The sequence below is a fragment of the Pseudomonas onubensis genome (assembly GCF_965653655.1).
Lineage (GTDB): Bacteria > Pseudomonadota > Gammaproteobacteria > Pseudomonadales > Pseudomonadaceae > Aquipseudomonas.
This window is the reverse complement of the sequence record NZ_CBFHAZ010000011.1, coordinates 55,325-96,633: the sequence shown is the minus strand read 5'-3', so window position 1 is coordinate 96,633 and position 41,309 is coordinate 55,325. Positions and strand designations below refer to the sequence as shown.

Genomic DNA, 41,309 nt, shown 5'->3' with positions numbered 1-41,309 from the left:
GACCATAGAGCATTGGAACCACCTGATCCCATCCCGAACTCAGTAGTGAAACGATGCATCGCCGATGGTAGTGTGGGGTTTCCCCATGTGAGAGTAGGTCATCGTCAAGATTAAATTCCGAAACCCCATTTGCGAAAGCAGATGGGGTTTTGTTTTGGGCGGTCGTCCAGCCGTAAATCTCGCTCACGAGTGGCGTTAATCACAGCGCGTCCAGGTTGAGAAGCCACGTAGGCCTGCTTTGCAGCTGTCTCCAGTGCTATATCCTGTCCTTTCTATGCAATGACCTTGCGCATGGCTATCATGCGTGCCTCATTGTGAGGCGATGCTTGCATGCTGACGTTGTTAACACTTCTGAAAGATGGTCGATTCCACTCCGGAGAGGCGCTGGGCGCTGCCCTGGGTGTCAGCCGCAGTGCTGTCTGGAAGCAGCTCCAGCATCTGGAGTCTGAATTGAACCTGCCCATTCATAAAGTTCGCGGCAGGGGCTACCAGCTAGCATCTCCATTGGTGTTCTTGAATGCTGAAGAAATTCAAGAGCATGCTCCTGCTTTGGCGTGGCCTGTTTACATCTCTGACTCCATAGACTCCACGAATGCCGAGGCTTTGCGCCTCGTCGACGCTGGTCGCGCGGCTCCATTTCTGGTGCTTGCGGAGCAGCAAACGGCGGGAAGGGGCAGGCGAGGTCGTAAGTGGGTCAGTCCGTTCGCTCAGAACCTGTATTACAGCCTCGTATTGCGCATTGACGGCGGGTTAAGGCAGTTGGAGGGGCTTAGTCTTGTCGTCGGATTGGCGGTCATGCAGGCTCTGCGTGAGCTGGGTGTCCAGGGTGCCGCATTGAAGTGGCCGAACGACGTCCTGGTCGGGCAGAAAAAAATTGCCGGTATCTTGTTGGAGTTGGTCGGAGATCCCGCCGATGTTTGCCACGTTGTCCTCGGTGTAGGGATCAACGTAAATATGCAGAAGGCTGCAGAGGTCGATCAGCAGTGGACGTCGGCGCAGTTGGAGACGGGTTCTCCTGTCGACCGTAATCACTTGGTAGCACGGCTTGGGCTGCAACTGCAAAGTCACCTGGAGCGACATAAGACTTCCGGTTTTGCAGCGCTTCAGGAAGAGTGGGAGCGAAATCATTTGTGGCAGGGTAAGGCCGTATCTCTTATCGCAGGTGTTAACCAGATTGATGGTGTAGTGCTGGGTGTTGATCACCAGGGCGCGTTGCGGCTAAGTGTCGCGGGTGTCGAAAAAACATACAGCGGTGGTGAGCTAAGCCTGAGGTTGCGTGATGATTCTTGAGCTCGACTGTGGGAATAGTTTTATCAAGTGGCGTGTGCTCGATTCGCCTGCGGCCAAGGCGTACGCTGAGGGCGTCGTCGGCTCGGACCTTGAGTTGATTGAGGGGTTGATGGCGATTCCGGGACTCTCATTGACGCGCTGTCGCCTGGTAAGTGTTCGGGCCTCCGAGGAGACCGGGCAGTTGGTTGAGGCATTGCAGGGGGCATTTGGGGTTGTTGTGTCTTGTGCTGCCTCAGCGAGAGAGGCGGCGGGTGTACGTAACGGCTACGAAGAGTTTGAGCGCCTTGGGCTGGATCGTTGGTTGGCAATGCTGGGCGGTTTCAAGTTGGCATCAGGTGCGTGCCTGGTGCTCGATTTCGGTACCGCAGCCACTGCGGACTTTATTGCTGCTGATGGTGAACATCTTGGCGGATTCATTTGCCCAGGGATGCCGCTCATGCGCAGCCAGTTGCGAACGCACACGCGCAAGATCCGCTATGACGATATTGCGGCAGAGCAGGCCTTGGCGCGCCTCTCGCCAGGGCGCACAACCGTTGAGGCCGTTGAGCGAGGTTGCACGCTGATGCTCAGGGGGTTCGTCTTGACCCAGCTCGAATTGGCTCGAAGCTATTGGGGGGATAATTTCACCGTCTTCCTGACTGGTGGAGATGCGGACCTCGTCTCTGATGCTGTGCCCCAGGCTCGTTTCGTTCCTGATCTGGTGTTTGTTGGCCTGGCGATGGCGTGCCCTTTGTCCTGAGGTATTTATGCGTTGGCTGTTTCTGCTTTTGCTCGTTCTCAATGCCTTCTATTACATCTGGCATCAACAGGAAGCCCCTTTGCGTGCTAAAGATGTAACGCCTCTGAGCCTTTACAAGGGCTCTCAACAGGATATTCGCTTATTGAGTGAGTCCTCTGGCCCCATGGCCCGGCGTGACCGGGCAAAGGCGCCTGACGTACAAAATACCTGTTTATACATCGGTGGCTTTGCTGATCAGCGCCAGGCGCTGTCGGTCGAGCAGCGCCTCATAAGCCTGGATATAAAGGCCAAAGTGCAGCTGCTCAATACGCCTGATGCCTCCGGCTATTGGCTTCGTGTCGCCCCTGAAAGCAGGAGGCTGGCCGACGATCTGCCGTTTGAAAACCTTGCTAAGGAATTCAATGAGTTAAAACATAAAATAATGTTGTGCGAAGGCGTTGCAACTGTCGAATAGTTTGCATAGAATGGCGCCCGCTTCGCAGTGAAGACCTTTACGGTCTACAAGGTGAAGCGAAGGTCAACGCAGCTAACCTCATATTTTTAATGAGAAAATGCTTGACAGAAGGCCGGCGTGATGTAGAATGCCGGCTCGCTTAGGAGGGGTTCCCGAGCGGCCAAAGGGATCAGACTGTAAATCTGACGTCTACGACTTCGAAGGTTCGAATCCTTCCCCCTCCACCATTTTTAGCGTGAGCTGCAAGCTCCGCGGGTATAGTTTAGTGGTAGAACCTCAGCCTTCCAAGCTGATGATGCGGGTTCGATTCCCGCTACCCGCTCCAAGTTTGCAGGTTGTGCAATGTGTTTTGCTCTTGTAGCTCAGTTGGTAGAGCACACCCTTGGTAAGGGTGAGGTCAGCGGTTCAAATCCGCTCAAGAGCTCCATATAACAAGGCAGATATGAAAATATCTGCCTTTGTTTTAACAGCTGCCTCGGCTTGTTGGTGTCGCATTTGGCCTTGTTGCCAAGTGATTTCAGGTCTAGTGGGGTTGGTTGTTGTAAAGTCTTTTTCAGGCCTGCATAATGGTCGGCCTGATTTTGTTTTAGGTCAGTAGCTCAATTGGCAGAGCGACGGTCTCCAAAACCGTAGGTTGGGGGTTCGATTCCCTCCTGACCTGCCAGATTCACGTGGTGTGTCTGGCTTTCTTTTCACAGGATCTTCATAGATGACTCCTAAGGCTGAAGCTCAAAGCTCTCGTTTCGATCTCGTCAAGTGGCTCGCCGTAGTCGCATTGGTGGTCGTAGGCGTTGTTGGCAATCAGTACTACTCTGCTTCGCCGATCCTGTACCGTGTACTCGCTTTGCTCGCCCTTGCTGCTGTAGCTGCCTTTGTAGGCCTGCGGACTGCCAAAGGCAAGTCTTTCGCGGTCCTGGTAAAGGAAGCTCGCACTGAAATTCGTAAAGTCGTTTGGCCGACTCGCCAAGAAACCACGCAGACCACGTTGATTGTTGTGGCTGTTGTTCTGGTTATGGCGTTGCTGTTGTGGGGGCTAGATTCCCTGCTCGGCTGGCTTGTTTCCTTGATTGTTGGCTAAGGGTGTCCCGTGGCTAAGCGTTGGTACGTTGTGCATGCTTACTCGGGTTACGAGAAGCATGTTATGCGCTCTTTGCTAGAGCGCGTAAAGCTCGCAGGCATGGAAGATGGCTTCGGCGAAATTCTGGTTCCCACTGAAGAAGTGGTTGAAATGCGGAATGGCCAGAAGCGCAAAAGCGAACGCAAGTTCTTCCCTGGCTACGTGCTGGTTCAGATGGACATGAATGAAGGTACTTGGCACTTGGTCAAGGACACTCCTCGTGTCATGGGTTTCATCGGCGGTACTGCTGATAAGCCTGCTCCGATCACCGACAAAGAGGCGGAAGCAATTCTGCGTCGCGTTGCTGACGGTAGCGACAAGCCTAAGCCGAAGACGTTGTTCGAGCCAGGTGAGGTTGTTCGTGTCACAGATGGTCCGTTTGCTGATTTTAACGGCACTGTCGAAGAAGTTAACTACGAAAAGAGCCGGATCCAAGTGGCAGTGCTCATTTTCGGTCGCTCTACTCCGGTAGAGTTGGAGTTCAGCCAGGTCGAGAAGGTCTAGCTGAGCAAGCATCCCAACCCCGCAGCCTTAGGCTGTGGGGTTTTGTCGTCACTGGGATAAACGCGCAAGTAACCGGGGAGCCTTTCGAGGCGTTTGAACCCGTAATTGGAGTGCCTCATGGCCAAGAAGATTACCGCTTACATCAAGCTGCAAGTGAAGGCCGCTCAGGCCAACCCAAGTCCACCTGTCGGCCCGGCTCTGGGTCAGCACGGCGTGAACATCATGGAATTCTGCAAGGCCTTCAACGCCCGTACTCAGGGTCTTGAGCCAGGTCTGCCGACTCCAGTGATCATCACTGTATACAGCGACCGTAGCTTCACTTTCGAAACCAAGTCGACCCCGGCTTCGGTTTTGCTGAAGAAAGCTGCTGGTCTGACTAGCGGTTCCGCTCGTCCTAACACCGTTAAGGTTGGCACCGTAACTCGTGCTCAGCTGGAAGAAATCGCGAAAACCAAAAACGCGGATCTGACTGCAGCTGATATGGATGCAGCCGTGCGTACCATCGCCGGTTCTGCTCGTAGCATGGGCCTTAACGTGGAGGGTGTGTAATGGCTAAGCTGACCAAGCGCCAAAAGGCAATCGCCGGCAAAATCGAAGCAGGCAAGGCCTACAACTTTGTAGACGCCGCTGCCCTGCTGACCGAGCTGTCGACTGTCAAGTTCAGCGAGTCCGTTGACGTTGCTGTAAACCTGGGTGTTGACCCACGTAAATCCGACCAGGTCGTTCGTAGCGCTACTGTGCTGCCACACGGTACTGGCAAGACTGTACGTGTTGCTGTCTTCACCCAAGGCCCGGCAGCTGAAGCTGCTCTGGCCGCCGGCGCTGATCGCGTTGGCATGGACGACCTGGCTGCCGAAATGAAAGGCGGCGACCTGAACTACGACGTAGTTATTGCTTCCCCGGATGCAATGCGCGTTGTAGGTCAGTTGGGTCAGATCCTCGGTCCACGTGGTCTGATGCCTAACCCTAAAGTCGGCACCGTAACGCCAGACGTAGCTACCGCGGTTAAAAACGCCAAGGCTGGTCAGGTTCGTTATCGCACCGACAAAAACGGCATCATCCACACCTCCGTTGGCAAAGTCGGCTTTGATGCCGTCAAGCTGAAGGAAAACGTTGAAGCCCTGATCGCTGATCTGAAGCGTATCAAGCCAGCTTCCTCGAAAGGTATCTACGTCAAGCGCGTTACCCTGAGCACCACTATGGGCCCAGGTCTGGTCATCGACCAAGGCTCGCTGGACGTATAAGAAACACGTTGGTGCGAGAGATCGCGCCAATTGAAAAAATTGGGGTCCCTGCCTGGCGGGGGCTATCCAAGACCGTAGGCGGCGCAAGCCTTAAACCTCAAGCCTACGCAGATGGTGCTCCCGGTTCCTTACCGAATCAGACACCAAAACGACATCCGGCTTCGGCCAGATGAAACGGTAACAAGCAGGAGTTAAACCCGTGGCAATTAATCTCGAAGACAAGAAGGCCATCGTCGCTGAAGTCAACGAGGCTGCCAAAGCTGCTCTGTCCGCTGTCGTGGCTGATGCCCGTGGTGTGACAGTAAGCGCTATGACCGGACTCCGTAAAGAGGCTCGTGAAGCTGGCGTATACGTACGTGTTGTACGTAACACCCTGCTCAAGCGCGCTGTTGCTGACACTGAATACAGTGTTCTCAACGACGTGTTCACCGGCCCGACCCTGATTGCGTTCTCCAAAGATCACCCGGGTGCTGCTGCCCGTTTGTTCAAGGAATTCGCCAAGGGTCAGGATAAGTTCGAGATCAAGGCAGCTGCGTTCGAGGGCAAGTTCCTCGCAGCTAACCAAATCGACGTACTGGCAACACTGCCGACCCGTAACGAAGCTATTTCTCAGCTGATGAGCGTGATTCAAGGCGCTACCAGCAAGTTGGCTCGTACTCTGGCCGCAGTTCGCGAGCAAAAAGAAGCTGCCGCAGCCTAAGGCTGATCGACTTCTCTCGCGTTTTTTTGTTTATTTCGATGGCCGCGTAGGCCGTCCCCCAATTCAGGAAATACAGCAATGTCTATCTCCCAAGACGATATCCTCAACGCCGTAGCTGAAATGTCGGTTCTGCAGGTTGTTGAGCTGATCAAAGCTTTCGAAGAAAAATTCGGCGTTTCCGCTGCCGCTGCTTCCGCTGGCCCAGCTGCTGCTGCAGTTGTTGCTGAAGAGCAAACCGAATTCAACGTCATGCTGCTGGAAGCTGGCGAGAAGAAAGTAAACGTGATCAAGGCAGTTCGTGAACTGACCGGTCTGGGCCTGAAAGAAGCCAAGGCTGTAGTTGACGGCGCTCCTGCCCAGGTTCTGGAAGCAGTGTCGAAAGACGCAGCTGACAAAGCCAAGGCAGTGCTGGAAGAAGCAGGCGCTAAAGTCGAGCTGAAGTAAGCATCGACCTTGCGTCTCCAGCCCAAGCGTTAAGCTGAAGGCTGATGGCTGGTGGCTCTTGCCACCGGCCTTTTTCCGTTCTTGGCTGTCGACTCGGTCGCCGCCAATGACGCGCTGTAGCCACCCGATGCGGTGGTGCAAACCATGGGGTTTGCAAGATTTTCTGGCTGCTCCCGTCGGAGGGGCCAAACAAGCAGGTGACCAAGCTGGGGAACGCTGATGGCTTACTCATATACTGAGAAAAAACGTATCCGCAAGGACTTTAGCAAGTTGCCGGACGTCATGGATGTCCCGTACCTTCTGGCTATCCAGCTGGATTCGTATCGTGAATTCTTGCAGGCGGGAGCGACCAAAGATCAGTTCCGCGACGTGGGCCTGCATGCGGCCTTCAAATCCGTTTTCCCGATCATCAGCTACTCCGGCAATGCTGCGCTGGAGTACGTGGGTTATCGCCTGGGCGAACCGGCATTTGATGTCAAAGAATGCGTGTTGCGCGGTGTTACGTACGCCGTACCTTTGCGGGTAAAAGTCCGCCTGATCATTTTCGACAAAGAATCGTCGAACAAAGCGATCAAGGACATCAAAGAGCAAGAAGTCTACATGGGCGAAATCCCACTGATGACTGAAAACGGTACCTTCGTAATCAACGGTACCGAGCGTGTTATTGTTTCCCAGCTGCACCGTTCCCCGGGCGTGTTCTTCGACCACGACCGCGGCAAGACGCACAGCTCCGGTAAACTCCTGTACTCCGCGCGGATCATTCCGTACCGCGGTTCGTGGTTGGACTTCGAGTTCGACCCGAAAGACTGCGTGTTCGTGCGTATCGACCGTCGTCGCAAGCTGCCGGCCTCGGTACTGCTGCGTGCGCTCGGTTACACCACTGAGCAGGTGCTGGACGCTTTCTACACCACCAACGTATTCAGCCTGAAGGATGAAACCCTCAGCCTGGAGCTGATTGCTTCGCGTCTGCGTGGTGAAATTGCCGTTCTGGATATTCAGGACGAAAACGGCAAAGTGATCGTTGAAGCGGGTCGTCGTATTACTGCGCGCCACATCAACCAGATCGAAAAAGCCGGCATCAAGTCGCTGGAAGTGCCTCTGGACTACGTCCTGGGTCGCACCACCGCCAAGGTTATCGTTCACCCGGCTACAGGCGAAATCCTGGCTGAGTGCAACACCGAGCTGAACACCGAAATCCTGGCAAAAATCGCCAAGGCCCAGGTTGTTCGCATCGAGACCCTGTACACCAACGACATCGACTGCGGTCCGTTCATCTCCGACACACTGAAGATCGACTCCACCAGCAACCAATTGGAAGCGCTGGTCGAGATCTATCGCATGATGCGTCCTGGTGAGCCGCCAACCAAAGACGCTGCCGAGACCCTGTTCAACAACCTGTTCTTCAGCCCTGAGCGTTATGACCTGTCTGCGGTCGGCCGGATGAAGTTCAACCGTCGTATCGGTCGTACCGAGATCGAAGGTTCGGGCGTGCTGTGCAAGGAAGACATCGTCGCGGTACTGAAGACTCTGGTCGACATCCGTAACGGTAAAGGCATCGTCGATGACATCGACCACCTGGGTAACCGTCGTGTTCGCTGCGTAGGCGAAATGGCCGAGAACCAGTTCCGCGTTGGCCTGGTACGTGTTGAGCGTGCGGTCAAAGAGCGTCTGTCGATGGCTGAAAGCGAAGGCCTGATGCCGCAAGACCTGATCAACGCCAAGCCAGTGGCTGCGGCGGTGAAAGAGTTCTTCGGTTCCAGCCAGCTTTCCCAGTTCATGGACCAGAACAACCCGCTCTCCGAGATCACCCACAAGCGCCGTGTTTCCGCACTGGGCCCGGGCGGTCTGACCCGTGAGCGTGCAGGCTTCGAAGTTCGTGACGTACACCCGACGCACTACGGTCGTGTTTGCCCGATCGAAACGCCGGAAGGTCCGAACATCGGTCTGATCAACTCCCTGGCCGCTTATGCGCGCACCAACCAGTACGGCTTCCTCGAAAGCCCGTACCGCGTGGTGAAAGACGCTCTGGTCACCGACGAGATCGTGTTCCTGTCTGCCATCGAAGAAGCTGATCACGTGATCGCTCAGGCTTCGGCCACGATGAACGACAAGAAAGTCCTGATCGACGAGCTGGTAGCTGTTCGTCACTTGAACGAGTTCACCGTCAAGGCGCCGGAAGACGTCACCTTGATGGACGTTTCGCCGAAGCAGGTAGTTTCGGTTGCGGCGTCGCTGATCCCGTTCCTGGAGCACGATGACGCCAACCGTGCGTTGATGGGTTCCAACATGCAGCGTCAAGCTGTACCAACCCTGCGCGCCGACAAGCCGCTGGTAGGTACCGGCATGGAGCGTAACGTAGCCCGTGACTCCGGCGTTTGCGTCGTGGCTCGTCGTGGCGGCGTGATCGACTCCGTTGATGCCAGCCGTATCGTGGTTCGTGTTGCCGATGATGAAGTTGAAACTGGCGAAGCCGGTGTCGACATCTACAACCTGACCAAATACACCCGCTCGAACCAGAACACCTGCATCAACCAGCGTCCGCTGGTGAGCAAGGGTGATCGCGTTCAGCGTAGCGACATCATGGCCGACGGCCCGTCCACCGACATGGGTGAACTGGCGCTGGGTCAGAACATGCGCATCGCGTTCATGGCATGGAACGGCTTCAACTTCGAAGACTCCATCTGCCTGTCCGAGCGTGTGGTTCAAGAAGACCGCTTCACCACGATCCACATTCAGGAACTGACCTGTGTGGCACGTGACACCAAGCTTGGGCCAGAGGAAATCACTGCAGACATCCCGAACGTGGGTGAAGCTGCACTGAACAAGCTGGACGAAGCCGGTATCGTTTACGTAGGTGCTGAAGTTGGCGCAGGCGACATTCTGGTCGGTAAGGTCACTCCGAAAGGCGAGACCCAACTGACTCCGGAAGAGAAACTGTTGCGTGCCATCTTCGGTGAAAAAGCCAGCGACGTTAAAGACACCTCCCTGCGTGTACCTACCGGTACCAAAGGTACTGTCATCGACGTACAGGTCTTCACCCGTGACGGCGTTGAGCGTGATGCTCGTGCACTGTCCATCGAGAAGACCCAACTCGACGAGATCCGCAAGGACCTGAACGAAGAGTTCCGTATCGTTGAAGGCGCAACTTTCGAACGTCTGCGCTCCGCTCTGGTAGGCCACAAGGCTGAAGGCGGCGCAGGTCTGAAGAAAGGTCAGGACATCACCGACGAAGTACTCGACGGTCTTGAGCACGGCCAGTGGTTCAAACTGCGCATGGCTGAAGATGCTCTGAACGAGCAGCTCGAGAAGGCCCAGGCCTACATCGTTGATCGCCGCCGTCTGCTGGACGACAAGTTCGAAGACAAGAAGCGCAAACTGCAGCAGGGCGATGACCTGGCTCCAGGCGTGCTGAAAATCGTCAAGGTTTACCTGGCAATCCGTCGCCGCATCCAGCCGGGCGACAAGATGGCCGGTCGTCACGGTAACAAAGGTGTGGTCTCCGTGATCATGCCGGTTGAAGACATGCCGCACGATGCCAATGGCACCCCGGTCGACGTCGTCCTCAACCCGTTGGGCGTACCTTCGCGTATGAACGTTGGTCAGATCCTCGAAACCCACCTGGGCCTCGCGGCCAAAGGTCTGGGCGAGAAGATCAACCGTATGATCGAAGAGCAGCGCAAGGTTGCTGACCTGCGTAAGTTCCTGCACGAGATCTACAACGAGATCGGCGGTCGCAACGAAGAGCTGGACACCTTCTCCGACCAGGAAATCCTGGATCTGGCGAAGAACCTGCGCGGCGGCGTTCCAATGGCTACCCCGGTGTTCGACGGTGCCAAGGAAAGCGAAATCAAGGCCATGCTGAAACTGGCAGACCTGCCAGAAAGCGGCCAGATGCAGCTGTTCGACGGCCGTACCGGCAACAAGTTTGAGCGCCCGGTTACTGTTGGCTACATGTACATGCTGAAGCTGAACCACTTGGTAGACGATAAGATGCACGCTCGTTCTACCGGTTCGTACAGCCTGGTTACCCAGCAGCCGCTGGGTGGTAAGGCTCAGTTCGGTGGTCAGCGTTTCGGGGAGATGGAGGTCTGGGCACTGGAAGCATACGGTGCTGCTTACACTCTGCAAGAAATGCTCACAGTGAAGTCGGACGATGTGAACGGTCGGACCAAGATGTACAAAAACATCGTGGACGGCGATCACCGTATGGAGCCGGGCATGCCCGAGTCCTTCAACGTGTTGATCAAAGAAATTCGTTCCCTCGGCATCGATATCGATCTGGAAACCGAATAACACGTGACGCGAATCGAGAGCGGGGCTGTTTAGCCCGCTCTCTGCTCCGCCAGGAGGAAAGGCCTTGAAAGACCTACTGAATTTGCTGAAAAACCAGGGTCAAGTCGAAGAGTTCGACGCCATCCGTATTGGGTTGGCATCGCCTGAGATGATCCGTTCGTGGTCGTTCGGTGAAGTTAAAAAGCCGGAAACCATTAACTATCGTACGTTCAAACCAGAACGTGACGGCCTGTTCTGCGCCAAGATCTTTGGCCCGGTAAAGGATTACGAGTGCCTGTGCGGTAAGTACAAGCGCTTGAAGCACCGTGGTGTGATCTGCGAGAAGTGCGGCGTTGAAGTTGCACTGGCCAAGGTTCGTCGTGAGCGCATGGCGCACATCGAACTGGCTTCGCCGGTTGCCCACATTTGGTTCCTGAAATCGCTGCCGTCCCGTATCGGCTTGCTGATGGACATGACCCTGCGTGATATCGAACGCGTTCTCTATTTCGAGAGCTATGTCGTTATCGATCCAGGCATGACCACCCTTGAAAAAGGTCAGCTGCTGAACGACGAGCAGTACTTCGAAGCGCTGGAAGAATTCGGTGACGATTTCGATGCCCGCATGGGTGCCGAAGCTGTCCGCGAACTGCTGCACGCTATCGACCTGGAGCACGAGATTGGCCGTCTGCGCGAAGAAATTCCGCAAACCAACTCCGAAACCAAGATCAAGAAGCTGTCCAAGCGTCTGAAGTTGATGGAAGCCTTCCAGGGTTCCGGCAACTTGCCAGAGTGGATGGTGCTGACCGTTCTGCCGGTTCTGCCGCCAGACCTGCGTCCGCTGGTACCGTTGGACGGTGGTCGTTTCGCGACGTCCGACCTCAACGACCTGTACCGCCGCGTGATCAACCGTAACAACCGCTTGAAGCGCCTGCTAGATCTGTCCGCTCCGGACATCATCGTGCGCAACGAAAAGCGTATGTTGCAAGAAGCTGTCGATGCCTTGCTCGACAACGGTCGTCGTGGCCGCGCTATCACCGGCTCGAACAAGCGTCCTCTGAAATCCTTGGCTGACATGATCAAGGGTAAGCAAGGTCGTTTCCGTCAGAACTTGCTCGGTAAGCGTGTTGACTACTCCGGTCGTTCGGTAATTACCGTAGGCCCGACCCTGCGTCTGCACCAGTGCGGTCTGCCCAAGAAGATGGCGCTTGAGCTGTTCAAGCCATTCATCTTCGGCAAACTGGAAATGCGCGGTCTCGCGACCACCATCAAAGCGGCCAAGAAAATGGTCGAGCGCGAACTGCCAGAGGTTTGGGACGTTCTCGCTGAAGTGATTCGCGAACACCCGGTTCTCCTCAACCGTGCACCGACCCTTCACCGTCTGGGTATCCAGGCGTTTGAACCGGTACTGATCGAAGGTAAGGCTATCCAGCTGCACCCGTTGGTCTGTGCTGCGTACAACGCCGACTTCGACGGCGACCAAATGGCCGTGCACGTACCGCTGACACTGGAAGCCCAGTTGGAAGCGCGTGCGTTGATGATGTCGACCAACAACATTCTGTCGCCAGCCAACGGTGAGCCAATCATCGTTCCGTCGCAGGACGTTGTATTGGGTCTGTACTACATGACCCGTGAAGCGATCAACGCCAAAGGCGAAGGTCGTGTGTTCGCTGACCTGCAAGAAGTTGACCGTGTGTTCCGTGCCGGCGAAGCCGCACTGCACGCCAAGGTCAAAGTGCGGATCAACGAAACAGTCAACGACCGTGATGGCGGCAGCGTGAGCGGCACTCGTATTGTCGACACTACCGTCGGCCGTGCGCTGCTGTATCAAGTTGTGCCAAAAGGTCTGTCGTACGACGTCGTCAACTTGCCAATGAAGAAAAAGGCGATCTCCAAGCTGATCAACCAGTGCTACCGCGTGGTTGGTTTGAAAGAGACGGTGATCTTCGCTGACCAGTTGATGTACACCGGCTTTGCTTATTCGACCATTTCCGGCGTTTCCATCGGTGTTAACGACTTCGTTATCCCGGATGAAAAAGCCCAGATCATCAATGCTGCAACTGATGAAGTGAAAGAAATCGAAAGCCAGTACGCCTCCGGCCTGGTAACCCAGGGCGAGAAGTACAACAAAGTGATCGACCTTTGGTCCAAGGCCAACGACGAAGTGTCGAAGGCGATGATGGCTAACCTCTCGAAAGAGAAAGTTATCGACCGTCATGGCGTAGAAGTCGATCAAGAGTCGTTCAACTCGATGTACATGATGGCCGACTCGGGCGCACGGGGTTCTGCTGCGCAGATCCGTCAGCTCGCCGGTATGCGTGGCCTGATGGCCAAGCCGGACGGCTCCATCATCGAAACGCCGATTACTGCGAACTTCCGTGAAGGTTTGAGCGTACTTCAGTACTTCATCTCCACTCACGGTGCTCGTAAGGGTCTTGCGGATACCGCGTTGAAAACAGCTAACTCCGGTTACCTGACTCGTCGTCTGGTAGACGTTGCGCAAGACTTGGTTGTGACTGAAGTTGACTGCGGCACCGAACACGGTCTGCTGATGACTCCGCACATCGAAGGCGGCGACGTTGTAGAGCCATTGGGTGAGCGCGTACTGGGTCGAGTTATCGCCCGTGACGTATTCAAGCCAGGTACCGAGGAAATTATCGTTCCTGCCGGCACCCTGGTAGATGAGAAGTGGGTCGAGTTCATCGAACTCAACAGCATCGACGAAGTGATTGTTCGCTCGCCGATCAGCTGCGAAACCCGCTATGGCATTTGCGCCAAGTGCTACGGCCGTGACTTGGCTCGTGGTCACCAGGTGAACATCGGTGAAGCGGTTGGCGTAATTGCTGCCCAGTCCATCGGTGAGCCGGGTACCCAGCTGACCATGCGTACGTTCCACATCGGTGGTGCGGCAAGCCGGACCTCCGCAGCTGACAGCGTTCAGGTGAAGAATGGCGGTACTGTCCGTCTGCACAACCTGAAGCACGTTGAACGAGTGGATGGTTGCCTGGTTGCTGTGTCCCGTTCCGGTGAGCTGGCAATCGCTGATGACTACGGTCGTGAGCGTGAGCGTTACAAGCTGCCGTACGGTGCTGTGATTTCGGTTAAAGAAGGTGACAAGGTCGACGCTGGCGCAATCGTGGCCAAGTGGGATCCGCACACTCACCCAATCGTTACCGAAATGAAAGGTACCGTGACCTACGTGGGCATGGAAGAAGGCATCACGATCAAGCGTCAGACTGACGAATTGACCGGTATGACCAACATTGAAGTACTCGACGCGAAAGATCGTCCAGCTGCCGGTAAAGACATCCGTCCTGCCGTGAAGATGGTCGACGACAACGGCAAGGACTTGTTGCTGCCAGGCACTGACGTAATCGCTCAGTACTTCCTGCCAGCCAACGCCCTGGTCGGTGTAGCGGATGGTGCGAAGATCGCGATCGGTGATGTTATCGCGCGTATCCCGCAAGAAACTTCGAAAACCCGCGACATCACCGGTGGTCTGCCGCGTGTTGCCGACTTGTTCGAAGCTCGTCGTCCGAAAGAAGCGTCGATTCTGGCTGAAGTCAGCGGCACCATCGCGTTCGGTAAAGAGACCAAAGGCAAGCGCCGTCTGGTCATTACCCCGAACGATGGTACTGATCCGTACGAAGAGCTGATTCCAAAGTGGCGTCACCTGAACGTCTTCGAAGGCGAGCAGGTAAACCGCGGCGAAGTTATCTCCGACGGCCCAAGCGATCCACACGACATCCTGCGTCTGCTGGGTGTGAGTGCGCTGGCCAAGTACATCGTTAACGAGATCCAGGACGTTTACCGTCTGCAAGGCGTGAAGATCAACGATAAGCACATCGAGACCATCCTGCGTCAGATGTTGCGTAAAGTTGAAATCGCTGAATCCGGCGATTCCAGTTTCATCAAGGGCGACCAGATGGAACTGACTCACGTACTGGTAGAAAACGAACGTCTGGGCGCGGAAGACAAATTTGTCTCCAAGTTCACTCGTGTGTTGCTGGGTATCACCAAGGCGTCGTTGTCCACTGAGTCGTTCATCTCGGCGGCCTCCTTCCAGGAGACCACTCGCGTACTGACCGAAGCAGCGGTAACCGGCAAGCGCGATTACCTGCGCGGCCTGAAAGAAAACGTAGTCGTGGGTCGTCTGATCCCGGCTGGTACCGGTTTGGCTTACCACAGCGAGCGCAAGCGCCGCCGTGATGCTGACAAGCCGCTGCGCGTAAGCGCCAGTGAAGTGGAAGCTGCACTGACCGAAGCGCTGAACTCAAGCGGTAACTGAGTTCTGCGATAAATAAGTCTGGGCCCTGGCAGCCCCCATTCGTCGGATCGAGGCATTTTTGTCCCGGTTCGATGAGAGGGGAGGTCGGGGCCTTGCCTTGACTGGGGGCAAGATCCTCTTTAGACTCTTGTACCCCTAAATTTGGCGGGAATTCGTTCCTGCCATTTTGCTTTTCTTGCAAGACAATAGCGTCGCAAGACAACAGTGGAGCTAGTAGATGGCAACTATCAACCAGCTGGTACGTCAGCCGCGTAAGCGTATCGTCGAGAAATCCGACGTACCTGCGCTGCAGAACTGCCCGCAACGTCGTGGCGTATGCACTCGTGTGTATACCACCACGCCGAAAAAACCTAACTCGGCACTGCGTAAAGTATGCCGTGTGCGTCTGACCAACGGTTTCGAGGTTTCCTCGTACATCGGCGGTGAAGGCCACAACCTGCAAGAGCACAGCGTGGTACTGATTCGCGGCGGTCGTGTAAAAGACTTGCCAGGTGTTCGTTACCACACCGTACGCGGCTCCTTGGATACTTCCGGCGTTAAAGGTCGTAACCAGGGTCGTTCGAAGTACGGTACCAAGAAGCCTAAGTAGTAGCGGCTTTTTGTAAAACTGAATCATCTTATTTTCTGAGTCGATAAGAGTAAGGTCGGAGGCGTCCCGAAAGGGCACCGATTCCGAACGAACCTGAAGACCGTTTGAGGGCTTATCCATGCCAAGAAGACGCGTAGCAGCCAAGCGCGAAGTGCTTGACGATCCAAAATACGGAAGCCAAATTCTGGCCAAGTTCATGAACCACGTGATGGAAAGCGGCAAGAAAGCCGTTGCCGAGCGTATCGTTTATGGCGCGCTGGAAAAGGTTAAAGAACGCAAGAACAGCGACCCCCTGGAAATCTTCGAGAAAGCTCTCGACGCCATCGCTCCGCTGGTCGAAGTGAAGTCGCGCCGTGTAGGCGGTGCTACTTACCAGGTTCCGGTCGAAGTTCGTCCGTCCCGTCGTAACGCTCTGGCAATGCGCTGGTTGGTAGACTTCGCCCGTAAGCGCGGCGAGAAGTCTATGGCCCTGCGTTTGGCCGGCGAGCTGTTGGACGCTGCTGAAGGTAAAGGTGCTGCTGTTAAGAAGCGTGAAGACGTGCACCGTATGGCTGAAGCTAACAAAGCTTTCTCGCACTACCGCTTCTAATCTTAGCTTCACTAATTTTGCGAGGGCTTTATGGCTCGTACTACTCCGATTAGCCGCTACCGTAACATCGGTATCGTTGCTCACGTGGATGCTGGTAAAACCACAACCACCGAGCGCGTACTGTTTTACACCGGCAAAAGTCACAAGATGGGCGAGGTGCATGACGGCGCCGCGACCACAGACTGGATGGTTCAGGAGCAGGAGCGTGGTATTACCATTACTTCTGCTGCTATTACCGCCTTCTGGAAAGGTTCCGAGAAGCAGTACAAGGATGAGCACCGCTTCAACGTAATCGATACCCCGGGCCACGTAGACTTCACCATTGAAGTTGAACGTTCCCTGCGTGTACTCGACGGCGCTGTCGTTGTGTTCTGCGGTACCTCGGGTGTTGAGCCTCAGTCGGAAACCGTATGGCGTCAAGCCAACAAATACGGCGTTCCACGTCTTGTTTACGTAAACAAGATGGACCGTGCTGGTGCCAACTTCCTGCGCGTGATCGGTCAGATCAAGCAGCGCCTGGGTCACACCCCGGTGCCAATCCAGTTGGCTATCGGTTCCGAAGATAATTTCCAGGGCCAGATCGATCTGCTGACCATGGAAGCTGTTTACTGGAACGATGCTGACAAAGGTATGGTTCCTGTTCGCAAGCCTATCCCTGCTGAACTGCAGGAACTGGCTGACGAATGGCGCAACAACATGGTTGAAGCTGCGGCCGAAGCCAACGAAGAGCTGATGAACAAGTACCTCGAAGGTGAAGAACTCACCAACGTGGAAATCAAGGCTGCTCTGCGTCAGCGTACTATCGCTGGTGAGATCGTCTTGGCTGTTTGCGGTTCCTCGTTCAAGAACAAGGGTGTTCCCCTGGTTCTCGATGCTGTGATCGACTACCTGCCGGCACCAGTGGATATTCCTGCCATCAAGGGTACTGACCCGGATGACGAGACTATCGAGCTGGAGCGTCATGCAGACGACGCAGAACCGTTCTCCGCTCTGGCATTCAAAATTGCCACTGACCCATTCGTGGGTACCTTGACCTTCGTCCGCGTTTACTCGGGCGTGTTGAACTCCGGTGACGGCGTGATCAACTCGGTTAAAGGCAAGAAAGAGCGCGTCGGTCGTATGGTGCAAATGCACGCAAACGCCCGCGAAGAGATCAAGGAAGTACGCGCTGGTGACATCGCGGCCTTGATCGGCATGAAGGACGTCACCACTGGTGAAACCTTGTGCAACGCTGACAAGCCAATCATCCTGGTTCGTATGGACTTCCCGGAGCCGGTTATTTCGGTTGCCGTAGAGCCTAAGACCAAGGATGACCAGGAAAAAATGGGTATCGCTCTGGGCAAACTTGCTCAGGAAGATCCATCTTTCCGCGTCAAGACTGATGAAGAGACTGGTCAAACGATCATCTCCGGCATGGGCGAGCTGCACCTGGACATCCTGGTTGACCGGATGCGCCGTGAGTTCAACGTCGAAGCCAACATCGGTAAGCCTCAGGTTTCCTATCGTGAGCGCATCACGAAGAACTGTGAAATCGAAGGCAAGTTCGTTCGTCAGTCCGGCGGTCGTGGTCAGTTCGGTCACTGCTGGATCCGTTTTGCTCCTGCTGACGAAGGTCAGGAAGGTCTGCAATTCGTGAACGAAGTAGTCGGTGGTGTTGTTCCTAAGGAATACATCCCTGCTATCCAGAAGGGCATCGAAGAGCAGATGAAGAACGGTGTTGTTGCCGGCTATCCGCTGATCGGCCTGAAAGCAACCGTTTTTGACGGTTCTTACCACGACGTCGACTCCAACGAGATGGCGTTTAAGGTGGCTGCTTCCATGGCAACCAAGCAACTGGCCCAGAAGGGCGGTGGTGAGTTGCTTGAGCCAATCATGGCGGTAGAAGTTGTTACACCTGAAGACTATATGGGTGATGTCATGGGCGACCTTAACCGTCGTCGCGGCATGATCTTGGGTATGGAGGACACGGTTTCCGGCAAAGTGATTCGCGCCGAGGTTCCGTTGGGTGAGATGTTCGGTTATGCGACCGACGTTCGCTCCATGTCCCAGGGTCGCGCAAGCTACTCTATGGAATTCAAAAAATACAACACAGCTCCGGCGCACATCGCTGAAACTGTATCCAAAAAACAAGGCTGATTCAGTCCTTTAGGCAAGGAGTTAATTGTCGTGGCTAAAGAAAAATTTGATCGTTCCCTACCGCACGTCAACGTTGGCACCATCGGTCACGTTGACCACGGTAAAACCACTCTGACTGCTGCTCTGACTCGCGTTTGCTCCGAAGTATTCGGTTCCGCAATCGTTGATTTCGATAAAATCGACAGCGCGCCAGAAGAAAAAGCTCGTGGTATCACCATCAACACCGCGCACGTTGAATACAACTCGCTGATCCGTCACTACGCTCACGTTGACTGCCCAGGTCACGCTGACTATGTGAAGAACATGATCACCGGTGCTGCCCAGATGGACGGCGCGATCCTGGTTTGCTCGGCCGCTGATGGTCCGATGCCACAAACCCGTGAGCACATCCTGCTGTCCCGCCAGGTTGGCGTTCCGTACATCGTGGTTTACCTGAACAAGGCTGACCTGGTAGACGACGCTGAGCTGCTGGAACTGGTTGAGATGGAAGTGCGCGATCTGCTGAGCACTTACGACTTCCCAGGCGACGACACTCCGATCATCATCGGTTCTGCTCGTATGGCTCTGGAAGGCAAAGATGACAACGAAATGGGCACCACGTCCGTTCGTAAACTGGTTGAGACTCTGGACAGCTACATCCCAGATCCAGTTCGTGTTATCGACAAGCCGTTCCTGATGCCAATCGAAGACGTATTCTCGATCTCCGGTCGCGGTACTGTTGTTACTGGTCGTATCGAGCGCGGTATCGTCAAGGTTCAAGATCCACTGGAAATCGTTGGTCTGCGTGACACTACCGTCACCACCTGCACCGGTGTTGAAATGTTCCGTAAACTGCTCGACGAAGGTCGTGCAGGCGAGAACTGCGGCGTTCTGCTGCGTGGTACCAAGCGTGACGACGTTGAGCGTGGCCAGGTTCTGGTTAAGCCAGGTTCGGTTAAGCCGCACACCAAGTTCGAAGCTGAAGTGTACGTGCTGAGCAAAGAAGAAGGCGGTCGTCACACTCCGTTCTTCAAAGGCTACCGTCCACAGTTCTACTTCCGTACTACCGACGTAACCGGTAACTGCGAACTGCCGGAAGGCGTAGAAATGGTAATGCCAGGCGACAACATCAAAATGGTTGTCACCCTGATCAAAACCATCGCTATGGAAGACGGTCTGCGTTTCGCAATCCGTGAAGGCGGCCGTACCGTTGGTGCTGGCGTTGTAGCTAAAATCATCGAGTAATTATCTCTTCTGAGATAGCTCTGATGTTTTGAAAAGGCCCCCGCTCAGCGGGGGCCTTTTTTATTGGGTTGACACCTATCAGGGCCGTCTATAGAATTGCGCCTCCTTTTAACGGGCGTATTGCGCTCGCTGGGAATAGCAGCCGGAGTCTGAAATCCAATGCAAAATCAGCAAATCCGTATCAGGTTGAAGGCTTTTGACCATCGCCTGATCGACCAATCCACCCAGGAAATCGTGGAAACCGCGAAACGTACTGGTGCTCAAGTGCGTGGTCCAATTCCACTGCCTACCCGTAAAGAGCGGTTCACCGTTCTGGTCTCCCCGCACGTCAACAAAGACGCGCGTGACCAGTACGAGATCCGTACTCATAAGCGCGTACTGGACATCGTCCAGCCAACGGATAAAACCGTTGATGCACTTATGAAGCTTGATCTGGCGGCCGGTGTGGAAGTACAGATCAGCCTCGGCTAAGACTTGGGTCTTAGTCGTGTAACGCTCTGAAATGGGCGGCCATAGCGGGTGAAAGCCCCGTACACTCATGAGGTTTACAACATGACTATTGGTGTAGTCGGTCGTAAATGCGGTATGACCCGTATTTTCACCGAAGAAGGTGTCTCCATTCCGGTCACGGTCATTGAGATCGAACCGAATCGCGTCACCCAGTTCAAAACTGAAGAGACCGATGGCTATCGTGCAGTGCAAGTCACTGTCGGCGAGCGTCGTGCTTCGCGCGTGACTGCTGCTCAAGCAGGTCACTTCGCTAAAGCAAACGTTGCAGCTGGTCGCACTGTTATGGAGTTCCGTCTTGAAGACGGCGACTACCAGGCTGGCGATCTGATCAACGCTGAAATCTTCGCCGCCGGTCAACTGGTTGATGTAACCGGTCAGTCCAAGGGTAAAGGCTTCCAGGGTACGATCAAGCGTTGGAATTTCCGTGGCCAAGACAACACTCACGGTAACTCCGTTTCCCACCGCGTCCCGGGCTCTATTGGCCAGTGCCAGACTCCTGGTCGTGTATTCAAGGGCAAAAAAATGTCCGGTCATATGGGCGCTGAGCGCGTGACCGTGCAGTCCCTCGAAGTAGTGCGCGTCGACGCTGAACGCAATCTGTTGTTGGTCAAGGGTGCTGTTCCTGGCGCTACTGGCGGCAACCTGGTTGTACGTCCAGCGGCCAAGGCTCGCGGTTAAGGGGAAGCTGACATGCAATTAAATGTAAATGACGCTCAAGCGATCGAAGTTTCCGAACTGACGTTTGGCGGCGAGTTCAACGAGACGCTGGTTCACCAAGCAGTCGTGGCCTACATGGCCGGCGGCCGTCAAGGTAGCAAGCAGCAAAAGACCCGTTCCGACGTTCGTGGTGGCGGTAAGCGCCCTTGGCGTCAGAAAGGTACTGGCCGTGCTCGTGCCGGTACTATCCGTAGCCCAATCTGGCGTGGCGGCGGTACCACTTTCGCAGCTCGTCCACAGGATCACACTCAGAAGCTCAACAAGAAGATGTATCGCGCAGCACTGCGCTCCATCCTTGCTGAACTCGTGCGTACTGATCGTCTGGTCGTGGTTCAAGACTTCGCTGTTGAAAGTCCAAAAACCAAAGATCTGCTGGGCAAACTGAACAACATGAGCCTGACCGACGTTTTGATCGTGTCGGAAGCTGTTGATCAGAACCTGTACCTGGCTGCTCGCAACCTGCCACACGTTGATGTACGTGACGTGCAAGGTTCCGATCCAGTTAGTCTGATCGCATACGACAAGGTGTTGATCACCGTGTCGGCCGTGAAGAAATTCGAGGAGCTGCTGGGATGAACCAGGAACGCGTATTTAAAGTTCTGCTTGGCCCGCACGTTTCCGAAAAGGCTACGGTTCTGGCTGACAAGAAAGGCCAGTTCGTTTTCAAGGTTGCAACTGACGCAACCAAGCTGGAAATCAAGAAGGCCGTCGAAAGCCTGTTCAGCGTGAAAGTAGAGCGTGTTACTACCCTGAATGTTCTGGGTAAGAGCAAGCGCACTGCTCGCGGTCTGGGCAAGCGTAATGACTGGAAGAAGGCAGTTATCTCCCTTCAGCCAGGCCAAGATCTCGATTTCAGCAGCAGTGCTGAGTAAGGAAGGGGTGCATCATGGCAATCGTTAAATGCAAACCGACTTCCCCTGGCCGCCGTTTTGTGGTCAAGGTGGTCAACCAGGAGCTGCATAAAGGCGCTCCTCACGCACCGCTGCTCGAGAAAAAATCGAAGACTGGTGGTCGTAACAACAATGGTCGTATTACCACTCGTCACATCGGTGGTGGCCATAAGCAGCATTATCGTCTGGTCGATTTCCGTCGCAACGACAAAGATGGCATCTCTGCCACTGTCGAACGTATCGAATACGATCCAAACCGTACTGCTCACATCGCTCTGCTGCTGTACGCAGATGGCGAGCGTCGCTACATCATCGCCCCTAAAGGCGTGAGTGCTGGTGACCAGCTGATCGCAGGTGCTTTGGCGCCGATCAAGCCGGGCAACGCTCTGCAACTGCGTAACATTCCAGTTGGTAGCACCGTACACGGCATCGAATTGAAGCCAGGTAAAGGCGCGCAAATCGCTCGTTCCGCTGGTGCTTCGGCTCAGCTGATCGCTCGTGAAGGTGTCTACGTGACCCTGCGTCTGCGTTCTGGTGAGATGCGTAAAGTGCTGGCTGAATGCCGCGCGACCCTGGGTGAAGTCTCGAACTCCGAGCACAGCCTGCGTTCGCTGGGTAAAGCTGGTGCCAAACGCTGGCGTGGCGTTCGCCCAACCGTTCGTGGTGTTGCCATGAACCCGGTTGACCACCCACACGGTGGTGGTGAAGGTCGTACCTCTGGTGGTCGTCATCCGGTATCGCCATGGGGCTTCCCGACTAAGGGCGCGAAGACTCGTGGTAATAAGCGTACCGACAAAATGATCGTCCGTCGTCGCAAGTAAATAGAGGGATACGACAGTGCCACGTTCTCTGAAAAAAGGTCCTTTTATTGATCTTCACCTACTGAAGAAGATCGAAGTGGCGGCGGAAAAGAACGATCGCAAACCAGTTAAAACCTGGTCGCGTCGTTCGATGATCCTGCCACAAATGGTCGGTCTGACCATCGCAGTACACAACGGTCGTCAACACGTCCCAGTTCTCGTTAACGAAGACATGGTCGGCCACAAACTGGGCGAGTTTGCCGGTACCCGCACTTATCGTGGGCACGTGGCAGACAAGAAAGCCAAGCGTTAAGGGGTTAGGAAATGGAAGTAGCCGCTAAGTTGTCGGGCGCTCGAATCTCCGCCCAGAAAGCCCGCTTGGTCGCCGACCAGATCCGCGGGAAGAAGGTGGGCGAAGCGCTCAACCTGTTGGCTTTCAGCAGTAAGAAAGCCGCCGAGATCATGAAGAAAGTGCTGGAGTCGGCCGTAGCCAACGCCGAGCATAACGAAGGCGCAGACGTTGATGACCTGAAGGTCAGCACCGTTTTCGTCAACGAAGGGCGTTCGCTGAAGCGCATCATGCCACGTGCCAAAGGCCGTGCTGATCGCATCGTCAAGCGGTCTTGCCATATCACTGTCAAGGTTGCTGACAAGTAACGGAGTCGAAGAGATGGGTCAGAAAGTACATCCCATTGGCATTCGCCTGGGAATCGTCAAGGAGCACACCTCCGTCTGGTACGCAGACGGTCGGACTTATGCGGACTATTTGTTCGCTGATCTGAAGGTGCGTGAGTATCTCCAAGACAAACTAAAAAGCGCGTCCGTAAGCCGTATCGATATCCATCGTCCGGCACAAACTGCACGTATCACCATCCACACCGCTCGTCCAGGTATTGTTATCGGGAAGAAAGGTGAAGATGTTGAGAAACTGCGTCAGGACCTGACCAAGCAAATGGGTGTGCCTGTGCACATCAATATCGAAGAGATCCGCAAGCCGGAGCTCGACGGTATGCTGGTTGCGCAGAGCGTAGCTCAGCAGCTGGAGCGTCGTGTAATGTTCCGTCGCGCTATGAAGCGCGCTGTACAGAACGCCATGCGCATTGGTGCCAAAGGCATCAAAATCCAAGTGAGCGGTCGTCTCGGCGGTGCTGAAATCGCACGTACTGAATGGTATCGCGAAGGTCGTGTGCCACTGCACACCCTGCGTGCCGACATCGACTATGCCAACTACGAAGCTCACACCACTTACGGTGTGATCGGTGTAAAGGTTTGGATTTTCAAAGGCGAAGTAATTGGTGGTCGCCAAGAAGAACTGAAACCACAAGCACCAGCGCCTCGTAAAAAAGCTGCTAAGTAAGGGGTACGCCAAATGTTGCAACCTAAGCGTACGAAGTTCCGCAAGCAGATGACAGGCCACAACCGTGGTCTGGCTCAGCGCGGTAGCAAAGTCAGCTTCGGCGAGTTCGCGCTGAAGTCTGTAGCTCGTGGTCGTCTCACCGCTCGTCAGATCGAGTCAGCGCGTCGTGCACTGACCCGTCACGTTAAACGTGGCGGCAAGATCTGGATCCGTGTATTCCCGGACAAGCCGATCTCCAAAAAACCTCTCGAGGTTCGGATGGGTAAAGGTAAGGGTAACGTGGAATACTGGGTAGCCCAGATTCAGCCAGGCAAAGTCCTGTATGAAATCGAGGGTGTAACTGAAGAGCTGGCGCGTGAGGCTTTTGCCCTGGCTGCTGCAAAGCTGCCGCTCGCCACCGCCTTTGTTAAACGGACGGTGATGTGATGAAAGCGAATGAACTTCGTGAAAAATCCGCACAGCAGCTGAACGAGCAACTGCTCGGCCTGCTGCGCGACCAGTTCAATCTGCGTATGCAGAAAGCAACTGGCCAGTTGGGGCAGTCTCATCTGCTCTCGCAAGTTAAGCGTGACATCGCTCGCGTGAAGACTGTGCTCAACCAGCAGGCAGGTAAGTGATCATGGCTGAAGCCGAAAAGACTGTCCGTACGCTGACTGGCCGTGTTGTCAGCGACAAGATGGACAAAACCATCACCGTACTGATCGAGCGTCGCGTTAAGCACCCGATCTACGGTAAATATGTTAAGCGTTCGACTAAGCTGCACGCGCACGACGAAACCAACCAGTGCCACATCGGCGACAAAGTCACTATTCGTGAAACTCGTCCGCTGGCCAAGACCAAGTCTTGGGCGCTGGTTGATGTTCTCGAACGCGCTGTGGAAGTCTAAGGACTAGGGGTCGGAGAAATTATATGATTCAGACTCAATCCATGCTCGATGTGGCCGATAACAGCGGCGCTCGCCGTGTTATGTGCATCAAGGTGCTGGGTGGCTCCCATCGTCGTTACGCTGGTATCGGTGACATCATCAAAGTTACCGTGAAGGAGGCAATTCCTCGCGGTAAAGTGAAAAAAGGCCAAGTGATGACTGCTGTTGTAGTCCGCACTCGTCACGGCGTACGTCGTGCTGATGGCTCCATTATCCGCTTTGATGGCAACGCTGCTGTTCTTCTGAACAACAAGCAAGAGCCGATCGGCACCCGTATCTTTGGGCCAGTGACCCGTGAACTTCGTACTGAGAAGTTTATGAAGATCGTCTCGCTCGCCCCAGAAGTGCTGTAAGGAGATCCGACATGCAAAAGATTCGTCGTGACGACGAGATCATCGTGATCGCCGGCAAAGACAAAGGTAAGCGCGGTAAGGTGCTTAAGGTTCTCGCTAATAACCGTCTGGTTATCGGCGGTCTGAACCTGGTTAAGCGTCATACCAAGCCTAACCCGATGTCGGGCGTACAAGGCGGTATCGTCGAAAAAGAAGCTCCACTGGACGCTTCTAACGTCGCCATTTTCAACGGCGAAACCAACAAGGCTGACCGCGTTGGTTTCAAAGTAGAAGACGGCAAGAAAATTCGTGTCTTCAAGTCGACCCAAAAAGCGGTTGATGCTTGAACACTGCTAGGTAGAAGACCATGGCACGACTAAAAGAGATTTACTGGAAAGAAATCGCACCGAAGCTTAAGGAAGAACTTAAGCTTTCGAACGTGATGGAAGTTCCACGCGTTACCAAAATCACCCTGAACATGGGTCTGGGCGAAGCGGTCGGTGACAAAAAAGTCATCGAGCACGCTGTTGCTGACCTTGAAAAGATCACCGGTCAAAAAGTCGTTGTGACTTACGCTCGGAAATCCATCGCTGGCTTTAAAGTCCGTGAAGGTTGGCCGATCGGCGTCAAAGTGACTCTGCGCCGTGAGCGTATGTATGAATTCCTGGATCGTCTGCTGTCGATCTCCCTGCCTCGGGTTCGCGACTTCCGCGGCCTGAATGCCAAGTCCTTCGATGGTCGTGGTAACTACAGCATGGGCGTGAAAGAGCAGATCATCTTCCCGGAAATCGACTACGACAAGATCGATGCTCTCCGCGGTCTGGACATCACCCTGACCACCACTGCCAAGAACGATGATGAAGGTCGCGCCCTGTTGCGTGCTTTCAAATTCCCGTTCCGCAACTGATTGGAGTAGGACCATGGCCAAGATGAGCATGAAAAACCGCGAGCTGAAGCGTCAGCTCACGGTTGCCAAGTACGCCAAGAAGCGTGCAGCACTGAAAGCAATCATCGTTGATCTGAACGCAAGTCCAGAAGCACGTTGGGAAGCGACAGTTGCTCTGCAGAAGCAGCCACGTGACGCAAGCGCTTCGCGCATGCGTAACCGCTGCCGCCTGACCGGTCGTCCACACGGCGTTTACCGCAAGTTCGGCCTCGGCCGTAACAAACTGCGTGAAGCGGCAATGCGTGGTGACGTACCAGGTCTGGTTAAAGCCAGCTGGTAAGTACTTTCAACGTCCAGGCGGGCAGAATCGCAAGATACTGACCGCCGGTGACCTTGAATCTGGATCAGGCCCCTTTTGGGGCTTGTTTCATTTCTGGAGTATGTCTAAAATACGCGGCTCGCCTGAGCCCGTGTTTTTTATGCCCGGAGATTCTCGGCGACATATGTAGCCGCAAGGCTAATTTTTTTGTATTAGGAGCGTCTAGCCCATGAGTATGCAGGACCCGTTAGCGGACATGCTAACTCGTATCCGTAATGCCCAGATGGCTGAAAAGTCCGTCGTAAGCATGCCATCTTCCAAGTTGAAGGTAGCTGTTGCCAAAGTCCTGAAAGACGAAGGCTACATTGCGGGTTATCAGATCAGCAGCGAAACCAAGCCACTGCTGTCCATCGAGCTGAAGTACTTCGAAGGCCGTTCGGTCATTGAAGAAGTGAAGCGCGTTAGCCGTCCAGGCCTGCGTCAGTACAAGTCCGCTGAAGATCTGCCGAAAGTTCGTGGCGGTCTGGGCGTGTCTATCGTCTCCACCAACAAAGGTGTGATGACGGATCGTGCTGCGCGCGCTGCCGGTGTCGGCGGCGAAGTTCTTTGCACTGTGTTCTAAGGGGGGATAAGCATGTCTCGCGTCGCTAAGAACCCCGTTAAGCTGCCAGCCGGTGTCGAAGTAAAATTCGCAGGCCAACAGCTTTCGGTGAAGGGTGCCAAGGGCACTCTTGAACTGAACATCCATTCGTCCGTTGAGATCGTTGAAGAAGCTGGTGAGCTGCGTTTTGCTGCTCGCAATGGCGATCAACAAACTCGCGCAATGGCCGGTACCACGCGTGCGTTGGTAAACAACATGGTCCAAGGCGTAAGCCAAGGCTTCGAGCGTAAGCTCCAGCTGGTCGGTGTTGGTTACAAAGCGCAAGCAAAAGGCACGGTTTTGAACCTGGCCCTTGGCTTCTCGCACCCAGTGGATTACGAACTGCCGGAAGGCATCACCGCTGAGACCCCTAGCCAAACCGATATCCTGATCAAGGGTATTGATAAGCAGCTGGTAGGTCAGGTGGCCGCTGAGATCCGCGACTTCCGTCCACCAGAGCCGTACAAAGGCAAAGGTGTGCGCTACGCGGACGAAGTCGTCCGTCGTAAAGAAGCCAAGAAGAAGTAGGGCATAGCAAATGACCGACAAAAAAGTTACTCGACTGCGTCGCGCTCGCAAAGCACGCCTGAAAATGCACGAACTCGAAGTCGTGCGTCTCTGCGTGTACCGCTCGTCGCAGCACATCTACGCCCAGGTCATCTCGGCCGACGGCAACAAAGTCCTGGCAAGCGCCTCGACTTTGGATAAAGAACTGCGTGATGGTGCCACCGGCAACATCGACGCGGCCACAAAGGTTGGCCAGCTGGTCGCTACACGTGCTAAGGCCGTGGGCGTCTCGCAAGTGGCTTTCGACCGCTCTGGCTTCAAGTACCACGGTCGCGTGAAAGCGCTGGCTGATGCTGCTCGTGAAGCTGGGCTGGAGTTCTAAGTTATGTCAAATAACGACCAAAAGCGCGACGAAGGCTACATTGAGAAGCTGGTTCAAGTTAACCGCGTAGCCAAAACCGTTAAAGGCGGCCGTATCTTCACTTTCACCGCGTTGACCGTGGTTGGTGATGGTAAAGGGCGCGTTGGCTTCGGCCGTGGCAAGTCACGTGAAGTGCCTGCTGCGATCCAGAAGGCAATGGAAGCTGCTCGTCGCAACATGATCCAAGTTGATCTGAACGGCACCACGCTGCAGTACGCAATGAAGTCCGCTCACGGTGCTTCGAAGGTGTACATGCAGCCGGCTTCTGAAGGTACCGGTATCATCGCTGGCGGCGCTATGCGTGCTGTCCTCGAAGTTGCTGGCGTTCAGAACGTTCTGGCCAAGTGCTACGGCTCGACTAACCCGGTAAACGTGGTTCACGCCACTTTCAAGGGTTTGAAAGCTATGCAATCTCCTGAGTCCATTGCTGCCAAGCGCGGCTTGACTGTCAAGGAGATCTTCTGATCATGGCTACCGTTAAAGTAACGCTGATCAAAAGCATGACCGGCCGCATTCCTAACCACAAACTGTGTGTTAAAGGTTTGGGTCTGCGTCGCATCGGTCACACTGTAGAAGTCCAGGATACTCCCGAGAATCGCGGGATGATCAACAAGGCTTACTACATGCTGCGTGTAGAGGGTTAATCGATGAAACTCAATGATCTGAGTCCAGCGCCGGGTTCCCGTCGCGAAAAGCATCGTCCGGGCCGTGGTATCGGTAGCGGTTTGGGTAAGACTGGTGGCCGTGGCCACAAAGGTCAAACCTCCCGCTCCGGTGGCACCATTGCTCCAGGCTTTGAAGGCGGTCAACAGCCGCTGCATCGTCGCCTGCCTAAGTTCGGTTTCGTATCCCTGAAAGCCATGGACCGCGCAGAAGTGCGTCTGTCCGAGCTGGCTAAAGTGGAAGGCGACATCGTTACTGTGCAGACCCTGAAAGATGCCAACGTGATTAACGTCAACGTACAACGTGTGAAAATCATGTTGTCCGGTGAAGTGACTCGCGCTGTCACTATCGGCAAGGGAATCGGCGCCACCAAAGGTGCGCGTTCGGCTATCGAAGCAGCTGGCGGCAAGTTCGAGGAATAAATGGCTAAGCAAGGTGCTCTCTCAGCGCTCGGCAAAGGCGGTATGTCTGAACTTTGGGCTCGTCTGCGTTTTCTGTTCCTGGCGATTATCGTCTACCGAATAGGCGCACACATCCCGGTTCCAGGTATCAACCCGGACCGACTCGCAGACCTGTTTCGACAGAATGAGGGGACCATTCTTAGCTTGTTCAACATGTTTTCCGGCGGCGCGCTGGAACGGATGAGCATCTTTGCACTGGGGATCATGCCGTACATTTCGGCATCGATCATCATGCAGTTGATGACCGCCGTGAGCCCGCAGCTGGAGCAGTTGAAGAAGGAAGGTGAAGCTGGCCGTCGCAAGATTAGCCAGTACACCCGCTACGGCACTGTCGTTCTCGCCCTGGTTCAAGCTATCGGCATGTCCGTTGGCCTGGCGGGGCAGGGCGTTGCGTTCACTGGTGACTTTGGCTTCTATTTCGTCGCGGTATCCACGTTTGTGGCTGGTGCGATGTTCATGATGTGGCTGGGTGAGCAGATTACTGAGCGTGGTGTTGGTAACGGTATCTCGATGTTGATTTTCGCAGGTATCGTCGCCGGTCTTCCGAGAGCAATTGGGCAGTCTTTCGAGTCTGCACGTCAGGGTGATATCAATATCTTCGCCTTGGTTGCCATCGGTTTGCTGGCAGTAGCGATTATCGGTTTTGTGGTGTTCATTGAGCGTGGTCAGCGTCGTATTGCTGTTCACTACGCCAAGCGTCAGCAGGGCCGCAAGGTCTTCGCTGCGCAGACCAGCCACTTGCCGCTGAAAGTGAATATGGCCGGTGTTATTCCGGCAATCTTCGCGAGCAGCATTTTGCTGTTTCCGGCTTCGTTGGGTACCTGGTTTGGTCAGTCTGAAAATATGGGCTGGCTGCAGGACCTCTCTCAGTCGATCGCTCCTGGTCAGCCGTTGAATATTCTGCTGTTTAGTGCAGGGATTATTTTCTTCTGCTTCTTCTATACGGCGTTGATGTTCAATCCGAAAGACGTAGCGGAAAACCTGAAGAAGTCCGGTGCCTTTATTCCGGGTATCCGTCCAGGTGAGCAGTCGGCACGCTACATTGATGGCGTTCTGACTCGTTTGACCCTGTTCGGTGCTCTATATATGACGGCCGTGTGCTTGCTTCCCCAGTTCCTGGTGGTTGCAGCAAACGTTCCGTTCTACCTTGGCGGGACCTCGTTGCTGATCGTGGTCGTGGTTGTGATGGACTTCATGTCCCAAGTACAATCGCACCTCGTTTCGCACCAGTACGAATCCCTGATGAAGAAAGCCAACCTGAAGGGCTACGGCAGCGGCATGTTGCGCTGAGTACCCCATAAGGTTCGAGGAGTTGGTGATGAAAGTTCGTGCATCGGTGAAAAAGCTGTGCCGTAACTGCAAGATTATTCGCCGCGAAGGTGTTGTTCGAGTAATTTGCAGCGCGGAACCGCGTCACAAACAGCGCCAAGGCTGAGTGTGATCCGCTTGAAGCCCGGCAGCTAGTGCGCTGCCGGGTTGATTATTTGTTATTACAGCGATATTATCTCGCGCCCTATTTCTTGGCTTCCGGGGCGTAGGTAGCTGTCAATTGGAGTCCCACTGAATGGCCCGTATTGCAGGCGTTAACATTCCAGATAACAAGCACACTGTTATCTCGCTGACCTACATCTATGGTGTTGGTCGCACTACTGCGCAGAAAATTTGCGCAGACACTGGGGTAAACCCAGCCGCAAAGATCAAAGATCTGAGCGACGAGCAGATTGAGCTGTTGCGTGGCGAAGTGGCGAAGTTCACCACTGAAGGTGACCTGCGTCGCGAAATCAACATGAAAATCAAGCGTTTGATGGACCTCGGTTGCTACCGTGGTCTGCGTCATCGTCGTGGTCTTCCAGTACGCGGTCAGCGTACCAAGACTAACGCGCGTACCCGTAAAGGTCCGCGTAAGCCGATCCGCAAGTAATCGCCCACGCGAATCGACAGGAAAATTATCATGGCAAAACCTGCTGCTCGTCCTCGTAAAAAAGTTAAAAAGACAGTGGTTGATGGCATCGCCCACATCCATGCATCTTTTAACAACACCATCGTGACCATCACCGACCGTCAAGGTAACGCGCTGTCTTGGGCTACCTCTGGTGGTTCGGGTTTCCGCGGTTCCCGCAAGTCCACCCCGTTTGCTGCTCAAGTAGCTGCTGAACGTGCTGGTCAAGCTGCGCTGGAATACGGCCTGAAAAACCTCGACGTTAACGTCAAAGGTCCAGGTCCAGGTCGTGAGTCTGCTGTCCGTGCTTTGAACGGCTGTGGCTATAAGATCGCCAGCATCACCGACGTGACGCCAATCCCGCACAACGGGTGCCGTCCGCCGAAGAAGCGCCGCGTGTAATCCAGGAGATTGTAAAGAATGGCTCGTTACATTGGTCCAAAATGCAAACTCGCTCGTCGCGAAGGCACCGATCTCTTCTTGAAGAGCGGCGTGCGCGCGATCGAATCGAAGTGCAACATTGAAGCAGCACCTGGTATCCACGGCCAACGCCGCGGTCGCCAGTCCGATTACGGCACCCAACTGCGTGAAAAGCAGAAGGTCCGTCGTATCTACGGCGTTCTCGAGCGTCAGTTCAGCGGCTACTACAAAGAAGCTGCTGGCAAGAAAGGTGCAACCGGTGAAAACCTGCTGCAACTGCTCGAATGCCGTCTGGACAACGTTGTATACCGTATGGGCTTTGGTTCGACTCGTGCCGAATCCCGTCAGCTGGTATCGCACAAATCCGTCAGCGTAAACGGCCAAACCGTTAACGTTCCGTCTTACCAGGTTCGTGCTGGTGACGTGGTTGCGATTCGCGAGAAAGCAAAAAACCAACTTCGCATTGTCCAAGCTCTCGATCTGTGTGCCCAACGTGGCCGCGTAGAATGGGTAGAAGTAGACACTGAGAAGAAGTCGGGCGTTTTCAAGAACGTTCCTGCTCGCAGTGATCTGTCCGCCGACATCAACGAAAGCCTGATTGTCGAGCTCTACTCCAAGTAAGGGCTAGAAAATAGGTGCATCCATGCAGATTTCGGTAAATGAGTTCCTGACACCCCGCCACATTGATGTGCAGGTTGTCAGTCCAACCCGCGCCAAGATCACTCTCGAGCCTCTCGAGCGTGGTTTTGGCCACACCCTGGGCAACGCGCTGCGCCGCATCCTGTTGTCCTCAATGCCCGGCTGTGCAGTAGTCGAGGCCGAGATTGACGGTGTGCTCCACGAGTACAGCGCCATCGAAGGTGTACAGGAAGACGTAATTGAAATCCTGTTGAACCTTAAAGGTCTGGCTATCAAGCTGCACGGCCGTGACGAAGTTACGCTGACCTTGTCGAAGAAGGGTTCGGGGGTGGTTACCGCTGCCGATATTCAGCTGGATCATGATGTCGAGATCGTTAATCCCGATCACGTAATCGCTAACCTGGCGTCTAACGGCGCCCTGAACATGAAGCTCACTGTAGCTCGTGGTCGTGGTTATGAACCGGCCGACTCGCGTCAGAGCGATGAAGACGAAAGCCGCAGCATTGGTCGCTTGCAGCTTGACTCTTCGTTCAGCCCGGTTCGCCGTATCGCATACGTGGTGGAAAACGCCCGTGTCGAGCAGCGTACTAACCTGGACAAGCTGGTTATTGATCTGGAAACCAACGGTACTCTGGATCCTGAAGAGGCTATCCGCCGCGCTGCAACCATCCTGCAACAGCAGTTGGCTGCGTTCGTCGACCTCAAAGGTGACAGCGAACCAGTGGTAATCGAGCAGGAAGACGAGATCGATCCGATCCTGCTTCGCCCGGTTGACGATCTGGAACTGACTGTACGTTCGGCTAACTGCCTTAAGGCGGAAAACATTTACTACATCGGCGACCTGATTCAGCGTACCGAAGTAGAACTGTTGAAGACTCCGAACCTGGGCAAGAAATCCTTGACTGAAATCAAGGACGTTCTGGCCTCCCGCGGTCTGTCCCTCGGCATGCGCCTCGACAACTGGCCGCCTGCAAGTCTTAAGAAGGACGACAAGGCGACTGCCTGATCGTCGTAATCACCGAACGTGAGTTTGGTAAGGAATGAACCATGCGTCATCGTAAAAGTGGTCGTCACCTGAGCCGTACCAGCTCGCACCGCAAGGCCATGTTTCAAAACATGGCGGTGTCGCTGTTCGAGCACGAGCTGATCAAAACTACACTGCCGAAAGCTAAAGAACTGCGTCGCGTTGCTGAGCCGCTGATCACTTTGGCCAAGACAGACAGCCTGGCTAACCGCCGTTTGGTTTTCGACCGTACTCGTTCGAAAGCTATCGTTGGTAAGCTCTTCAACGACCTGGGCAAGCGTTACGCTACCCGTGAGGGTGGCTACCTGCGCATCCTCAAGTGCGGCTTCCGCACTGGCGACAACGCGCCTATGGCGTATGTCGAGTTGGTTGATCGTGCTACTGCCGGCGAAGCTGTAAGCGCCGAGTAAGACGACACGCTGCAACGAAGAACCGGGCCTAGTGCCCGGTTTTTTGTGGGCGATAGAAAAGCCGTCTATATTTCTCAGGTCGCTGCCGGTTCTCTTATTAATCCAAACTCTATTCGCCCTGACGGGTTGTTAGTTATTTTCTATCAAAGTCCATGATTTAATGCATTTGATGGTGTCATCTTGATGGTCAATACTCCCTCCAAGCCGATTAGCCGGCAGTTCTAAGCCTGACCTGAGGAAGATTGAGCATGAGTACAATTCTGACTACCGCCAGCGGCGCTCCCGTCGCTGATAACCAGAACTCCCGCACAGCCGGCCCGCGTGGCCCGTTGCTGCTCGATGACTTTCACCTCATCGAGAAGCTTGCGCACTTCAACCGTGAGAACATTCCTGAGCGTCGTGTGCACGCTAAAGGCTCAGGTGCGCACGGTACGTTTACCGTCACTCGGGACATCACCCAATACACCCGTGCCAAACTTTTTGAGTCTGTAGGCAAGCAGACCCCGACGTTTTTGCGTTTCTCTACGGTAGGTGGCGAGCGCGGCTCGGCAGATACTGCGCGTGACCCGCGCGGCTTCGCCTTGAAGTTTTACACCGAGGAAGGTAACTGGGACATCGTTGGCAACAACACCCCGGTGTTCTTCATTCGCGACCCGCTCAAGTTTCCGGATTTTATCCACACCCAGAAACGCTTGCCGCAAACCAACCTCAAAAGTGCCCAAATGGTCTGGGACTTCTGGTCATTGTCCCCAGAGGCGCTGCACCAGATCACAATTCTGTTCTCGGATCGTGGTACTCCAGACGGCTATCGTCACATGCACGGCTTTGGGAGTCATACCTACAGCCTTATCAACGCCAAAGGCGAGCGCCATTGGGTCAAGTGGCACTATAAAACCAAGCAAGGGATCAAGAACCTGACACCCGAGGAGGCGACACGTATCGCCGGTACCGATCCTGATTACGCGCAGCGTGACCTGTTTGCTGCAATTGAGCGCGGTGACTTTCCAAAGTGGAGCGTCAACATCCAGATCATGACTGAGGCTCAGGCCGCTGCTCACTACGAGAACCCGTTCGATGTGACCAAAACCTGGTCGCAGCAGGAGTTTCCGTTGATAGAGGTGGGTGAACTGGAGCTGAACCGTAATCCAGTGAACTACTTTGCTGAAGTCGAGCAGGCATGCTTCGGTCCAAGCAACATGGTTCCAGGTGTTGGTCTGTCGCCAGACCGTATGCTTCAAGGTCGTGTCTTCGCTTATGCGGACGCCCACCGCTATCGCGTTGGCACCAACCATCAGCAGTTGCCGATCAACTCCCCATTGAATCCGGTCAATAACAACCAGCGCGACGGTTCCATGTCCTTTGGTTACGGTGGTGCGACTCCTAACTATGAGCCTAACAGCTTTGCGGATACACCCAAGCAGGCGCCACAGTACGCTGAGCCGCCTCTGGCGCTGAGCGGTGCCGCTGACCGTTATGATCAACGTGAAGACACGGACTACTACAGCCATGCCGGTGCGTTGTTCCGCCTGCAGGACGATGCTCAGAAAACGCTGCTGATTAACAATATCGCCGGTGCGATGGCCGGCGTCAGCAGTGATGTGGTTCAGCGCCAGCTTCAGCACTTTTTCAAGGCTGACCCAGCTTACGGGCAAGGCATCGCCACCGCACTGGGCGTAACGCTTAGCTGACTCTAAACGAGAAGCAGAACCGCCCTCATTTGGGCGGTTTTTGCGTTATTTCCGCCACTTTTATCGGAATATCTTCGCTTTTCTGCCGTTTGTCCCGTGACCTTCGAGTCAGCATGGTTCAAACTACAGACTTTCAAGCAGGGAGATGTAGGGCGATGCAAGGTCACCCCGACGTAATCGATTACCTCAACACGTTGCTGACGGGCGAACTGGCAGCTCGTGACCAGTATTTCATTCATTCGCGTATGTACGAAGACTGGGGCTTTACCGAGCTCTACGAGCGTATCAACCACGAAATGGAAGAAGAGGCGCAGCACGCCGATGCGCTGATGCGCCGTATCCTGATGCTCGAAGGCACGCCGCGCATGCGTCCCGACGACCTGGACGTGGGCACCACGGTGCCTGACATGCTCGCTGCCGACCTTCGTCTCGAGTACAAGGTGCGTGCCGCGCTCTGCAAGGGTATCGAGCTCTGCGAACAGCACAACGACTATGTCACTCGTGAAATTCTGCGCGTGCAGTTGAATGACACCGAAGAAGATCACACCTACTGGCTTGAAAAGCAGTTGGGGTTGATCAAGTTGGTCGGTCTGGAGAATTACCTGCAATCGCAGTTCTGATTTCCGGCTACAAAAAAGCCCCTGTCACCGCAAAGTGACAGGGGCTTTTTCATGAACCCGATAAATCAGGCTCTGTCGCGTGCCAACAGTGGCTTCAGGTAGTAACCAGTATGCGACTGTTGCATCTCGGAGACCTGCTCCGGCGTGCCCACCGCAATGATCTGGCCGCCCTTGGAGCCGCCTTCAGGCCCCAGGTCTACCAGCCAGTCGGCGGTCTTGATCACGTCGAGGTTGTGCTCGATCACCACCACCGTATTGCCGTGGTCGCGCAAGCGGTGCAAAACGTCGAGCAATTGCTGAATATCCGCGAAGTGCAGGCCCGTGGTCGGCTCATCGAGGATATACAGGGTCTTGCCCGTGTCGCGTTTGGACAGCTCACGGGACAACTTCACCCGTTGCGCCTCACCGCCGGACAGCGTGGTCGCCGACTGGCCCAGTTTGATGTACGACAGGCCCACATCCATCAGTGTTTGCAGCTTGCGCGCCAACGCCGGAACCGCGTCGAAGAACACCCGCGCTTCCTCGATGGTCATCTCGAGGGTTTCGTGGATGCTCTTGCCCTTGTACTTGATCTCCAGGGTCTCGCGGTTATAGCGCTTGCTCTTGCACACGTCGCACGGCACGTAGATGTCCGGCAGGAAGTGCATTTCCACCTTGATAAGGCCGTCGCCCTGGCAGGCTTCGCAGCGGCCACCCTTGACGTTGAACGAGAACCGGCCAGGCCCGTAGCCCCGCGAGCGAGACTCCGGCACGCCGGCAAACAGTTCGCGTATCGGCGTGAACAACCCGGTATAGGTCGCAGGGTTCGAGCGTGGTGTGCGGCCGATCGGGCTTTGGTCGATATCGACCACCTTGTCCAAATGCTCCAGGCCCTTGATGCTGTCGTGTGCGGCCGCTTCCAGGGTGGTTGCGCCGTTCAGGGCGGTGGCGCTCAGCGGGAACAGCGTGTTGTTGATCAGCGTCGATTTGCCCGAGCCGGAAACACCGGTCACGCAGGTCAGCAGACCCAGCGGAATTTCCAGGTCGACATTGCGCAAGTTGTTGCCGCGCGCGCCCTTGAGGTGCAAGGCCATCTTTTTGTTACGTGGTGTGCGCTTGGCTGGCACTTCGATTTTCACGCGACCGGACAGGTACTTGCCAGTCAACGAGTCCGGGTGAGCCATCACTTCGGCAGGCGTACCCTCGGCGACAATATGCCCGCCATGTACACCGGCGCCAGGGCCAATGTCGACCACATAATCGGCCAGGCGAATCGCGTCTTCATCGTGCTCAACCACGATCACCGTGTTGCCGATATCGCGCAGGTGTTTCAGTGTGCCCAGCAGGCGATCATTGTCGCGTTGGTGCAGGCCAATCGACGGCTCGTCGAGGATGTACAGAACGCCCACCAGGCCAGCGCCAATCTGGCTGGCCAGGCGAATCCGCTGGGCCTCACCACCGGACAAGGTATCCGCACTGCGATCCAGCGACAGGTAGTCCAGGCCGACGTTGACCAGGAACTGCAGGCGCTCACGGATTTCCTTGAGAATCTTGTCGGCAATTTCCCCACGGCGGCCGGTCAGCTTGAGCACACCGAAGTATTCACAAGCATCACCGATCGGCAGATTGGTGACCGCCGGCAATGTTTTCTCACCGACCCACACATGCCGCGCCTCACGACGCAGGCGTGTGCCACGGCAATCCGGGCACGGCTGGGTGCTGAGGAATTTCGCCAGCTCTTCGCGTACGCTGGCCGATTCGGTCTCGCGGTAGCGACGTTCCAGGTTCGGCACAATGCCTTCGAACGGGTGCGAGCGTTTGACGATATCGCCCCGGTCGTTCAGGTATTTGAAGTCGACGTTCTGCGAGCCACTGCCGTGCAGGATGACTTTCTGCTGCTCGGCCGGCAGTTGGTTGAACGGTACTTCCAGGCTGAATTTATAGTGCGACGCCAACGACCCCAACATCTGGAAGTAATAGACGTTGCGCCTGTCCCAGCCGCGTATCGCGCCTTCCGCCAGCGTCAGGTCACCGTTGACCAGGCGCTTGATGTCGAAGAACTGCTTCACCCCAAGGCCATCACAGGTCGGGCAGGCGCCAGCCGGGTTGTTGAAGGAAAACAGCTTGGGTTCCAGTTCGCTGATTGCATGGCCGCAGATCGGGCAGGCAAAGCGTGCGGAGAAGATGATCTCTTCGCCCGGTTCGTCATCCATCGGTGCGACCAGGGCAATGCCATCGGCCAGCTTCAGCGCGGTTTCGAACGATTCCGCCAAACGCTGTTGCAAGTCGGCGCGTACTTTGAAGCGGTCGACCACCACATCAATCGAATGCTTCTTTTGCTTGTCGAGCTTCGGCGCTTCGTCCAGCTCATACAGCTTGCCGTTGATGCGCGCACGCACAAAGCCCTGGGCGCGCAGCTCTTCGAACACCGACAGGTGCTCACCCTTGCGCTCGCGAATCACCGGCGCCAGCAGCATCAGCTTGGCGCCTTCCGGCTGGGCCAGCACCAGGTCGACCATCTGGCTGACGGTCTGGGCTTCCAGCGGAATGTCGTGGTCCGGGCAACGTGGAATCCCCACCCGCGCATACAGCAGGCGCAGGTAGTCGTAGATTTCGGTGATGGTGCCCACGGTGGAACGCGGGTTGTGGGAGGTCGACTTCTGCTCGATGGAAATCGCCGGCGACAGGCCTTCAATGGTGTCGACATCGGGTTTTTCCATCATCGACAGGAACTGCCGCGCATAGGCCGACAGCGACTCAACATAACGGCGCTGGCCCTCGGCATACAGCGTGTCGAACGCCAGGGACGATTTGCCCGAGCCGGACAAGCCGGTGATGACGATCAGTTTGTCCCGGGGCAGGGTCAGGTCGATGTTCTTCAGGTTGTGGGTTCTAGCCCCACGAATCAGGATCTTGTCCAAGATGGCCTCGCACGGCGGGCGTAAATAATGCCGGAGTATACGGCTAAAGACTGGATGAATATACACTGCCAAAGTGCCGGGTGCAGCCTTAGATGAAAGCTGCGCGGCAAAGCGCCGCATATACCCTCTCAATCGATGGGACTGGTAGAATCGCCGCCGGTTCACACGAGGTTTTTCCATGCACGATCCCCACAGCGAACGCATGAGTAGCGGCGAGACCCGAGCAGCAAGCGGTCTGGCCCTGGTGTTCGCGTTCCGTATGCTAGGCATGTTTATGGTGTTGCCGGTGCTGGCGACCTATGGAATGGATCTCGCAGGAGCGACCCCCGCACTGATCGGCCTGGCCATTGGCGCCTATGGCCTGACCCAGGCGCTTTTTCAGATTCCGTTTGGGATCATCTCCGACCGTATCGGCCGTCGTCCCGTCATCTATCTGGGGTTGATCGTGTTCGCCCTTGGCAGTGTGCTCGCGGCGCAGTCCGATTCGATCTGGGGTGTGATTGCCGGGCGCGTCCTGCAGGGCGCCGGGGCGATTTCCGCGGCGGTGATGGCGCTGCTCTCGGACCTGACCCGCGAACAACACCGCACCAAGGCCATGGCCATGATCGGCATGACTATCGGCCTGTCCTTCGCCGTTGCGATGGTGGTCGGTCCCTTGCTGACCCGTGCCTTCGGTTTGCATGGGCTGTTTCTCGCCACCGGCGGCATGGCGTTGTTTGGCATCGTGATTGTGGCCTTCATGGTGCCGCGCTCCACCGGCACGCTGGCGCACCGTGAGTCGGGCGTTGCGCGCAAGGCTTTACTGCCGACGCTCAAGCACCCGGACCTGCTGCGCCTGGATTTAGGTATCTTCGTGTTACACGCAATGCTGATGTGCAGCTTCGTCGCGCTGCCCCTGGCACTGGTGCAAAAAGCCGGTTTGCCCAAGGAACAGCACTGGTGGGTGTACCTCACCGCACTGCTGATTTCGTTCTTCGCCATGATCCCGTTCATCATCTATGGCGAGAAGAAACGCAAAATGAAACGAGTTTTGCTCGGCGCCGTCGCGACGCTGATGCTCACTGAGCTATTCTTCTGGCAGTTCGGCGACAGCCTGCGGGCACTGGTAATCGGCACGGTGGTGTTTTTCACCGCGTTCAACCTGCTGGAGGCTTCATTGCCTTCGCTGATCAGCAAAGTTTCACCGGCCGGCGGCAAGGGCACGGCGATGGGGGTGTATTCCACCAGCCAGTTCCTCGGCTCTGCGCTTGGCGGCATTATGGGCGGCTGGATGTTCCAGCATGGCGGTTTGTCGGTTGTGTTCCTCGGATGCGCCGGGCTGGCTGCACTTTGGTTGGCCTTTGCTGTTACCATGCGCGAACCTCCCTATGTGACGAGCCTGCGTTTGCCGTTATCGCCAGAAGCGATCCGCGAAGCCGGTCTGGTTGAGCGCCTCAAGGCCGTTACCGGGGTTACAGATGCTGTGGTTATTGCAGAAGAAGCCGCCATCTACATCAAATTAGACACCGAATTATTGGATCGCGCGACGCTTGAGCAACTGGTCAACCCAGTGCCGACAGCGCGCCCAGCCTAGGAGAACGTTATGGCCCGTGGGGTTAACAAAGTCATATTGGTCGGTACATGCGGCCAGGATCCCGAAGTTCGCTACCTGCCTAACGGTAACGCCGTGACCAACCTGAGTCTGGCAACCAGCGAACAGTGGACCGACAAGCAGACTGGCCAGAAGGTCGAGAAAACCGAATGGCACCGTGTGTCGATGTTCGGCAAGGTGGCAGAAATCGCCGGTGAATACCTGCGCAAAGGTTCGCAGGTCTACATCGAAGGCAAACTGCAAACCCGCGAGTGGGAAAAAGACGGCATCAAGCGTTACACCACGGAGATCGTGGTGGACATGCAAGGCACCATGCAACTGCTGGGCGGCCGTCCACAGCAGGGCGACCAACAAGGCGGGGGCAACAACTACCAGCAGTCCGCTCCGGCCCCACGCCAGCAGGCTCCGCGCCCGCAACAGTCGGCCCCGCAACAGTCGCGCCAGGCGCCACCTCCGCAGCAGGCCGCTCCACAGCCGGCTCCGGATTTCGACAGCTTTGATGACGATATCCCGTTCTAAGGTCCCAGGCCCGGAACGAGCAAAACCCCCGCAGGCGAAAGCCTCGGGGGTTTTTTAATGCCTGTGATCAAGCATCTGTCGCGGCCGCTGTGACCACCATCTCCTTGAACCTGCGCAAAACCGCTGAGCTGTCGCCAATACGCGTGGCCAAATGCAACGGCGCCACCAGGCTCTGGCACTCGGTCAGCTCGCGATAAACAATGCCATCGCCGCGCAGCCGCTGCATGGAGGCGGGCACGATGGAGACCCCAAGCCCCGCAGCCACAAGGCTCAAGGTCGCTGTCATGCGTGGCGCCTCCTGCACCACCTGCGGGCTGAACCCCGCTTCACGGCAGGCCACCAGAATGGCGTCAAACAAACCCAGCCCTACGCGACGGCGATAGAGCACAAAAGCCTCATTAGCCAATGCTGCCAAGGGTAACGGGTGCCCCGCATCAAGTGCCAAGGGATGATCAGTCGGCAGCGCCAGCAGCATCGGCTCCACCAGGATCGGTTCGTCCTGCAACTGTTGCGTGCCACTGAGCGGTGAGCGGATAAACGCGGC

The 41,309-nt window shown here is 55.5% G+C and carries 49 protein-coding genes, 4 tRNA genes and 1 rRNA gene (1 of these 54 cut by a window edge); 52 read left to right on the top strand and 2 right to left on the bottom strand.

Annotated elements, in window-relative coordinates:
• From rrf to bfr, 50 genes are all read left to right on the top strand, one after another.
• Window positions 1-110, top strand: a 5S ribosomal RNA gene (rrf, locus tag ACTD9P_RS06505); the annotation flags it as partial.
• A gap of 220 nt (window positions 111-330) precedes the next feature.
• Window positions 331-1,290: a bifunctional biotin--[acetyl-CoA-carboxylase] ligase/biotin operon repressor BirA gene (gene birA / locus ACTD9P_RS06500; protein ID WP_438867072.1), complete on the top strand. Its 960-nt coding sequence runs from the start codon at window positions 331-333 to the stop codon at window positions 1,288-1,290.
• Window positions 1,280-2,029: a pantothenate kinase gene (locus ACTD9P_RS06495; protein ID WP_438867071.1), complete on the top strand. Its 750-nt coding sequence runs from the start codon at window positions 1,280-1,282 to the stop codon at window positions 2,027-2,029. Before birA ends, ACTD9P_RS06495 begins: the two co-directional genes overlap by 11 nt.
• A gap of 7 nt (window positions 2,030-2,036) precedes the next feature.
• The gene (locus tag ACTD9P_RS06490; RefSeq protein ID WP_200432043.1) at window positions 2,037-2,483 is read left to right on the top strand and encodes a hypothetical protein; all 447 of its coding nucleotides are present in this window, start codon (window positions 2,037-2,039) and stop codon (window positions 2,481-2,483) included.
• 142 nt (window positions 2,484-2,625) lie between these two features.
• Window positions 2,626-2,710: transfer RNA gene (locus ACTD9P_RS06485), tRNA-Tyr, on the top strand.
• A gap of 24 nt (window positions 2,711-2,734) precedes the next feature.
• Window positions 2,735-2,808 (top strand) — tRNA-Gly (locus ACTD9P_RS06480).
• Between the two features lie 26 nt (window positions 2,809-2,834).
• Window positions 2,835-2,910: transfer RNA gene (locus ACTD9P_RS06475), tRNA-Thr, on the top strand.
• A gap of 161 nt (window positions 2,911-3,071) precedes the next feature.
• Window positions 3,072-3,147 (top strand) — tRNA-Trp (locus ACTD9P_RS06470).
• A 45-nt stretch (window positions 3,148-3,192) separates the two neighbouring features.
• The gene (gene secE / locus ACTD9P_RS06465; RefSeq protein ID WP_438867070.1) at window positions 3,193-3,561 is read left to right on the top strand and encodes a preprotein translocase subunit SecE; all 369 of its coding nucleotides are present in this window, start codon (window positions 3,193-3,195) and stop codon (window positions 3,559-3,561) included.
• A gap of 9 nt (window positions 3,562-3,570) precedes the next feature.
• Window positions 3,571-4,104: a transcription termination/antitermination protein NusG gene (nusG, locus tag ACTD9P_RS06460; protein ID WP_003176436.1), complete on the top strand. Its 534-nt coding sequence runs from the start codon at window positions 3,571-3,573 to the stop codon at window positions 4,102-4,104.
• Between the two features lie 117 nt (window positions 4,105-4,221).
• Complete coding sequence (gene rplK / locus ACTD9P_RS06455; RefSeq protein WP_003176435.1) at window positions 4,222-4,653, top strand: 50S ribosomal protein L11; 432 nt, start codon at window positions 4,222-4,224, stop codon at window positions 4,651-4,653.
• Window positions 4,653-5,348, top strand: coding sequence for a 50S ribosomal protein L1 (gene rplA, locus ACTD9P_RS06450; protein WP_003232403.1), 696 nt, complete (start codon window positions 4,653-4,655; stop codon window positions 5,346-5,348). The genes rplK and rplA overlap by 1 nt, the downstream gene beginning before the upstream one ends.
• Before the next feature lie 199 nt (window positions 5,349-5,547).
• Window positions 5,548-6,048 carry a 50S ribosomal protein L10 gene (gene rplJ / locus ACTD9P_RS06445; RefSeq protein WP_032861608.1) on the top strand — a complete coding sequence of 167 codons (501 nt, stop codon included), beginning with the start codon at window positions 5,548-5,550 and terminating at the stop codon, window positions 6,046-6,048.
• A 78-nt stretch (window positions 6,049-6,126) separates the two neighbouring features.
• Entirely contained in the window at window positions 6,127-6,492 is a 366-nt protein-coding gene (gene rplL, locus ACTD9P_RS06440; RefSeq protein WP_064454358.1) for a 50S ribosomal protein L7/L12, read from the top strand.
• Window positions 6,493-6,711: 219 nt separating this feature from the next.
• On the top strand, window positions 6,712-10,785 hold the full coding sequence (gene rpoB / locus ACTD9P_RS06435; RefSeq protein ID WP_017135961.1) for a DNA-directed RNA polymerase subunit beta: 4,074 nt from the start codon (window positions 6,712-6,714) through the stop codon (window positions 10,783-10,785).
• 64 nt (window positions 10,786-10,849) lie between these two features.
• A complete protein-coding gene (gene rpoC / locus ACTD9P_RS06430) occupies window positions 10,850-15,049 on the top strand; it encodes a DNA-directed RNA polymerase subunit beta' (RefSeq protein ID WP_083356524.1) in 4,200 nt (1,399 codons plus the stop codon).
• A gap of 217 nt (window positions 15,050-15,266) precedes the next feature.
• A complete protein-coding gene (gene rpsL, locus ACTD9P_RS06425; protein WP_002555494.1) occupies window positions 15,267-15,638 on the top strand; it encodes a 30S ribosomal protein S12 in 372 nt (123 codons plus the stop codon).
• A gap of 118 nt (window positions 15,639-15,756) precedes the next feature.
• Complete coding sequence (rpsG, locus tag ACTD9P_RS06420; RefSeq protein ID WP_002555493.1) at window positions 15,757-16,227, top strand: 30S ribosomal protein S7; 471 nt, start codon at window positions 15,757-15,759, stop codon at window positions 16,225-16,227.
• Window positions 16,228-16,257: 30 nt separating this feature from the next.
• On the top strand, window positions 16,258-18,363 hold the full coding sequence (fusA, locus tag ACTD9P_RS06415) for an elongation factor G (protein WP_015886136.1): 2,106 nt from the start codon (window positions 16,258-16,260) through the stop codon (window positions 18,361-18,363).
• Window positions 18,364-18,393: 30 nt separating this feature from the next.
• Window positions 18,394-19,587 (top strand): elongation factor Tu, encoded by a 1,194-nt coding sequence (tuf, locus tag ACTD9P_RS06410; RefSeq protein WP_003176426.1) that lies wholly within the window; start codon window positions 18,394-18,396, stop codon window positions 19,585-19,587.
• A gap of 159 nt (window positions 19,588-19,746) precedes the next feature.
• A complete protein-coding gene (rpsJ, locus tag ACTD9P_RS06405; RefSeq protein ID WP_003186070.1) occupies window positions 19,747-20,058 on the top strand; it encodes a 30S ribosomal protein S10 in 312 nt (103 codons plus the stop codon).
• 81 nt (window positions 20,059-20,139) lie between these two features.
• The gene (gene rplC, locus ACTD9P_RS06400) at window positions 20,140-20,775 is read left to right on the top strand and encodes a 50S ribosomal protein L3 (RefSeq protein WP_003194649.1); all 636 of its coding nucleotides are present in this window, start codon (window positions 20,140-20,142) and stop codon (window positions 20,773-20,775) included.
• Window positions 20,776-20,787: 12 nt separating this feature from the next.
• Entirely contained in the window at window positions 20,788-21,390 is a 603-nt protein-coding gene (gene rplD / locus ACTD9P_RS06395) for a 50S ribosomal protein L4 (RefSeq protein ID WP_017135963.1), read from the top strand.
• Window positions 21,387-21,686: a 50S ribosomal protein L23 gene (gene rplW, locus ACTD9P_RS06390; RefSeq protein ID WP_002555488.1), complete on the top strand. Its 300-nt coding sequence runs from the start codon at window positions 21,387-21,389 to the stop codon at window positions 21,684-21,686. Before rplD ends, rplW begins: the two co-directional genes overlap by 4 nt.
• 14 nt (window positions 21,687-21,700) lie before the next feature.
• The gene (gene rplB / locus ACTD9P_RS06385) at window positions 21,701-22,525 is read left to right on the top strand and encodes a 50S ribosomal protein L2 (protein ID WP_003176423.1); all 825 of its coding nucleotides are present in this window, start codon (window positions 21,701-21,703) and stop codon (window positions 22,523-22,525) included.
• A 16-nt stretch (window positions 22,526-22,541) separates the two neighbouring features.
• Window positions 22,542-22,817 (top strand): 30S ribosomal protein S19, encoded by a 276-nt coding sequence (gene rpsS / locus ACTD9P_RS06380; RefSeq protein WP_002555486.1) that lies wholly within the window; start codon window positions 22,542-22,544, stop codon window positions 22,815-22,817.
• An 11-nt stretch (window positions 22,818-22,828) separates the two neighbouring features.
• A complete protein-coding gene (gene rplV / locus ACTD9P_RS06375; protein WP_003103908.1) occupies window positions 22,829-23,161 on the top strand; it encodes a 50S ribosomal protein L22 in 333 nt (110 codons plus the stop codon).
• 13 nt (window positions 23,162-23,174) lie between these two features.
• Window positions 23,175-23,861 (top strand): 30S ribosomal protein S3, encoded by a 687-nt coding sequence (gene rpsC, locus ACTD9P_RS06370; protein WP_003176422.1) that lies wholly within the window; start codon window positions 23,175-23,177, stop codon window positions 23,859-23,861.
• A gap of 12 nt (window positions 23,862-23,873) precedes the next feature.
• Window positions 23,874-24,287 carry a 50S ribosomal protein L16 gene (gene rplP / locus ACTD9P_RS06365; protein ID WP_003232424.1) on the top strand — a complete coding sequence of 138 codons (414 nt, stop codon included), beginning with the start codon at window positions 23,874-23,876 and terminating at the stop codon, window positions 24,285-24,287.
• A complete protein-coding gene (gene rpmC / locus ACTD9P_RS06360; RefSeq protein ID WP_002555481.1) occupies window positions 24,287-24,478 on the top strand; it encodes a 50S ribosomal protein L29 in 192 nt (63 codons plus the stop codon). Before rplP ends, rpmC begins: the two co-directional genes overlap by 1 nt.
• Window positions 24,479-24,480: 2 nt before the next feature.
• Window positions 24,481-24,747, top strand: coding sequence for a 30S ribosomal protein S17 (gene rpsQ / locus ACTD9P_RS06355; RefSeq protein ID WP_003176419.1), 267 nt, complete (start codon window positions 24,481-24,483; stop codon window positions 24,745-24,747).
• A 23-nt stretch (window positions 24,748-24,770) separates the two neighbouring features.
• A complete protein-coding gene (rplN, locus tag ACTD9P_RS06350; protein WP_002555479.1) occupies window positions 24,771-25,139 on the top strand; it encodes a 50S ribosomal protein L14 in 369 nt (122 codons plus the stop codon).
• Between the two features lie 11 nt (window positions 25,140-25,150).
• Complete coding sequence (gene rplX / locus ACTD9P_RS06345; RefSeq protein WP_003176416.1) at window positions 25,151-25,465, top strand: 50S ribosomal protein L24; 315 nt, start codon at window positions 25,151-25,153, stop codon at window positions 25,463-25,465.
• A gap of 20 nt (window positions 25,466-25,485) precedes the next feature.
• Window positions 25,486-26,025, top strand: coding sequence for a 50S ribosomal protein L5 (rplE, locus tag ACTD9P_RS06340; protein WP_003176415.1), 540 nt, complete (start codon window positions 25,486-25,488; stop codon window positions 26,023-26,025).
• 13 nt (window positions 26,026-26,038) lie between these two features.
• Window positions 26,039-26,344 (top strand): 30S ribosomal protein S14, encoded by a 306-nt coding sequence (gene rpsN / locus ACTD9P_RS06335; protein WP_003176414.1) that lies wholly within the window; start codon window positions 26,039-26,041, stop codon window positions 26,342-26,344.
• A gap of 208 nt (window positions 26,345-26,552) precedes the next feature.
• Window positions 26,553-26,945, top strand: a complete 393-nt coding sequence (gene rpsH, locus ACTD9P_RS06330) for a 30S ribosomal protein S8 (RefSeq protein ID WP_010566853.1) — start codon at window positions 26,553-26,555, stop codon at window positions 26,943-26,945.
• A gap of 12 nt (window positions 26,946-26,957) precedes the next feature.
• On the top strand, window positions 26,958-27,491 hold the full coding sequence (gene rplF / locus ACTD9P_RS06325; protein ID WP_003176412.1) for a 50S ribosomal protein L6: 534 nt from the start codon (window positions 26,958-26,960) through the stop codon (window positions 27,489-27,491).
• A 10-nt stretch (window positions 27,492-27,501) separates the two neighbouring features.
• The gene (gene rplR, locus ACTD9P_RS06320; RefSeq protein ID WP_017135964.1) at window positions 27,502-27,852 is read left to right on the top strand and encodes a 50S ribosomal protein L18; all 351 of its coding nucleotides are present in this window, start codon (window positions 27,502-27,504) and stop codon (window positions 27,850-27,852) included.
• Between the two features lie 3 nt (window positions 27,853-27,855).
• Entirely contained in the window at window positions 27,856-28,356 is a 501-nt protein-coding gene (rpsE, locus tag ACTD9P_RS06315) for a 30S ribosomal protein S5 (RefSeq protein ID WP_003176409.1), read from the top strand.
• A 2-nt stretch (window positions 28,357-28,358) separates the two neighbouring features.
• The gene (gene rpmD / locus ACTD9P_RS06310) at window positions 28,359-28,535 is read left to right on the top strand and encodes a 50S ribosomal protein L30 (protein WP_003176408.1); all 177 of its coding nucleotides are present in this window, start codon (window positions 28,359-28,361) and stop codon (window positions 28,533-28,535) included.
• Between the two features lie 3 nt (window positions 28,536-28,538).
• Complete coding sequence (rplO, locus tag ACTD9P_RS06305; RefSeq protein WP_003176407.1) at window positions 28,539-28,976, top strand: 50S ribosomal protein L15; 438 nt, start codon at window positions 28,539-28,541, stop codon at window positions 28,974-28,976.
• On the top strand, window positions 28,977-30,305 hold the full coding sequence (gene secY / locus ACTD9P_RS06300; protein WP_016969470.1) for a preprotein translocase subunit SecY: 1,329 nt from the start codon (window positions 28,977-28,979) through the stop codon (window positions 30,303-30,305).
• Between the two features lie 28 nt (window positions 30,306-30,333).
• On the top strand, window positions 30,334-30,450 hold the full coding sequence (gene rpmJ, locus ACTD9P_RS06295; protein WP_002555468.1) for a 50S ribosomal protein L36: 117 nt from the start codon (window positions 30,334-30,336) through the stop codon (window positions 30,448-30,450).
• Between the two features lie 129 nt (window positions 30,451-30,579).
• Window positions 30,580-30,936, top strand: coding sequence for a 30S ribosomal protein S13 (gene rpsM, locus ACTD9P_RS06290; RefSeq protein ID WP_003210063.1), 357 nt, complete (start codon window positions 30,580-30,582; stop codon window positions 30,934-30,936).
• Between the two features lie 30 nt (window positions 30,937-30,966).
• A complete protein-coding gene (gene rpsK, locus ACTD9P_RS06285) occupies window positions 30,967-31,356 on the top strand; it encodes a 30S ribosomal protein S11 (RefSeq protein WP_002555466.1) in 390 nt (129 codons plus the stop codon).
• 18 nt (window positions 31,357-31,374) lie between these two features.
• Window positions 31,375-31,995, top strand: a complete 621-nt coding sequence (gene rpsD / locus ACTD9P_RS06280) for a 30S ribosomal protein S4 (RefSeq protein ID WP_003210056.1) — start codon at window positions 31,375-31,377, stop codon at window positions 31,993-31,995.
• A 22-nt stretch (window positions 31,996-32,017) separates the two neighbouring features.
• Window positions 32,018-33,019, top strand: a complete 1,002-nt coding sequence (locus ACTD9P_RS06275; RefSeq protein WP_003176403.1) for a DNA-directed RNA polymerase subunit alpha — start codon at window positions 32,018-32,020, stop codon at window positions 33,017-33,019.
• A gap of 41 nt (window positions 33,020-33,060) precedes the next feature.
• On the top strand, window positions 33,061-33,447 hold the full coding sequence (rplQ, locus tag ACTD9P_RS06270; RefSeq protein ID WP_017135967.1) for a 50S ribosomal protein L17: 387 nt from the start codon (window positions 33,061-33,063) through the stop codon (window positions 33,445-33,447).
• 248 nt (window positions 33,448-33,695) lie between these two features.
• Complete coding sequence (locus ACTD9P_RS06265) at window positions 33,696-35,135, top strand: catalase (protein ID WP_438867069.1); 1,440 nt, start codon at window positions 33,696-33,698, stop codon at window positions 35,133-35,135.
• A 155-nt stretch (window positions 35,136-35,290) separates the two neighbouring features.
• Entirely contained in the window at window positions 35,291-35,755 is a 465-nt protein-coding gene (bfr, locus tag ACTD9P_RS06260; RefSeq protein ID WP_015886133.1) for a bacterioferritin, read from the top strand.
• Window positions 35,756-35,820: 65 nt separating this feature from the next.
• Here the strand turns inward: bfr and uvrA are convergent, their stop codons facing one another.
• Entirely contained in the window at window positions 35,821-38,655 is a 2,835-nt protein-coding gene (gene uvrA / locus ACTD9P_RS06255) for an excinuclease ABC subunit UvrA (protein ID WP_438867068.1), read from the bottom strand.
• A gap of 178 nt (window positions 38,656-38,833) precedes the next feature.
• On the opposite strand from uvrA, the gene ACTD9P_RS06250 reads away from it, so the two are divergent.
• Together ACTD9P_RS06250 and ACTD9P_RS06245 are read left to right on the top strand one after the other, a co-directional pair.
• A complete protein-coding gene (locus ACTD9P_RS06250; protein ID WP_138813634.1) occupies window positions 38,834-40,228 on the top strand; it encodes an MFS transporter in 1,395 nt (464 codons plus the stop codon).
• A 9-nt stretch (window positions 40,229-40,237) separates the two neighbouring features.
• Window positions 40,238-40,765, top strand: a complete 528-nt coding sequence (locus ACTD9P_RS06245) for a single-stranded DNA-binding protein (RefSeq protein WP_010467282.1) — start codon at window positions 40,238-40,240, stop codon at window positions 40,763-40,765.
• Window positions 40,766-40,832: 67 nt separating this feature from the next.
• Here the strand turns inward: ACTD9P_RS06245 and ACTD9P_RS06240 are convergent, their stop codons facing one another.
• Window positions 40,833-41,309: the 3' portion of a LysR family transcriptional regulator gene (locus ACTD9P_RS06240; protein WP_438867067.1), read on the bottom strand. The gene runs 432 nt beyond the window's last position; 477 of the gene's 909 nt are visible here — the last part of the coding sequence; the start codon falls outside the window, past its right edge; the stop codon is at window positions 40,833-40,835.

Coding starts and splice junctions, on each gene's coding strand:
- rplC (WP_003194649.1), top strand. CDS start 20,140: ATGACTATTGGTGTAGTCGGTCGTAAATGCGGTATGACCCGTATTTTC.
- rpmJ (WP_002555468.1), top strand. CDS start 30,334: ATGAAAGTTCGTGCATCGGTGAAAAAGCTGTGCCGTAACTGCAAGATT.
- rplE (WP_003176415.1), top strand. CDS start 25,486: ATGGCACGACTAAAAGAGATTTACTGGAAAGAAATCGCACCGAAGCTT.
- rpsM (WP_003210063.1), top strand. CDS start 30,580: ATGGCCCGTATTGCAGGCGTTAACATTCCAGATAACAAGCACACTGTT.
- fusA (WP_015886136.1), top strand. CDS start 16,258: ATGGCTCGTACTACTCCGATTAGCCGCTACCGTAACATCGGTATCGTT.
- birA (WP_438867072.1), top strand. CDS start 331: ATGCTGACGTTGTTAACACTTCTGAAAGATGGTCGATTCCACTCCGGA.
- rplR (WP_017135964.1), top strand. CDS start 27,502: ATGACCGACAAAAAAGTTACTCGACTGCGTCGCGCTCGCAAAGCACGC.
- secY (WP_016969470.1), top strand. CDS start 28,977: ATGGCTAAGCAAGGTGCTCTCTCAGCGCTCGGCAAAGGCGGTATGTCT.
- ACTD9P_RS06490 (WP_200432043.1), top strand. CDS start 2,037: ATGCGTTGGCTGTTTCTGCTTTTGCTCGTTCTCAATGCCTTCTATTAC.
- rpsE (WP_003176409.1), top strand. CDS start 27,856: ATGTCAAATAACGACCAAAAGCGCGACGAAGGCTACATTGAGAAGCTG.
- rpsD (WP_003210056.1), top strand. CDS start 31,375: ATGGCTCGTTACATTGGTCCAAAATGCAAACTCGCTCGTCGCGAAGGC.
- rplF (WP_003176412.1), top strand. CDS start 26,958: ATGTCTCGCGTCGCTAAGAACCCCGTTAAGCTGCCAGCCGGTGTCGAA.
- rplD (WP_017135963.1), top strand. CDS start 20,788: ATGCAATTAAATGTAAATGACGCTCAAGCGATCGAAGTTTCCGAACTG.
- rpsQ (WP_003176419.1), top strand. CDS start 24,481: ATGGCTGAAGCCGAAAAGACTGTCCGTACGCTGACTGGCCGTGTTGTC.
- rpoB (WP_017135961.1), top strand. CDS start 6,712: ATGGCTTACTCATATACTGAGAAAAAACGTATCCGCAAGGACTTTAGC.
- rplP (WP_003232424.1), top strand. CDS start 23,874: ATGTTGCAACCTAAGCGTACGAAGTTCCGCAAGCAGATGACAGGCCAC.
- rpsC (WP_003176422.1), top strand. CDS start 23,175: ATGGGTCAGAAAGTACATCCCATTGGCATTCGCCTGGGAATCGTCAAG.
- rpsN (WP_003176414.1), top strand. CDS start 26,039: ATGGCCAAGATGAGCATGAAAAACCGCGAGCTGAAGCGTCAGCTCACG.
- ACTD9P_RS06265 (WP_438867069.1), top strand. CDS start 33,696: ATGAGTACAATTCTGACTACCGCCAGCGGCGCTCCCGTCGCTGATAAC.
- rplL (WP_064454358.1), top strand. CDS start 6,127: ATGTCTATCTCCCAAGACGATATCCTCAACGCCGTAGCTGAAATGTCG.
- rplX (WP_003176416.1), top strand. CDS start 25,151: ATGCAAAAGATTCGTCGTGACGACGAGATCATCGTGATCGCCGGCAAA.
- ACTD9P_RS06275 (WP_003176403.1), top strand. CDS start 32,018: ATGCAGATTTCGGTAAATGAGTTCCTGACACCCCGCCACATTGATGTG.
- ACTD9P_RS06250 (WP_138813634.1), top strand. CDS start 38,834: ATGCACGATCCCCACAGCGAACGCATGAGTAGCGGCGAGACCCGAGCA.
- rplN (WP_002555479.1), top strand. CDS start 24,771: ATGATTCAGACTCAATCCATGCTCGATGTGGCCGATAACAGCGGCGCT.
- rpmD (WP_003176408.1), top strand. CDS start 28,359: ATGGCTACCGTTAAAGTAACGCTGATCAAAAGCATGACCGGCCGCATT.
- rplO (WP_003176407.1), top strand. CDS start 28,539: ATGAAACTCAATGATCTGAGTCCAGCGCCGGGTTCCCGTCGCGAAAAG.
- rpsH (WP_010566853.1), top strand. CDS start 26,553: ATGAGTATGCAGGACCCGTTAGCGGACATGCTAACTCGTATCCGTAAT.
- ACTD9P_RS06245 (WP_010467282.1), top strand. CDS start 40,238: ATGGCCCGTGGGGTTAACAAAGTCATATTGGTCGGTACATGCGGCCAG.
- rplV (WP_003103908.1), top strand. CDS start 22,829: ATGGAAGTAGCCGCTAAGTTGTCGGGCGCTCGAATCTCCGCCCAGAAA.
- rplA (WP_003232403.1), top strand. CDS start 4,653: ATGGCTAAGCTGACCAAGCGCCAAAAGGCAATCGCCGGCAAAATCGAA.
- rpsK (WP_002555466.1), top strand. CDS start 30,967: ATGGCAAAACCTGCTGCTCGTCCTCGTAAAAAAGTTAAAAAGACAGTG.
- secE (WP_438867070.1), top strand. CDS start 3,193: ATGACTCCTAAGGCTGAAGCTCAAAGCTCTCGTTTCGATCTCGTCAAG.
- rpmC (WP_002555481.1), top strand. CDS start 24,287: ATGAAAGCGAATGAACTTCGTGAAAAATCCGCACAGCAGCTGAACGAG.
- rplW (WP_002555488.1), top strand. CDS start 21,387: ATGAACCAGGAACGCGTATTTAAAGTTCTGCTTGGCCCGCACGTTTCC.
- rplK (WP_003176435.1), top strand. CDS start 4,222: ATGGCCAAGAAGATTACCGCTTACATCAAGCTGCAAGTGAAGGCCGCT.
- rplB (WP_003176423.1), top strand. CDS start 21,701: ATGGCAATCGTTAAATGCAAACCGACTTCCCCTGGCCGCCGTTTTGTG.
- rpsJ (WP_003186070.1), top strand. CDS start 19,747: ATGCAAAATCAGCAAATCCGTATCAGGTTGAAGGCTTTTGACCATCGC.
- bfr (WP_015886133.1), top strand. CDS start 35,291: ATGCAAGGTCACCCCGACGTAATCGATTACCTCAACACGTTGCTGACG.
- rpsG (WP_002555493.1), top strand. CDS start 15,757: ATGCCAAGAAGACGCGTAGCAGCCAAGCGCGAAGTGCTTGACGATCCA.
- rpsL (WP_002555494.1), top strand. CDS start 15,267: ATGGCAACTATCAACCAGCTGGTACGTCAGCCGCGTAAGCGTATCGTC.
- rplQ (WP_017135967.1), top strand. CDS start 33,061: ATGCGTCATCGTAAAAGTGGTCGTCACCTGAGCCGTACCAGCTCGCAC.
- ACTD9P_RS06495 (WP_438867071.1), top strand. CDS start 1,280: ATGATTCTTGAGCTCGACTGTGGGAATAGTTTTATCAAGTGGCGTGTG.